General features: G+C 67.8%; 57 protein-coding genes and 1 tRNA gene (2 of these 58 cut by a window edge). 37 read left to right on the top strand and 21 right to left on the bottom strand.

Going from position 1 to position 55,357, the window contains the following annotated elements; translation table 11 throughout:
* The 5 genes from I6H87_RS01080 to ftsB all read left to right on the top strand — a co-directional run.
* A protein-coding gene (locus I6H87_RS01080; RefSeq protein WP_010808999.1) for a CTP synthase crosses the window boundary here: on the top strand, window positions 1-234 show its 3' portion. It extends 1,419 nt beyond the left edge of the window; only the last 234 of its 1,653 coding nucleotides appear in the window; its start codon lies off the left edge, out of view; it ends in the stop codon at window positions 232-234.
* Between the two features lie 28 nt (window positions 235-262).
* Window positions 263-1,132, top strand: coding sequence for a 3-deoxy-8-phosphooctulonate synthase (gene kdsA / locus I6H87_RS01075; RefSeq protein WP_011614920.1), 870 nt, complete (start codon window positions 263-265; stop codon window positions 1,130-1,132).
* Between the two features lie 82 nt (window positions 1,133-1,214).
* Window positions 1,215-1,508, top strand: coding sequence for a DUF1330 domain-containing protein (locus I6H87_RS01070; protein WP_010808997.1), 294 nt, complete (start codon window positions 1,215-1,217; stop codon window positions 1,506-1,508).
* Between the two features lie 88 nt (window positions 1,509-1,596).
* Window positions 1,597-2,886, top strand: a complete 1,290-nt coding sequence (gene eno / locus I6H87_RS01065) for a phosphopyruvate hydratase (protein ID WP_010808996.1) — start codon at window positions 1,597-1,599, stop codon at window positions 2,884-2,886.
* Window positions 2,887-3,054: 168 nt separating this feature from the next.
* The gene (gene ftsB, locus I6H87_RS01060) at window positions 3,055-3,396 is read left to right on the top strand and encodes a cell division protein FtsB (protein WP_010808995.1); all 342 of its coding nucleotides are present in this window, start codon (window positions 3,055-3,057) and stop codon (window positions 3,394-3,396) included.
* A gap of 55 nt (window positions 3,397-3,451) precedes the next feature.
* Here the strand turns inward: ftsB and I6H87_RS01055 are convergent, their stop codons facing one another.
* The 3 genes from I6H87_RS01055 to I6H87_RS01045 form a co-directional block, all read right to left on the bottom strand.
* A complete protein-coding gene (locus tag I6H87_RS01055) occupies window positions 3,452-3,874 on the bottom strand; it encodes a hypothetical protein (protein WP_011614921.1) in 423 nt (140 codons plus the stop codon).
* A gap of 104 nt (window positions 3,875-3,978) precedes the next feature.
* On the bottom strand, window positions 3,979-4,980 hold the full coding sequence (hslO, locus tag I6H87_RS01050; RefSeq protein WP_011614922.1) for an Hsp33 family molecular chaperone HslO: 1,002 nt from the start codon (window positions 4,978-4,980) through the stop codon (window positions 3,979-3,981).
* 39 nt (window positions 4,981-5,019) lie between these two features.
* Complete coding sequence (locus I6H87_RS01045) at window positions 5,020-5,544, bottom strand: gamma carbonic anhydrase family protein (protein WP_010808992.1); 525 nt, start codon at window positions 5,542-5,544, stop codon at window positions 5,020-5,022.
* A gap of 137 nt (window positions 5,545-5,681) precedes the next feature.
* Between I6H87_RS01045 and I6H87_RS01040 the strand changes: the two genes are divergently transcribed.
* Window positions 5,682-6,563: a ferritin-like domain-containing protein gene (locus I6H87_RS01040; protein WP_081225755.1), complete on the top strand. Its 882-nt coding sequence runs from the start codon at window positions 5,682-5,684 to the stop codon at window positions 6,561-6,563.
* 17 nt (window positions 6,564-6,580) lie between these two features.
* Here I6H87_RS01040 and I6H87_RS01035 read toward each other — a convergent pair whose 3' ends face one another.
* Entirely contained in the window at window positions 6,581-7,786 is a 1,206-nt protein-coding gene (locus I6H87_RS01035; protein ID WP_011614924.1) for an MFS transporter, read from the bottom strand.
* Window positions 7,787-7,825: 39 nt separating this feature from the next.
* Window positions 7,826-9,028: a serine hydrolase domain-containing protein gene (locus I6H87_RS01030; RefSeq protein WP_011614925.1), complete on the bottom strand. Its 1,203-nt coding sequence runs from the start codon at window positions 9,026-9,028 to the stop codon at window positions 7,826-7,828.
* A gap of 113 nt (window positions 9,029-9,141) precedes the next feature.
* On the opposite strand from I6H87_RS01030, the gene I6H87_RS01025 reads away from it, so the two are divergent.
* The gene (locus I6H87_RS01025) at window positions 9,142-10,029 is read left to right on the top strand and encodes a LysR family transcriptional regulator (protein WP_011614926.1); all 888 of its coding nucleotides are present in this window, start codon (window positions 9,142-9,144) and stop codon (window positions 10,027-10,029) included.
* Here the strand turns inward: I6H87_RS01025 and I6H87_RS01020 are convergent.
* The gene (locus I6H87_RS01020; RefSeq protein WP_011614927.1) at window positions 10,026-11,756 is read right to left on the bottom strand and encodes an acetate--CoA ligase; all 1,731 of its coding nucleotides are present in this window, start codon (window positions 11,754-11,756) and stop codon (window positions 10,026-10,028) included. The genes I6H87_RS01025 and I6H87_RS01020 overlap by 4 nt on opposite strands.
* Before the next feature lie 169 nt (window positions 11,757-11,925).
* On the opposite strand from I6H87_RS01020, the gene I6H87_RS01015 reads away from it, so the two are divergent.
* Entirely contained in the window at window positions 11,926-12,825 is a 900-nt protein-coding gene (locus tag I6H87_RS01015; RefSeq protein ID WP_041687243.1) for an alpha/beta fold hydrolase, read from the top strand.
* A gap of 16 nt (window positions 12,826-12,841) precedes the next feature.
* On the opposite strand, the gene I6H87_RS01010 is transcribed toward I6H87_RS01015, so the two are convergent.
* Complete coding sequence (locus I6H87_RS01010) at window positions 12,842-13,927, bottom strand: NAD(P)/FAD-dependent oxidoreductase (RefSeq protein WP_010808985.1); 1,086 nt, start codon at window positions 13,925-13,927, stop codon at window positions 12,842-12,844.
* A 170-nt stretch (window positions 13,928-14,097) separates the two neighbouring features.
* On the opposite strand from I6H87_RS01010, the gene I6H87_RS01005 reads away from it, so the two are divergent.
* The 7 genes from I6H87_RS01005 to I6H87_RS00975 all read left to right on the top strand — a co-directional run bounded on the left by I6H87_RS01005 (window position 14,098) and on the right by I6H87_RS00975 (window position 20,131).
* Window positions 14,098-14,943, top strand: a complete 846-nt coding sequence (locus tag I6H87_RS01005; RefSeq protein WP_011614929.1) for a 3',5'-nucleoside bisphosphate phosphatase — start codon at window positions 14,098-14,100, stop codon at window positions 14,941-14,943.
* A gap of 71 nt (window positions 14,944-15,014) precedes the next feature.
* Entirely contained in the window at window positions 15,015-15,638 is a 624-nt protein-coding gene (locus tag I6H87_RS01000; RefSeq protein ID WP_010808983.1) for an L-threonylcarbamoyladenylate synthase, read from the top strand.
* 79 nt (window positions 15,639-15,717) lie between these two features.
* Window positions 15,718-16,383: a site-2 protease family protein gene (locus I6H87_RS00995; protein ID WP_010808982.1), complete on the top strand. Its 666-nt coding sequence runs from the start codon at window positions 15,718-15,720 to the stop codon at window positions 16,381-16,383.
* 16 nt (window positions 16,384-16,399) lie between these two features.
* Window positions 16,400-16,978, top strand: coding sequence for a class I SAM-dependent methyltransferase (locus I6H87_RS00990; protein WP_011614930.1), 579 nt, complete (start codon window positions 16,400-16,402; stop codon window positions 16,976-16,978).
* A 137-nt stretch (window positions 16,979-17,115) separates the two neighbouring features.
* Window positions 17,116-18,000: a 4-hydroxy-tetrahydrodipicolinate synthase gene (dapA, locus tag I6H87_RS00985; protein WP_011614931.1), complete on the top strand. Its 885-nt coding sequence runs from the start codon at window positions 17,116-17,118 to the stop codon at window positions 17,998-18,000.
* Between the two features lie 48 nt (window positions 18,001-18,048).
* Window positions 18,049-19,275 carry an NlpB/DapX family lipoprotein gene (gene bamC, locus I6H87_RS00980; RefSeq protein ID WP_010808979.1) on the top strand — a complete coding sequence of 409 codons (1,227 nt, stop codon included), beginning with the start codon at window positions 18,049-18,051 and terminating at the stop codon, window positions 19,273-19,275.
* Window positions 19,276-19,342: 67 nt separating this feature from the next.
* The gene (locus tag I6H87_RS00975) at window positions 19,343-20,131 is read left to right on the top strand and encodes an MBL fold metallo-hydrolase (protein ID WP_010808978.1); all 789 of its coding nucleotides are present in this window, start codon (window positions 19,343-19,345) and stop codon (window positions 20,129-20,131) included.
* A 93-nt stretch (window positions 20,132-20,224) separates the two neighbouring features.
* Here I6H87_RS00975 and I6H87_RS34220 read toward each other — a convergent pair whose 3' ends face one another.
* Entirely contained in the window at window positions 20,225-20,461 is a 237-nt protein-coding gene (locus tag I6H87_RS34220; RefSeq protein WP_037024358.1) for a hypothetical protein, read from the bottom strand.
* Between the two features lie 199 nt (window positions 20,462-20,660).
* Entirely contained in the window at window positions 20,661-21,866 is a 1,206-nt protein-coding gene (locus tag I6H87_RS00970) for a cupin domain-containing protein (protein ID WP_174549450.1), read from the bottom strand.
* A gap of 11 nt (window positions 21,867-21,877) precedes the next feature.
* Here I6H87_RS00970 and I6H87_RS00965 point away from each other — a divergent pair, with 11 nt between their 5' ends.
* Window positions 21,878-22,405, top strand: a complete 528-nt coding sequence (locus I6H87_RS00965; RefSeq protein ID WP_026201125.1) for an FKBP-type peptidyl-prolyl cis-trans isomerase — start codon at window positions 21,878-21,880, stop codon at window positions 22,403-22,405.
* 82 nt (window positions 22,406-22,487) lie between these two features.
* On the opposite strand, the gene I6H87_RS00960 is transcribed toward I6H87_RS00965, so the two are convergent.
* From I6H87_RS00960 to I6H87_RS00935, 6 genes are all read right to left on the bottom strand, one after another.
* Window positions 22,488-23,537 (bottom strand): hypothetical protein, encoded by a 1,050-nt coding sequence (locus I6H87_RS00960; RefSeq protein WP_010808975.1) that lies wholly within the window; start codon window positions 23,535-23,537, stop codon window positions 22,488-22,490.
* Window positions 23,534-26,239, bottom strand: coding sequence for a DNA mismatch repair protein MutS (mutS, locus tag I6H87_RS00955; protein WP_081225754.1), 2,706 nt, complete (start codon window positions 26,237-26,239; stop codon window positions 23,534-23,536). The genes I6H87_RS00960 and mutS overlap by 4 nt, the downstream gene beginning before the upstream one ends.
* A gap of 228 nt (window positions 26,240-26,467) precedes the next feature.
* Window positions 26,468-26,902: a universal stress protein gene (locus I6H87_RS00950; protein ID WP_011614935.1), complete on the bottom strand. Its 435-nt coding sequence runs from the start codon at window positions 26,900-26,902 to the stop codon at window positions 26,468-26,470.
* Window positions 26,903-26,954: 52 nt separating this feature from the next.
* Entirely contained in the window at window positions 26,955-28,067 is a 1,113-nt protein-coding gene (ppk2, locus tag I6H87_RS00945) for a polyphosphate kinase 2 (RefSeq protein WP_010808972.1), read from the bottom strand.
* A gap of 13 nt (window positions 28,068-28,080) precedes the next feature.
* Window positions 28,081-28,296 (bottom strand): HP1242/YdcH family protein, encoded by a 216-nt coding sequence (locus I6H87_RS00940; RefSeq protein ID WP_010808971.1) that lies wholly within the window; start codon window positions 28,294-28,296, stop codon window positions 28,081-28,083.
* A gap of 223 nt (window positions 28,297-28,519) precedes the next feature.
* On the bottom strand, window positions 28,520-29,338 hold the full coding sequence (locus I6H87_RS00935) for an inositol monophosphatase family protein (protein ID WP_010808970.1): 819 nt from the start codon (window positions 29,336-29,338) through the stop codon (window positions 28,520-28,522).
* Window positions 29,339-29,529: 191 nt separating this feature from the next.
* Here I6H87_RS00935 and I6H87_RS00930 point away from each other — a divergent pair, with 191 nt between their 5' ends.
* Both I6H87_RS00930 and cysE read left to right on the top strand, forming a co-directional pair.
* A complete protein-coding gene (locus tag I6H87_RS00930; RefSeq protein WP_371852234.1) occupies window positions 29,530-30,360 on the top strand; it encodes an RNA methyltransferase in 831 nt (276 codons plus the stop codon).
* Window positions 30,361-30,665: 305 nt separating this feature from the next.
* Window positions 30,666-31,409 (top strand): serine O-acetyltransferase, encoded by a 744-nt coding sequence (gene cysE / locus I6H87_RS00925; RefSeq protein WP_010808968.1) that lies wholly within the window; start codon window positions 30,666-30,668, stop codon window positions 31,407-31,409.
* A 30-nt stretch (window positions 31,410-31,439) separates the two neighbouring features.
* On the opposite strand, the gene I6H87_RS00920 is transcribed toward cysE, so the two are convergent.
* The 4 genes from I6H87_RS00920 to I6H87_RS00905 all read right to left on the bottom strand — a co-directional run bounded on the left by I6H87_RS00920 (window position 31,440) and on the right by I6H87_RS00905 (window position 34,194).
* Window positions 31,440-32,237: a UDP-2,3-diacylglucosamine diphosphatase gene (locus I6H87_RS00920; protein ID WP_041687246.1), complete on the bottom strand. Its 798-nt coding sequence runs from the start codon at window positions 32,235-32,237 to the stop codon at window positions 31,440-31,442.
* A 66-nt stretch (window positions 32,238-32,303) separates the two neighbouring features.
* Window positions 32,304-32,804 (bottom strand): peptidylprolyl isomerase, encoded by a 501-nt coding sequence (locus I6H87_RS00915; RefSeq protein ID WP_010808966.1) that lies wholly within the window; start codon window positions 32,802-32,804, stop codon window positions 32,304-32,306.
* Between the two features lie 23 nt (window positions 32,805-32,827).
* Window positions 32,828-33,409 carry a peptidylprolyl isomerase gene (locus tag I6H87_RS00910; RefSeq protein WP_010808965.1) on the bottom strand — a complete coding sequence of 194 codons (582 nt, stop codon included), beginning with the start codon at window positions 33,407-33,409 and terminating at the stop codon, window positions 32,828-32,830.
* A 74-nt stretch (window positions 33,410-33,483) separates the two neighbouring features.
* Window positions 33,484-34,194 (bottom strand): tetratricopeptide repeat protein, encoded by a 711-nt coding sequence (locus I6H87_RS00905; protein WP_011614938.1) that lies wholly within the window; start codon window positions 34,192-34,194, stop codon window positions 33,484-33,486.
* Window positions 34,195-34,477: 283 nt separating this feature from the next.
* On the opposite strand from I6H87_RS00905, the gene cysS reads away from it, so the two are divergent.
* From cysS to I6H87_RS00875, 6 genes are all read left to right on the top strand, one after another.
* The gene (gene cysS / locus I6H87_RS00900; protein WP_011614939.1) at window positions 34,478-35,866 is read left to right on the top strand and encodes a cysteine--tRNA ligase; all 1,389 of its coding nucleotides are present in this window, start codon (window positions 34,478-34,480) and stop codon (window positions 35,864-35,866) included.
* On the top strand, window positions 35,863-36,690 hold the full coding sequence (locus tag I6H87_RS00895) for a DNA-3-methyladenine glycosylase family protein (RefSeq protein WP_010808962.1): 828 nt from the start codon (window positions 35,863-35,865) through the stop codon (window positions 36,688-36,690). The genes cysS and I6H87_RS00895 overlap by 4 nt, the downstream gene beginning before the upstream one ends.
* 115 nt (window positions 36,691-36,805) lie before the next feature.
* Window positions 36,806-37,777, top strand: a complete 972-nt coding sequence (locus tag I6H87_RS00890) for an acetyl-CoA carboxylase carboxyltransferase subunit alpha (protein WP_010808961.1) — start codon at window positions 36,806-36,808, stop codon at window positions 37,775-37,777.
* Window positions 37,743-39,194, top strand: coding sequence for a tRNA lysidine(34) synthetase TilS (gene tilS, locus I6H87_RS00885; protein WP_354666098.1), 1,452 nt, complete (start codon window positions 37,743-37,745; stop codon window positions 39,192-39,194). The genes I6H87_RS00890 and tilS overlap by 35 nt, the downstream gene beginning before the upstream one ends.
* 122 nt (window positions 39,195-39,316) lie before the next feature.
* Entirely contained in the window at window positions 39,317-40,567 is a 1,251-nt protein-coding gene (locus tag I6H87_RS00880; RefSeq protein ID WP_010808959.1) for an aspartate kinase, read from the top strand.
* Window positions 40,568-40,696: 129 nt separating this feature from the next.
* A tRNA-Ser gene (locus tag I6H87_RS00875) sits at window positions 40,697-40,790 on the top strand.
* A gap of 139 nt (window positions 40,791-40,929) precedes the next feature.
* Here I6H87_RS00875 and I6H87_RS00870 read toward each other — a convergent pair.
* Window positions 40,930-41,580: a TetR/AcrR family transcriptional regulator gene (locus I6H87_RS00870; protein WP_051398466.1), complete on the bottom strand. Its 651-nt coding sequence runs from the start codon at window positions 41,578-41,580 to the stop codon at window positions 40,930-40,932.
* Window positions 41,581-41,832: 252 nt separating this feature from the next.
* On the opposite strand from I6H87_RS00870, the gene I6H87_RS00865 reads away from it, so the two are divergent.
* The 4 genes from I6H87_RS00865 (at window position 41,833) to I6H87_RS00850 (ending at window position 45,566) form a co-directional block, all read left to right on the top strand.
* The gene (locus I6H87_RS00865; RefSeq protein ID WP_011614942.1) at window positions 41,833-42,126 is read left to right on the top strand and encodes a hypothetical protein; all 294 of its coding nucleotides are present in this window, start codon (window positions 41,833-41,835) and stop codon (window positions 42,124-42,126) included.
* A gap of 140 nt (window positions 42,127-42,266) precedes the next feature.
* Window positions 42,267-43,055, top strand: coding sequence for a citryl-CoA lyase (locus I6H87_RS00860; RefSeq protein ID WP_011614943.1), 789 nt, complete (start codon window positions 42,267-42,269; stop codon window positions 43,053-43,055).
* Window positions 43,052-44,704, top strand: coding sequence for a class I adenylate-forming enzyme family protein (locus I6H87_RS00855; RefSeq protein WP_011614944.1), 1,653 nt, complete (start codon window positions 43,052-43,054; stop codon window positions 44,702-44,704). Before I6H87_RS00860 ends, I6H87_RS00855 begins: the two co-directional genes overlap by 4 nt.
* A 22-nt stretch (window positions 44,705-44,726) precedes the next feature.
* The gene (locus tag I6H87_RS00850) at window positions 44,727-45,566 is read left to right on the top strand and encodes a dioxygenase family protein (protein ID WP_011614945.1); all 840 of its coding nucleotides are present in this window, start codon (window positions 44,727-44,729) and stop codon (window positions 45,564-45,566) included.
* Between the two features lie 18 nt (window positions 45,567-45,584).
* On the opposite strand, the gene I6H87_RS00845 is transcribed toward I6H87_RS00850, so the two are convergent.
* Complete coding sequence (locus I6H87_RS00845; protein WP_010808953.1) at window positions 45,585-46,439, bottom strand: IclR family transcriptional regulator domain-containing protein; 855 nt, start codon at window positions 46,437-46,439, stop codon at window positions 45,585-45,587.
* Window positions 46,440-46,522: 83 nt separating this feature from the next.
* Here I6H87_RS00845 and I6H87_RS00840 point away from each other — a divergent pair, with 83 nt between their 5' ends.
* The 9 genes from I6H87_RS00840 to I6H87_RS00800 form a co-directional block, all read left to right on the top strand.
* Entirely contained in the window at window positions 46,523-47,410 is an 888-nt protein-coding gene (locus I6H87_RS00840) for a LysR family transcriptional regulator (RefSeq protein WP_010808952.1), read from the top strand.
* A gap of 121 nt (window positions 47,411-47,531) precedes the next feature.
* Window positions 47,532-48,743, top strand: coding sequence for a CaiB/BaiF CoA transferase family protein (locus I6H87_RS00835; protein WP_010808951.1), 1,212 nt, complete (start codon window positions 47,532-47,534; stop codon window positions 48,741-48,743).
* Window positions 48,744-48,779: 36 nt separating this feature from the next.
* Entirely contained in the window at window positions 48,780-49,724 is a 945-nt protein-coding gene (locus tag I6H87_RS00830; RefSeq protein WP_011614946.1) for a hydroxymethylglutaryl-CoA lyase, read from the top strand.
* Window positions 49,725-49,761: 37 nt separating this feature from the next.
* Window positions 49,762-51,177, top strand: a complete 1,416-nt coding sequence (gene leuC / locus I6H87_RS00825; protein WP_011614947.1) for a 3-isopropylmalate dehydratase large subunit — start codon at window positions 49,762-49,764, stop codon at window positions 51,175-51,177.
* 21 nt (window positions 51,178-51,198) lie between these two features.
* A complete protein-coding gene (gene leuD / locus I6H87_RS00820; protein ID WP_011614948.1) occupies window positions 51,199-51,837 on the top strand; it encodes a 3-isopropylmalate dehydratase small subunit in 639 nt (212 codons plus the stop codon).
* Between the two features lie 67 nt (window positions 51,838-51,904).
* Window positions 51,905-52,897, top strand: coding sequence for a Bug family tripartite tricarboxylate transporter substrate binding protein (locus I6H87_RS00815; RefSeq protein ID WP_010808947.1), 993 nt, complete (start codon window positions 51,905-51,907; stop codon window positions 52,895-52,897).
* 11 nt (window positions 52,898-52,908) lie between these two features.
* On the top strand, window positions 52,909-53,826 hold the full coding sequence (locus tag I6H87_RS00810) for an NAD(P)-dependent oxidoreductase (protein ID WP_011614949.1): 918 nt from the start codon (window positions 52,909-52,911) through the stop codon (window positions 53,824-53,826).
* Between the two features lie 36 nt (window positions 53,827-53,862).
* A complete protein-coding gene (locus tag I6H87_RS00805) occupies window positions 53,863-55,017 on the top strand; it encodes an ABC transporter substrate-binding protein (RefSeq protein WP_010808945.1) in 1,155 nt (384 codons plus the stop codon).
* A 29-nt stretch (window positions 55,018-55,046) separates the two neighbouring features.
* Window positions 55,047-55,357 carry the 5' end (the start) of a branched-chain amino acid ABC transporter permease gene (locus tag I6H87_RS00800; RefSeq protein WP_010808944.1) on the top strand. Its footprint extends 577 nt past the window's final position, so the window shows 311 of its 888 coding nt (coding positions 1-311); the start codon lies at window positions 55,047-55,049; the stop codon falls past the right edge of the window.

Raw genomic sequence — 55,357 nt, 5'->3', positions numbered from 1 at the left:
TACGAGGTCAACAACCACTACGTGCCGACGCTGGAAAAGGCCGGCATGGTGATCTCGGCGCGCACGCCGACCGAGAACCTGCCGGAAATGATGGAGCTGCCCGAGTCGATGCACCCCTGGTTCGTCGGCGTGCAGTTCCACCCGGAATTCACCTCGACGCCGCGTGACGGCCACCCGCTGTTCAAGGCCTACGTCGAAGCCGCGCTGGCCAGCCAGCAGCGCAAGGGCGCGTAAGCCCCGGCGGCAAGCAGGAGAGACAGTCATGAAACTCTGTGGATTCGAGGCCGGCCTCGACAAGCCGTTCTTCCTGATCGCCGGTCCGTGCGTGATCGAGTCGGAGCAGATGGCGCTGGATACGGCCGGCGAGCTCAAGGCCATCACCGCCGAACTGGGCATCCCGTTCATTTACAAGTCGTCGTTCGACAAGGCCAACCGTTCGTCCGGCAAGTCGTTCCGCGGCCTGGGGATGGAAAAGGGCCTGGAGATCCTGGCCACCGTCAAGCGCGAGATCGGCGTGCCGGTGCTGACCGACATCCACGAGATCGACGAGATCAAGCCCGTCGCTGCCGTGGTGGACGTGCTGCAGACGCCGGCCTTCCTGTGCCGCCAGACTGATTTCATCCGTGCCTGCGCCCAGAGCGGCAAGCCGGTGAACATCAAGAAGGGCCAGTTCCTGGCGCCGCATGACATGAAGAACGTGATCGACAAGGCGCGCGATGCCGCGCGCGAAGCCGGTCTGCCTGACGATGTCTTCATGGCCTGCGAGCGTGGTGTCTCGTTCGGCTACAACAACCTGGTGTCCGACATGCGCTCGCTGGCGATCATGCGCGAGACCGGTGCCCCGGTGGTGTTCGACGCCACCCACTCGGTGCAGCTGCCGGGCGGCCAGGGCACCAGCTCGGGCGGCCAGCGCGAGTTCGTGCCGGTGCTGTCGCGCGCCGCCGTCGCCACCGGCGTGGCGGGCCTGTTCATGGAAACGCACCCGGACCCGAGCAAGGCCATGTCCGATGGCCCCAACGCGGTGCCGCTGTCGCGCATGAAGGAACTGCTGGCCGTGCTCAAGGAACTGGACACGCTGGTCAAGCGCGCCGGTTTCCTGGAAGACAACTTCGGCTGGCCGGCCTGCGCCTGAGCAGGCCCGGTCTTGTCACCACCGCAATGCCGGTGGTGACAAACCATATCGAAAGACAATACAAAAAATCGGGAGATATTCCATGGCCGCGGGCTATATCATCGCCTACGTCGACGTGACCGACCCCCAGCAGTACGAAGAATACAAAGTGCTTTCGAGCAAGGCCATGCAGATTCATGGCGCCGAAGTGTTGGTGCGCGGCGGCAAGACCGAGCCGCTGGAGGGCGAGTGGGCGCCGACCCGCGTCGTGGTGCTGAAATTCCCCAGCTATGAAGCCGCCAGGTCGTTCCATGACGGCGAAGCCTATCGCGCCGCCCGCAAGGCGCGCGAGCACGCGGCAAAGATGAACATGATCGTGGTGGAAGGCGCTGCCTGAGGGTTGCCGGGCAGTTTGACATGCGCCTGACACGGGCACAGGTTGAAGTAATCAGCAGCAGCAAGAATCAACAGTCAGAGAGGAATTCATGAGTGCAATCGTAGATATCATCGGTCGCGAGGTTCTCGACTCGCGCGGCAACCCCACCGTCGAATGCGACGTGCTGCTGGAATCCGGCGTGATGGGCCGTGCGGCAGTGCCGTCGGGCGCCTCGACCGGTTCGCGCGAAGCCATCGAACTGCGTGACGGCGACAAGTCACGTTACCTGGGCAAGGGCGTGCTGAAGGCCGTCGAGCACATCAACACTGAAATCTCCGAAGCCATCATGGGCCTGGATGCCTCCGAGCAGGCCTTCCTGGACCGCACCCTGATCGACCTCGACGGCACCGAGAACAAGGGCCGGCTGGGCGCCAACGCCATGCTGGCGGTGTCGATGGCCGTTGCCAAGGCCGCCGCTGAAGAAGCCGGCCTGCCGCTGTACCGCTACTTCGGCGGTTCGGGCGCGATGCAACTGCCGGTGCCGATGATGAACATCGTCAACGGCGGCGCGCACGCCAACAACAGCCTGGACATCCAGGAATTCATGATCATGCCGGTGTCGCAGACCAGCTTCCGCGAAGCCCTGCGCTGCGGCGCCGAGATCTTCCACGCGCTGAAGAAGATCCTGGCCGACAAGGGCATGTCCACCGCGGTCGGCGACGAGGGCGGCTTCGCCCCCAACTTCTCGTCCAACGAGGAATGCCTGAACACTGTGGTGCAGGCCATCGAGAAGGCCGGCTACCGTGCCGGTGAAGACGTGCTGCTGGCGCTGGACTGCGCCGCCAGCGAGTTCTACCACGAAGGCGAAGGCGTGTACCAGCTGGAAGGCGAAGGCCTGAAGCTGTCGTCGACCCAGTTCGCCGACTACCTGGCCAACCTGTGCGACAAGTTCCCGATCGTGTCGATCGAGGACGGCATGGCCGAAGGCGACTGGGACGGCTGGAAGACGCTGACCGAGAAGCTGGGCACGCGCGTGCAGCTGGTGGGCGACGACCTGTTCGTCACCAACACCAAGATCCTGAAGGAAGGCATCGAGAAGGGCATCGGCAACTCGATCCTGATCAAGATCAACCAGATCGGCACGCTGACCGAAACCTTCGCCGCCATCGAGATGGCCAAGCGCGCCGGCTACACCGCCGTGATCTCGCACCGCTCGGGCGAGACCGAAGACAGCACCATTGCCGATATCGCCGTGGGCACCAACGCCGGCCAGATCAAGACCGGCTCGCTGTCGCGCTCGGACCGCATGGCCAAGTACAACCAGCTGCTGCGCATCGAGGAAGACCTCGGCGATATCGCCAGCTACCCGGGCAAGGGCGCGTTCTACAACCTGCGCTGACACCTTGCCCTGCCGTTCCCGCTTGCGCGGGAGCGGCAGCAAGCGGATGGAATGGCGGCGGCCGGGATTCCCTGGCCGCCGCCGTTTTTGTATCGAAATCTGCCTGGCAATTGCCTTCCGGGCTGAGTTCGCAGATCATTGTGCGGAATTTCCTGTCCGCCATCTTTCATGCGCCTGATCTCGCTGCTGTTGTTTGTGCTGCTGCTTGCCATCCAGTACCCGCTCTGGCTGGGCAAGGGCGGCTGGCTGCGCGTGTGGGACCTGAACCGGCAACTGACCGAGCAGGGCACCCGCAACCAGACGCTCAAGCTGCGCAACGCCAAGCTGGAAGGGGAAGTCGCCGACCTGCAGGACGGCACCGGCGCGATCGAGGAACGTGCCCGCTATGAGTTGGGCATGGTGAGGGAAGGCGAGGTCTTCGTGCAGTTTGTCGCGCCGGCGCCCAAGGTCAGCGCGACGCCGCCGTTGCCGCCGCCGGCGAATTCGGTCGCCGGAAGAGGCGGCCACTAAGGGGCGCCTTGCCTCTCGCTGTCGGTGGGCTTGCATCCAGCCCGCCGCCTGCCTGTCACCACCAGCCGTACGGATAACCGCCCCAGCCCCAGCCGGGCATGCCGACGCTGACGCCGCCGCCCCAGTGGCCACCACCCCATCCCCCGTAATACAGGTTCCAGCTGGTGTTCGGATAGCCATAAGCCGCGCGCGCGGCCGCGGCCTGCTGGTCGAGCGCGATCGCGGCGGCCTGCTCGCGCAGTATCTGCTGGTTCAGCGTGTCGAGCTTCTGCTTGTCGTCGGCGGTCAGCGGCGCTGGCGGGATGGCGTTGGGCGCCAGCCGCGCCGTGGGCGGCGAGCCGTTGACGTCGCGCGGCAGCTCTGCGCAGCCTGCGGCCAGCAGCAGTGCGCCGGTCGCGGCGCAGGCGGCAAGGCAGCGCAGCACGGCCGGCACGATGGCGGGAGATTCAGGCAGGGAGGGGGTGGCTCGGGCGGACATGGCTGTACTCAGGCTTGCTTGGGGCAGCTGGATGCTGCCATCGTACAGCCGTTGGACAGGACGGCAAGGCGGTTGTTTCCGCCATGCCGCCCCGCGCCTGCCGCTCAGTGGTGCTGGTGCGCGCCGGCACCGGCGCCGGTGGCGATATGGGTGGCCGAGAACAGCTGGGCGCAGTCGACCGGATCAAACTCATAGCGCAGGCCGCAGAAGTCGCAGTGGATCTCGACCTGGCCGCGCTCGGCGATGATGCCTTCGATCTCTTCCTGGCCCAGCGACTGCAGCATGCCGGCCACCTTGGGGCGCGAGCAGGAGCAATGGAAATGCGGCGTCAGCGGCTCAAACACGCGCAGGCCGGCGGCCTGCAGGTCTTCCCAGAACAGGCGGCGCAGCAGGGTGTCGGGGGTCTCGGCCAGCAGTTCGTCGGCCTTGAGCGTGGCGCCCAGCTGCACGGCGCGGTCCCAGGTGTCCAGGTCCTGCGCGCGGGCATGGCTGGCCAGCGGCGCGCCGGTCTCGCCGACTTCCGCGGTGCCGCCGTAGGCCGGCAGCTTCTGCAGCAGCATGCCGGCGGCGACGTGGTCGTCCGCCGCCAGCCACAGGCGCGTGTCGAGCTGCTCGGACGCCTGCATGTAGTGCTCGAGCACGGCGCTGATCGAGCCCAGCGGGCCATGCGCGTCGGCCAGCGGCACGATGCCCTGGTACGCCTGCTGGCCCGGCAGCTTGTCCTTCGGATCCAGCGTGATGGCAAAGCGGCCGTGGCCGTGGGCGTTGACCATCTGCGCCAGCGTGGCGTCGTCGGCGATGTGCGCGCCCTCGGCCAGCTTGGCGGTGGCGCGCATCGACAGGTCGGACAGGCATTCCACCACCAGCATGCGCACCGGGCCGTCGCCGTGCAGCTGCATCACCAGCGCCCCGTTGAACTTCAGGTTGGCCGACAGCAGCGCCGCGGCGGCCATCATCTCGCCCAGCAGCCGGCGCACCGGTGCGGGGTAGCTGTGGCGGCCCAGCACTTCTTGCCAGGTGGCTTCCATGCGCACCAGCTCGCCGCGCACGGGAGCCGCGTCGAACAGGAATTTCTGCAGGGTGTCGGGGGTGGTGGTATCGGTCACAATAATCTGTCGATGATTCGGTAAGTGCCGCCGCGGTCGTCAGCCGATCCGCTTGAGCTGTTGCTTGTACATGGCCTGCCGGGTGGCGTAGGTCTCGGCGTTGCGGTACAGGTTGGCGACGTCGGCGTCGGTCAGCTGGCGCACCACCTTGGCCGGCGCGCCCAGGATCAGCGAGCGGTCCGGGAAGACCTTGCCCTCGGTCACCACGGCACCGGCGCCGACCAGGCATTCCTTGCCGATCACGGCGCGGTTCAGCACCACGGCCTGGATCCCGATGAGCGAGCCTTCGCCTACGGTGCAGCCATGCAGCATGGCCTGGTGGCCGATCGAGACCTTGTCGCCCAGGGTCAGCGGGCAGCCCGGGTCGGTATGCAGCACCGAGCCTTCCTGGATGTTGGTGTCCTCGCCCACCACGATCGGTTCGTTGTCGCCGCGGATCACGACACCGGGCCAGGCGCTGGCGCGGGACTTGAGGGTCACGTTGCCGATGACGGTGGCTTCGGGGGCCACGTAGGCATCGCTGTCGATATTGGGCTTGACGTCGCCGAGCTGGTAAAGCGCCATGGGGTCTCCTGCACGAAAGGCTTTTGTTGAAGTGGGGGTTGCCGCCGGACTTTAAAGGGCCAGGGTGGAGTGCGGGCGCGCGGCGCCACGGCGACTGCGCGGCTTGCCCGGCAGTCGGGCACCGGCCAGGCCCTACAATGGCGGCAGACCCGGATTTTACGCTCATGCCAGAAAAAACACCCGCCGCCGCCTTGCCCGAACAGTCACTTTCGCCGCGCCACCAGGCGCTGGCGGTGTTGTGCATGACGGATCCTCGGGAAAAGTCCGTGGCGGCGCGGGCACTTTACCGCCATGTGACGACATTGCCGGACGAGGCGCTTGCCGCCGGCGAGGCGATCCAGGCCGATGCCGGCCAGGCCATCCCCGGCCGCCCCGCGCGGCCGCCGCTGGTGGCGCCGCAGGACGTCGAGCGGCGCCGCTCGCTGCATACCCCGGCCGGGCGCGCGGCGATGATCCATGCGCTGTGCCATATCGAGTTCAATGCCATCAACCTGGCACTGGACGCGGCCTGGCGCTTCGCCGGCATGCCGCCCGGCTACTACCGCGACTGGCTGCGCGTGGCCGATGAAGAGGCGTACCACTTCTCGCTGCTGGCCGACCACCTTGGCACGCTGGGCGCGGCCTACGGCGACTTCCCTGCCCACAACAGCCTGTGGGAGATGACCGACAAGACCGCCGGCGACGTGCTTGCGCGCATGGCGCTGGTGCCGCGCACGCTGGAGGCGCGCGGGCTCGATGCGTCGCCGCCGGTGCGCGCCAGGCTGGCCGGCGCAGGCGACCACGCCGCCGCGGCCATCATCGACATCATCCTGCGCGACGAGGTCGGCCACGTCGCCATCGGCAACCACTGGTACCGCTGGCTGTGCGCGCAGCGCGGCCTGGAGCCCGTTGCCACCTACGCGCAGCTGGCCGGGCAGTACCGCGCGCCGAAGCTGCGCGGGCCATTCAATCTTGAGGCGCGGCGCGCTGCGGGCTTCGATGAAGACGAACTGGCCTGGCTGGAGGCATCGGCCGGTTAGGCTTGCCGTCCCGCACCTCAGCCGCGCGCGGGAAAGCCATGCCTGCGCGCCGACCAGACCACCAGCCAGGTTGCGGCGAGCAGGGCAGCCAGCACGGGCGGGAATGCGCCGATGCCGACGCCATCGAGCAGCAGCCCGCCGATGACGCCGCCGCCGGCGATGGCAATATTCCAGGCCGTGACCAGCATCGACTGGGCCACGTCCGCGGATTTGCCGGCGGTCTTCGCCAGCGCCGTCTGGAACAGCGTTGAGACGCCGCCGAAGCCCAGGCCCCAGATCGCGGCCGCGGCATAGACCACGGCCGGGTGCCCGCCCCCGGCCCCAAGCGCCAGCACCGCAAGCCCGAACAGCAGCGTGCTGGCCAGCGTCAGCGCCCGCAGCCACTGGTCGATCAGCACGCCGGTGATCCAGATGCCGGCGAGCGAGGCCACGCCGAACACGAACAGGACCAGGTCAAGCCGTGCCCCGGCGTTGCCGGCTCGCAGGAACGGCGCGATATAGGTGTAGAGGATGTTGTGCGCCAGCACGAAGGCGAGCGTCACGAACAGCACCGGACGCACGCCCGGCACGGTGAACACGCGCGCGATCGGCAGCCGCTGGCCGGCGGGCTGGCCGGCAAAATCCGGCACGCTCGCCAGCACCCAGGCAATCAGTCCCAGCGTCAGCACGCTGATGATGCCGAAGCACGCGCGCCAGCCCATGAACGCACCGAGGAAGGTCCCGGATGGCACGCCCAGCGACAAGGCCAGGGGGATGCCAACCATCGCGACAGCAATGGCACGACCCTTGAGGTGATCGGGAACCATGCGCGCGGCATAGCCAGCCAGCAGCGCCCACAGCAGTCCGGCCGAGACCCCCGCAAGGAAGCGCGCCGCCATCGTCAGGACATAGCTGCCGGACCAGCCCGTCACGGCGTTGGCGACGGCAAAGCCCGCGATGGCAAGCAGCAGCAGCGGCCGCCGCCGCAGCCCTTGCGTAGCCGCCGTCAGCGGCATGGCGGCCACCAGTGAACCGAAGGCGTAGATGGTGACGAACTGGCCGGCAAGCGGCTCGGAGATGGCAAGGCCCGCGCCGATCTGCGGCAGCAGCCCCGCCGGCAAGGCCTCGGTCAGGACGGTGATGAAGCCTGCGACAGCAAGCGCAAGCAGTGCCGGAAGCGGTAGCCGCGCAGGCCGCGTGTCCGGCTGTGCATCGTTCGCAAGCGTGTTGGTGGCTGTGGTCATGTTGGCGCCTGGATAAGGACTGATGTGTTGCTTGGATGGTTACGCGGCTGTGGGGGCGACACCGTAGACCGCGTCGCGCAGGTCGGTGACAAAGCGGCCGGACATGCCCTCGTACAGCGTGTTGGTGAACGCCACCACGCTCAGCCCCTGGCTGCGGTCGACGAACCAGGCGTGGCCGTAGGCCCCGCCCCAGCGCCAGGTGCCGGCGGCTTCCGGCGAGCCCGCCCGGCGCGGATCGCGCAGCACCGAGAAGCCCAGCCCGAAGCCGGTTCCCGGCGCATCGGGCAGGTCCAGGCCGCCGGTCTGGTCGAGCGCCATGTCCTCGACCAGGGCGGATGGCAGCAACGCGCCGCCGCCCTGGCGCAAGCTCTCCAGCAGGCACAGGAAGTCTTGCGCCGTGCCCGCCATGCCCGCCCCGCCGGAGGGGAAGGCCCGCGCATTGAAGATGCGTGCGGGACTGTAGGGAATGCCAACCGTGCCTTCGAGCACGGGCACGGTTTCGCCTTCGCGCAGGCGGTGCGGGTGCGGGCTGTCGTTCACGTACGGGGTCGGCACGCGGTGCACGTCGTGTGCCACGAAGCCGGTGTCGGCCATGCCCAGCGGGCCGGTCACCAGCTGCCGCACTGCGGTGTCCAGCGGCGTGCCATGGACGCGCTCGATCAGCGCGCCCAGCACGTCGGTCGCGAGCGAGTAGCCCCACGCGGTACCCGGTTCGTACAGCAAGGGCACGCTGGCGATGCGCCGCAGGTTCTCCGCCAGGCTGATGGTGGCGTCGTCCATGCCGTCGGAGACGCCGGCGCGGGCATAGGGTCCGTCTTCGCCGGACTCGAAGAAGCGATAGCCCAGCCCCGCGGTATGGCTGAGCAGTTGCCGCGCCGTGATACGTGCCGGTCGGCCATCGGCCAGGCGCGGGCGGAATTCAGGCAGCCAGCGGTCGATACCCTGGTCAAGCTCGAGCCGGCCTTGTGCGACCAGCGCCAGTGCCGCCACGGAGACGATCGGCTTGCTTACCGAAGCCAGCCGGAAGACCGCATCCATGCGCATCGGCTGTCCGCTTTCCCGATCGGCCAGGCCTGCCGCCTGCCGGTGGACCAGTTCGCCGTCACGGCTGACCAGCACGACGGCGCCGACCAGTCGCCGTTGCTCCAGCGCCTGCCGGACCACGGCGTCGATGCGCGCACTCACGGGCGCGGGGAATGCAGGGGACACGCCCGGGGGCGGTGCAATCGTGGGGAGGGACACAGCGAATCCTTGTTCAATGAACGACCCGCTCACGATAAGGACCCGGCCATTAAAGAAAAAGTGGGCTACAGTTCCTTTTTCTCCGGAACTTTGTGTCCGCAATCGGGGGCATCATGGACAGCCTCAGTGGCTTCGCAGTGTTTGTGCAGGTGGCCGAGACCCGCAGTTTTGTCGCGGCGGGGCGCTTGCTTGGGGTGTCGGCCTCCGCCGTCGGCAAGAGCGTGGCGCGGCTGGAAGAAAGGCTCGGCGTACGGCTGTTCCACCGCAGCACGCGCAGCGTGACGCTGACCGCCGAAGGCACGCTGTTCCTGGAGCGCAGCCGCCGCGTGCTCGCCGAGATCGAAGCGGCGGAGCTGGAGCTGGCCGAAGCCACCGCGGCACCGCGCGGCCGCCTGCGGGTGAGCCTGCCGCTGGTCAGTTCACTGGTCTTGCCCGTGCTGGGCGACTTCATGCGCGCGTATCCGGACATCGAGCTGGACCTGGATTTCACCGACCAGCTGGTCGATGTCATCGAGGAGGGCTTCGATGCGGTGGTCCGCACCGGCGAGCCCGCCGACTCGCGCCTGTCGGCACGCAGGCTGGGTGCGTTCCAGGCGATGCTGGTGGCATCGCCCGACTACCTCGCGCAGCGTGGCACGCCGAAGCTGCCTGCCGACCTGACCGGCCATGCCTGCCTGCATTACCGTTTCCCGCATACCGGCAAGCTCGAGGCCTGGCCGCTGCGGCGCGCGCCGGGCGAGCCCGAGCTGGCGCTGCCGACATCGATGATCTGCAACAACATCGAGACGCGCCTGTGTTTTGCGCTGCGCGGCCTGGGCATTGCCTGCCTGCCGGATTTCGCCATCCGCGAGCAGCTCGCCGATGGCAGCCTGTGCCAGGTACTGGCTGGCCATGTGGGGCCAGCCAAGGCCTTTCACGTGCTCTGGCCGGCGAGCAGGCATCCCTCGCCCAAGGTGAGGGCGCTGGTCGATTTCCTCTGCGAGCGGGTCTTTCCTGCCTAGGCGCGCTTGCCCGCGCGCGCTTCCTCCAGCAAGCGCAGCACGCGCCGCTGGATCTTGCCGGTGGTGGTCATCGGCAGCTGGTCGATGAATTCGATCGCCTTCGGGTATTCATACGGCGCCAGCTGGCCGCGCACATGCGCCTGCAGCTCCGTGACCAGCGCCGCGTCGCCGTCGAACGAGCGCGCCACCGACGGTGTCAGCACCACGAAGGCCTTGACCACGGCGCCGCGCTCGGGGTCGGGCGAGGGCACCACGGCGCAGTTGGACACCGCCGGATGCTTGAGCAGGCAGTTCTCGATCTCGCTCGGCCCGATGCGGTAGCCCGAGGACTTGAACACATCGTCGGCACGCCCCTGGTACCACAGGTAGCCATCGGCATCGACGCGCGCCAGGTCGCCGGTGCGGCACCAGCGCAGGCCGTCGCGCTCGGCGTACTTGCCCGCGGTGGCGGCTTCGTTCTTCCAGTAGCCGAGGAAGAACACCGGGTCCGGATGCCCGGCGCTGTCGGTGGCGCATACCGCGACCTCGCCGTCCTCGCCCGGCGCGCAGGGCTGGCCTTCGTCGTCGATCACCTGCACGCGGTGGCCCGGATAGGGACGCCCCATCGAGCCCGGTCGTGCCGGCCAGCCCAGCTGCTTGTCGTCGTTCTGCGCGGTGCAGTTGCCGACGATGTAGTTGATCTCGGTCTGGCCGAACATCTCGTTGACGATCACGCCCAGCGCATCGCGGCACCAGCCGAACACGGTCTCGCCCACGGCCTCGCCGGCGCTCATCAGCGCACGCAGCCTGATGTCGTAGCGCTGCCGCGGCTCGGGGCAGGCCTTCATCATCTGCTTGAGCGCGGTCGGGAACAGGAAGGTGTTGGTGACGGCGTAGCGCTCCAGCAGCTCGAAGGCGCGCTCGGCGGAGAAGCGGCCCTGGTAGCCGACGATGGGCTTGCCGAAATACAGCGCCGGCATCAGCGCATCCCACAGGCCGCCGGTCCAGGCCCAGTCGGCCGGGCTCCAGAACACGTCGTCGTCCTGCGGATACCAGTTCTGCGAGCAGACAAAGCCGGTCAGGTTGCCGATCAGCGCGCGGTGCGGGATCAGCGCGCCCTTGGGCGGGCCGGTGGTGCCGCTGGTGTAGATCAGCACCGCGGCCTCGTCGGCCTTGGTCTGCTCGGCGACAAAAGTCGGCAGCTGCGCGGCCAGCAGCACGTCCCAGTCGTGGTCGCCGCGGCCATGCGCGCCGCCGGCGGCAATCACGGTGGCCAGCGTCGGGCATTCCGGGCGCGCGGCCAGCACATTGTCGATGGAAGTCTCGTCCGCGATCGCCACATTGGCTTCGCTGTGTGCGATACGGTAGGCCAGCGCCTCGGGCCCGAACAGCATCGACAGCGGCATGGCGATGGCGCCGAGCTGGTAGATCGCCATATGCGCGATCACGGTCTCGATCCGCTGCGGCATCACGATTGCCACGCGGTCGCCGCGCGCCACGCCCAGTGCGCGCAGCGCCGCCGACAGGCGGTTGGCTTCGGCCTGGATATGGGCAAAGGTATGCGCGTTGCGGCGGCCGTCCTCATGCTCGGTATAGACCGCGATGCGGTCCATCGTGGCCGGGTCGCGCGCCCAGCGCCCGCAGCAGGCCTCGGCGATATTGAAATGCGGGGGGATTTCCCAGCGGAAGGATTCATACAGGGCGCGATAGTCGTCGCGCCGGCTTGCCGGCAACGCAGCTGCGGCCATCCAAGGTCTCCGGTAGGTCCGGCTCGCGCGGCCACGGGGCCCCCGGAATGGCGGCGGCCGCTATAATGCGCGCAAGCGAACGATCGTTCTATTTTGCGTGGGCTTCCCTCGCCAGCCCCCGTGGCGCCGCGCCCGGCGGCAGGAAGACCCGCGCGCAAGGGTGGAGACAATGACAATCAAGGAAACCTCGCGGTCTGAATTTATCACGTTGCGCGGACTGCGCTACCACGTGCGCCACTGGGGCCAGCCCGGCGCGCGCAAGCTGTTCATGCTGCATGGCTGGATGGACGTGTCCGCGTCGTTCCAGTTCTTGGTCGACCACCTGCGCGGCGACTGGCATGTGATTGCGCCGGACTGGCGCGGGTTTGGCGAGAGCGACTGGCCCACGCGCTACCCGGGCACGCAGTCGTACTGGTTCGCCGACTATATCGCCGACCTGGAGGCCTTGCTCGACCACTATGAGCCCGACGGCCAGGTCGACCTGGTCGGCCACAGCATGGGCGCCAACGTGATCTGCCTGTATGCCGGCATCCGCCCGCAGCGCGTGCGCCGCGTGGTGGACCTGGAGGGCTTCGGTATGACGGCGACGCGGCCCTTGCATGCGCCGAAGCGCTATGCGCGCTGGCTCGACGAACTGCGCACCGGCTCGGCGCTGAAGACGTATGACAGCGTGGACGGCGTTGCCGCCCGGCTGCAGAAGACCAACCCGCGCTTGCCCGACGACCGTGCCGCCTTCCTGGCCGCGCACTGGTCGCGCTGCAATGCGGAGGGCCGCTGGGAGATCCTGGGAGATCCGGCGCACAAGCTGGTCAACCCGATGCTGTACCGGCTCGATGAGGTGATGGCGATCTGGGAGCAGGTCAGCGCGCCAGTGCTGCATGTGGAAGCGCGCGATTCTGAAACGCTGCGCAATATCGCCCACAAGCAGGCCATCGACGAATTCAAGGAGCGCTTCCGCGCCTTCCGCGACTTCCGTGAAGCCGTGGTCGATGATGCCGGCCACATGCTGCATCACGACCAGCCCGCGGCGGTGGCGGAGCTGGTGGAATCGTTCTGTAGCGCGGTGTGAGCGCTGGCGCCGCCGCTCAGGCGTGCGTCAGCTTTTCCTTCAGCGCGGCATTGTTGCTGGTGTGCACGTGCACCAGCGCCTTTTCCGGGAAGGCGTAGTGGTAGGCGCGGCGCAACGCCAGCGCGGCCTCGTGGAAGCCTGACAGGATCAGCTTCTGCTTGTTGGTGTAGTAGGCGATATCGCCCGCGGCAAAGATGCCGCGGCGCGAGCTTTCATAAGTGGTGGTGTCGACCAGGATGCGGCCGGCGCGCATGTCCATGTCCCACTGCGCGATCGGGCCCGGCTCGGACACCAGGCCGTACAGCGCCACCAGTTCATCGGCGGGCAGCACCGTGCTGCCGTCGCGGGTGCGCACCTCGACCTCGGTCAGCGGGCCGTCCTGGCCTTCGGTGCGCAGGGCGCCGAGCATGCCGACCACGAAATCCATCTCGCCGGCCGCCACTGCCTCGCGCATTTCCGCGACGGTGCCGTCGGCCGCGCGGAAGCCTTCGCGCCGGTGCAGCAGAGTCACGCGCGCGGCCACCTTGCGCAGCGCGAGCGCCCAGTCCAGCGCCGAGTCGCCGCCGCCGGCCACCACCACGCGCTTGCCGGCAAAGCGCGACACATCACGCACGGCGTAGTGCACGTGGCGGCCTTCCAGTGCCGGCGCTTCCGGCAGCGATACACGCTGCGGCGCAAACGCGCCCGCGCCGGCGCAGATCAGCACCGCAGAGACATCGAAGCGCTTGCCGCCGTCAGTGGTGACCAGCAGGCGCTCATGGGCGGCATGCCCGTCAGGTGCCGGCTGCCGCGGGATTTCGGACAGGCTCTCCGCGCGCTGGCCGAAGTGCATCGGGAAAGCGAACGGCGCGCATTGCTCCAGCAACCGGTCGACCAGGTCTTGCGCCAGGCAGCCCGGCACGGCGGGGATGTCGTAGATCGGTTTTTCGGGATAGAGCTCGGTGCACTGGCCGCCGGCACGGTCGAGCACATCGATCAGCTCGCATCTGAGGCCGAGCACGCCGGCCTGGAACGCGGCAAAGAGCCCGACCGGGCCGGCGCCCACGATCAGGACATCGGTGGTGGTGACGGGGGTTGGTGCGAGAGGGGTAGCGGTGGACATTGGGCATGGCGGGCACGCCAGGTGCCCGCAAAAAGACGGTGCAAGGCCCGACTATACCCCGCACATCGCCCGTTTCCGCCCACGCCAGCGTTGCCGGCAGGGCTTTGGCATGGCTTTCCAGGGGGCGCCGGCGTCACGCATGGAGGGGACGACGGGAGTAGAATGGCCCCATGCAAAACGCCCACGCCATCAATGCCGACCTGCATTGCCATTCCACCGTGTCCGACGGCACGCTGGCGCCGCGCGCCATCGCGGAAATCGCCCGCGACGCGGGTGTCGCGTTCTGGGCCCTGACCGACCACGACGAACTGGGCGGGCAGGCCGAGGCGCGTGCCGCGGCCGAGGAATTCGGCATGCGCTATGTGCCGGGCGTGGAGATCTCGGTGACCTGGGCCGGGCAGACCGTGCATATCGTCGGCCTGCAGATCGACCCGCACTGCCCGGAACTGATCGACGGCCTGACCGATACCCGCTCGGGCCGCGCGCGCCGCGCGCGCGATATTGCCGAGGCGCTGGCAAAAGTGGGCATCACAGGCGCCTATGAAGGGGCGCTGCAGCACGTGGGCAACCCGGACCTGATCTCGCGCACGCACTTTGCGCGCTGGCTGGTCGACCAGGGCCGTTGCGCCACCGTGGGCGAGGTCTTCAGCGAGTACCTGTCGGAAGGCCGCCCCGGCTATGTCGGCCACCGCTGGGCCAGCCTGGCCGACGCAGTCGGCTGGATCCGCGCCGCCGGCGGCATCGCCGTGATGGCGCACCCGGGCCGCTACAATTACACCGATACTCAGCACGACGCGCTGTTCGATGAATTCACCGCCCTGGGCGGTGGCGCCGTCGAGGTCGTGACTGGCAGCCACACGCCCGACCAGTACCGCCGCTATGCCGCGGTGGCCCGCCACTACGGGCTGCTGGCCTCGCGTGGCTCGGACTTCCACGGCCCTGGCGAAGGGCGCGTTGAGCTGGGCAAGCTGCCGCCGCTGCCGTCGACGGTGACGCCGGTCTGGCGCGACTGGTAGGTGCAAGCCCGGCCTGGCCGGGGTACCCCCCAGATTCCGCTCCGATCTGTCCGAATCCGCCACCCTGGTCCATGTCACAGTACTTCGAGATCCATCCGCTCAATCCGCAGTCGCGCCTGGTCAAGCAGGCCGCCCAGATCCTGCAGAAGGGCGGCCTGATTGCGCTGCCGACCGATTCCAGCTATGCGCTGGCCTGCCGGCTCGACGACAAGGCCGCCGTCGAGCGCCTGCGCCGGCTGCGCGGCATCGATGACCGCCACCACCTGACGCTGATGTGCCGCGACCTGTCCGAGCTCGGCAACTTTGCGCGCGTCGACAACCGGCAGTACCGCTGGCTCAAGGGCGCCACGCCGGGCCCGTACGTGTTCATCCTGGAGGCGACCAAGGAGGTGCCGCGGCGGCTGTCGCACCCGGCGCGCAAGACCATCGGCGTGCGCGTGCCTGAACACGCGATTCCGCTGGCGCTGCTGGGCGAGACCGGCGAGCCGCTGATCTCGGCCACGCTGCAGATGCCGGGCGACGAAGAGCCGCTCAACGACCCGGCGGAAATCCGCGCGCGGCTCGAGAAGCAGCTTGATCTGGTGGTGTGCGGCGGCCCGGCGCCGGCGCAGCCGACCACGGTGATCGACCTGACCGGCGGCGAGCCCGAGCTGATCCGCGCGGGCCGCGGCGACGTCGGGCGCTTCGGGCTCTGACTTCCCCGGGCGCTGCCACCCCGCCTGGCGGGTGCACGAGCGTGCGCCTGGGCGGCGCCGGGCCGTTACAATAGGGGCCATGGATTCCTCCCTTATCCAGACCTTCGCGGTCTATGCCCTGCCGGTGCTGTTCGCCATCACGCTGCATGAGGCCTCGCATGGCTACGTGGCCAAGCTTTTCGGCGACGACACGGCCTATGCGCTCGGGCGCGTCAGCCTGAACCCGATCCGCCATATCGATCCGATCGGCACCATCGCGGTGCCGCTGCTGCTCTACATCATGACCAGCGGCCAGTTCGTGTTCGGCTATGCCAAGCCGGTGCCGGTGGCGTTCGAGCGCCTGCGCAACCCGCGCTGGCACGGCATGTGGGTGGCGCTGGCCGGGCCGGCCAGCAATGTGGTGCAGGCCTTCGTCTGGGTGCTGCTGGCCATCGGCCTGACCTGGGGCGGCGTGCGCGAGCCGTTTTTCGGCGAGATGGCGCTGGCGGGCGTGCGCGTCAACCTGGTGGTGGCGGCCTTCAACCTGTTCCCGGTGCCGCCGCTGGACGGCGGCCGCGTGCTGACCGCGCTGCTGCCGCAGGGCATTGCCCGCGCGGTGTCGCGCATCGAGCCGTACGGCATCTTCGTGGTGCTGGCGCTGGTGGCCGCGGGCGTGATCACCACGATCTGGATGACGCCGGTGGTCAATGTGCTGATGTCGCTGATCGAGCTGATGCTGCGCCCGATCGTGATGCTGCTGCATTGACGTGCAGGGGAACGCCATGACGCTATCGCATGCCGGGCTTTCGGCGCCATCCCCCTGGGTTGCCCGCTGGGCCCGCCTGCTGCGCCCCGGCGCGCGGGTGCTGGACCTGGCCTGCGGCAGCGGCCGCCATGCCGCCTGGCTGGCGGCACGCGGCTACACGGTGCTGGCCGTCGACCGCGACGGCGAGGCCATCGCCGGCCTGCCGGCCGGCGTGACCGGCCGGGTGGCCGACCTGGAGCAGGGCGCCTGGCCGCTGGCCGGCGAGGCGCCGTTCGACGCCATCGTCGTCACCAACTACCTGCACCGGCCGCTGTGGCCGCACCTGGCGGCGGCACTGGCGCCCGGCGGCATGTGGATTTATGAAACCTTTGCCGCGGGCAATGAAACCGTCGGCAAGCCGTCGCGGCCGGATTTCCTGCTGCGGCCGGGCGAATTGCTCGAAGTGGCGCGCCAGCATGGCCTGCGCGTAGTCGCCTATGAGGATGGCCTGGTCGAAGTGCCGAAAACAGCCTTCGTGCAGCGGATATGTGCGGTGCGCGAGGCGGCTGGCGGCGCCGATGCGCCCGCGCCGGCACGCTACCGGCTCGACGCCTGAGCCAGGCACGGCGCTGTCGGCGAGAATGCCGCTGCACACGTTGAAACAGTTGGTATCAACCCCTGTCCGGGCGGCGGTCGAGGCGGCCTGCGGTTCCGGTACAATCCCCTTATTCGCATCCCGAATTCCTTAACGTTATGACACAGATTACCGGCAGCATTGTCGCCATCGTTACCCCGATGCATGAAGACGGCAGCCTGGACTTCCCGGCCCTGCGCGCACTGGTCGACTGGCACGTGGCCGAAGGCACCGACGGCATCGTGATCGTGGGCACCACCGGCGAGTCCCCGACGGTTTCCGTCGAGGAGCACTGCGAACTGATCCGCGTTGCCGTGGAACAGGCCGGCAAGCGCATCCCGATCATCGCGGGCACCGGCGGCAACTCCACCAAGGAGGCCATCGAGCTGACCGCCTTCGCCAAGAAGGTGGGCGCCGATGCGTCGCTGCAGGTCGTGCCGTACTACAACAAGCCGACCCAGGAAGGCATGTACCGGCATTTCCGCACCATCGCCGAAGCGGTGGAGCTGCCGGTGCTGCTGTACAACGTGCCGGGCCGTACGGTCGCGGACATGAACAGCGAGACCATCCTGCGCCTGGCGCAGGTGCCGGGCATCGTCGGCGTCAAGGAAGCGACGGGCAATATCGACCGCGCCGCGCAGCTGATCAAGGACGCGCCGGAAGGCTTTGCCATCTACAGCGGCGATGACCCCACCGCGGTTGCGCTGATCCTGCTGGGCGGCCACGGTAATATCTCGGTCACCGCCAACGTGGCACCGCGCAAGATGCACGAGATGTGCGTCGCGGCGCTCAAGGGCGACGTCGTCACCGCGCGCCGCCTGCACATGGAGCTGATCGGGCTGAACAAGGCCATGTTCATCGAGGCCAACCCGATCCCGGTCAAGTGGGCGCTCCAGCAGATGGGCAGGATGGAAGGCGGTATCCGCCTGCCGCTGACCCCTCTATCCGAGGCCAACCACGACTATGTACGCAAGGCACTGGCCGCCGCCGGCCTGCTGGCCTGATCTTTCGCGGCGTCCTGCTGTCGCACCACCTACTAGGATTGCGTGTCAATGAAACTGAAGCTTAACCGCCGCGGCGCGACGCAAGTCCGCCGCGCCGCCCTGGTTGTGCCCGTGCTCGCCGCTGGCGTGATCACCGGCTGCAGCAGCATCAACGAAGCGATGCAGCCGGACAAGATCGACTACAAGTCGTCGGCCTCGAAGCGCACGCCTACGCTGGATATCCCGCCCGACCTGACCAAGCTGGAGGGCGATCGCCGCTATTCGGTGCCCGATGCGAACGGCACCTCGACGCTGTCGACGTACAGCCAGGCCACCAAGGTGCGCGAGCAGTCCCCGAGCGAGAACGTGCTGCCCTCCGCCCAGGGTATCCGCATGGAGCGCGACGGCAACCAGCGCTGGCTGGTGATCAGCAACGGCATGCGCGGCGACCAGCTGTGGCAGCAGCTGCGCGGCTTCTGGCAGGAAAGCGGTTTCCTGCTGGTGCAGGACTCGCCCGAGACCGGCATCATGGAAACCGACTGGGCCGAGAACCGCGCCAAGATCCCGCAGGACATCATCCGCAACACCATTGGCAAGGTCTTCGACGGCCTGTACTCGACCTCGGAGCGCGACAAGTTCCGCACCCGCGTCGAGCGTTCGCAGAACGGCACGCTGGAGGTCTTCATCAGCCACCGCGGTGCGCAGGAGCAGCTGACCGGCATCGACAAGTCGAGCACGGTCTGGACCCCGCGTCCGGCCGATCCTGAGCTGGAAGCCGAATTCCTGTCGCGCCTGGCCCAGCGCCTGGGCGTGCAGAAGGAACAAGCCGACCGCATGGCCAAGAACCCGGCGGCGGCGGGCAATGCCGCAGCCGCTGCGGGCACGGCCGCCGCTGCTGGCGCTGCTGCTGGTGCCGATGGCGCCGCGCCGGCCAAGTCGTACCTGTCCCAGGTCAACGGCGCTCCGGCGCTGCAGCTGCCCGAACCGTTCGACCGCGCCTGGCGCTCGGTCGGCCTGTCGCTGGACCGCGTGAACTTCACGGTTGAAGACCGCGACCGCGGCCAGGGCCTGTACTACGTGCGCTATGTCGACCCGCGCACCGTTGCCGACAGCCGTGGCTTCTTCTCCAAGCTGTTCACCAAGCCGGAAGATTCCAAGACCGCCAAGAAGTATCGCGTGTCGCTCAAGGGCACGGGCAGCGGCACGCTGGTGACGGTGCTCAACGATGCCGGCCAGCCTGAGAACGGCGAAATCGGCAAGCGCATCCTGTCGCTGATCGACGAGCAACTGCACTGAGCCGGCGCATGACTGCTGGCATGCCAGCCGGCCGTCCTGGCCGGTGTCTGGCGGGGAGGGCGCGGCCATGATGCGCTTCGCCTTCCTCGGCAGCGGCAGCGAGGGCAACTCGCTGCTGATCGAATCCCGCGAAGACACCACCACCACGCGCGTGCTGCTCGACTGCGGCTTCGGCATCCGCGAGACCGCGCGGCGCCTGGAGCGCCTGGGCGTCGCGCCGGACCAGCTCGACGCCGTGCTGGTGACGCACGAGCATGGCGACCACGTCGGCTCGGCCTACGCCTTTGCCGCCCGCCACCGCCTGGCGGTGTATACCAGCCACGGCACCTGGCTGGCGACCTCGCACCTGCGCGGCGCCGATGCGGCCGACGTGCGCGTCTGCGGCGCCGACCATGCCTTTGCCATCGGCGGACTGCAGGTGCTGCCGTACACCGTGCCGCACGATGCGCGCGAGCCGCTGCAGTTCGTCTTGTCGGACGGGCAGGCAAGGCTGGGTGTGTTGACCGATGCAGGCATGGAGACGCCTTACGTGACGGCGCGCCTGGCAGGCGTGGATGCGCTGGTGCTGGAATGCAACCATGACCGCGAGATGCTGCGCAATTCGGTCTATCCGGCTTCGCTGAAGCGGCGCATCGGCGGGGACTTCGGCCACCTGGCCAATGAAGTGGCGGCCAGTATCCTGGCGCAAGTTGCCCATGCCGGCCTGAACCGCGTGGTCGCGGCCCACCTCAGCAAGCAGAACAATACGCGTGAGCTGGCAACGGGGGCGCTGGCAATGGCATTGGGTGCGTTGCCGTCCGAGGTGCTGGTGGCAGACCAGGACGAGGGCCTGGACTGGCAGGCGGTGCGCGCCTGAGGGATGCGTGGATTCGGCAGGGCGCAGTGCGGTAGCAGCGCCCAAATAAAAAAACCGGCCCGAAGGCCGGTTTTTTCATCGGTCAGGAACCGATTACTGCTTGGCAGCCGGAGCCGAAGCGTCAGCAGCCGGAGCCGAAGCGTCAGCAGCCGGAGCAGCAGCAGCCGGAGCGGCCGGGGCTTCAGCAGCGGGAGCCGAAGCTTCAGCGGCCGGAGCGGCAGCAGCCGGAGCAGCCGTGTCAGCGGCCGGAGCGGCAGCTTCTTCCTTCTTGCCGCAAGCGGCGAGAGCAACAGCGGCCAGCAGCGATGCGATCAGGAGAGACTTCTTCATTGTTCGTCCTTTAACTTGTAATAACGGAAAACAGGCGATGAATAATTACCGGTAATTATCGCTCTTGAACTGCAAAATAGAGGCCCTCCCGGGTCCCGATAAATGCAATGGTCCACAGTACTAGCCAGCCAACAATTATATCCGCGTTTTCCCGGCTTGTGTAGCGCCGAAATTTACTGATTCGCAATGTTACGTATTATTACAGCCGCGGGCCCAATTGCAGCCATCCTTCCAGCGTCCAGTGATGGAAAGTTTCCATCAGATCGGGTAGGTCCGCGCAAGCCGCAACATCTTCGCTACTAAGCTGCCGATAATCGGCCAACTTTTTCAGCCATTGCATCAGTTCGGCCGGCGGCTCGTAGGCTTCTCCATTGAGGAAGAAATTCGCGCGGTCGTAAAGCGCAATCGATGCTGATGGCAGTACCACACCATGGCGGGCCGCCAGTGTCGCATAACGGCGCAACGGCATGTCGGGTATCTCTGCAAATTCAACGCCAGGTTTGGGTTCTGACAGATGGCTGCCGAGGAATTCGGACACCATCTGGCTATTCCATTGCAACGCCTTGAGCCGCTCGGCGACTGCCTTGGCCATGCCGGCGGGTAACTGCGCGGGCCGCGTGGCGGCGCGCTCGCCGGCGTCGGCATAACGGCCGCCGAGGTCTTCATTGTCTTCGACCGTTTCAGACAGCCAGGCCAGGAAATGCCCGGCCAGCTCGCGGTAGGCCGGCGCGCGGAAGCCGATCGAGCAGGTCATGCATTCGCCTTCGGCAATGCCATCGTGCGCATATTGCGGCGGCAGGTAGAGCATGTCGCCGGGTTCGAGCACCCATTCCTGTTCCGCGTTGAAGTCGGCGAGGATCTTCAGCGGCATGTCCGGGATCAGCTCAAGGCTGGTCTGCGACGAAATGCGCCAGCGGCGCCGGCCCGAGACTTGCAGCAGGAACACGTCGTAGGAGTCGAAATGCGGGCCCACGCCGCCGCCGTCGGTGGCGTAGCTGATCATCAGGTCGTCCAGGCGCGCGTCCGGCACGAAACGGAAGCGGCCCATCAGTTCCGCCGCGGCGGCGTCATGCAGATTTACCCCTTGCACCAGCAGGGTCCACTGGCGGGCCTTGACGCCGGGCAGGTTTTCGCGCGCAAATGGGCCATGCGCGAGTTTCCAGCGGTTACGGAAGTGCGTCACCAGGCGCGATTCGACGTCATCGCTGTCGGCCAGGTCGAAAAGAGCCTCGCGCGACACAGGCGGCACGATTCCGGGTACTGCCTGTCGAATCAGCAGGGGCTTGCGATGCCAGATATCCCGCATGAATGCAGCAGGCGTCATGCCACCAAGCAGGTCGAGCGGAGTGTCTGGATCGACGGGGCCAGGGGGCAGGGCCTGCGCGTATAATGCGGAATCGTTCATGGAGTCAAGAATTGAAAATCGCTAAGAATACTGTGGTGTCCGTGATGTACAAGCTGTCGGACGCGCAAGGCAATCTGATCGAGGAGTCAGATGAAGCCATGGTTTATTTGCACGGCGGGTATGATGGCACGTTCCCCAAGATCGAGGAAGCGCTCGACGGTCATGACGCGGGCTTCGAGACCCAGTTGCAGCTGGAGCCGGAAGACGCGTTCGGCGACTATGACGCCGATATGGTGAAGGTCGAGCCGCGCAACCGCTTCCCCGAGCCGCTGGAAGTCGGCATGCAGTTCGAAGGCATGCCCGAAGATGGCGACGAAGAGGACTCCGTCATCTATACCGTGACCGACGTGGCCGAGGACAAGGTCGTGCTGGATGGCAACCATCCGCTGGCCGGCATGGCGCTGCGCTTCTGGCTGAAGGTCTCCGAAGTCCGCGAGGCCACCGCCGAGGAAATCGAGCACGGCCACGCCCATGGCGCCTCGGGCGTTGAAGTCGTCGATGAGGACGAGGACGACGACACGCCGCGCACGCTGCACTGATCGCGCTGCACGGTTCGTATTCCGCACCCCAGGAAAAAGCCGGCCGCAGCCGGCTTTTTCGTTGTCGGGCCGGCAAGCGGTCTCAGCGCGGTGCCGGTGCGTCCTTGAGCATGACTGCGAACGGTGAGGCCGCGCCCGGCGTGATCACCAGTTCGGCCCATTGCGAGACCGTGTTGGCGGGCAGTGACACACGCGTGAAGTTCTGCATGACCTTGCCGGCCGCATCGCGCAGCGGCTTGTCGATGCCGAAGCCGTTGTCCGCCCCGTTGGCCCCGTTTCCGCCCGCATGCACCAGCAGCACCTGGCCGCGGAAACGACCGGCCAGCTCGCGCAGCTGGCGCTTGAATTCCAGGTAGCCGTCGCGGGTGCGGTGGCGCATGAAGCCGTCCAGCAGCGTCGGGCGGCCTTTCTTCTCCCAGCCGTTGGCAAAATGCGGGTCGGCGTGGACCACCACCACGATGCCGTTCAGGTCGCGTTGCCGCGCCACCGAGAACGCGCGCGCCAGCCACTGGCGGTTGGCCTCGCGCCGGTCCTCGAACTCGCCGTTGCGCCCGCCTTCGTCGCGGTAGTGGTTGTTGTCACCCGGCAGGTTCATGCCGACGAGCAGGATATCGGCCACCTCCATGCGCATGTTCTCGCGGAAGCTGCGGAACAGCGCCTGGTCCGACTGCCGGTGCAGCGGTCGCGGATGCCGGCCGAGCGTGGCGTCCTCGGGGAAGAACAGCTCACGCAGCCGGTTCAGGCGCTCGACCGCGTCAAAGCCGCCGTTGACCGGCAGCCGGCATTCGGACCAGTCGGTCTCTCCGGGCACGTAGACCAGCGGCAGCGGCGACTGGTCCAGCAATTGCTGGCGGTTGCCCAGCACCGCATCGCTGCACGACTCCGTATCGCCCTTGATGCCGCCGGCATGAATGACCAGGTCCAGCTTGCGCTCGCCGAAGTAGTCGAGCAGTGCCGCCGCGTTGGCCTCCGCGGCCGGCCACTGGGGCAGGTCGGCGATCAGCGCGATGCGCGTCAGCTTTGGCCTGGCCGGTGCCTTGCCGGCGCGGCCCGCGGGCGCGGCCGATGCCATGCCGGCCGTGCAAAGCAGCGGCAGCAGCATGGCAAGCAGGGCACGGCGTGCAGCGTTCATGCGGCGTCGAGCGCCTCGCCTGCCAGTGCCTTGAGCCGGTACAGCGCCTCCAGCGCTGCGCGCGGCGTCAGGGTGTCGGGATCCAGGTTGGCCAGCGCATCGACCAGCGCGGCCTGTTCGGGTGCGAGCGTGGGTGCCAGCGGCGCGGGCACGGCCGACGGGGCAGCGCCGAAGTCGTCCTCGTCGTCATCCGGCGTTGGCGGTGCCGCGAACAGGTCCAGCTGCGGCGTGGGCGTGGCGTCGGCCGATTGCTGCTCCAGCCAGGCCAGGTGCTTGCGCGCGGCGCGGATCACCGGCTGCGGCACGCCGGCCAGCTGCGCTACCTGCAGGCCGTAGCTCTGGCTGGCGGGGCCGTCCTGCACTGCGTGCAGGAAGACAATGCCATCGCCATGCTCGACCGCCGACAGGTGCACGTTGGCTGCCTGCGGAAACTCTTGCGGCAGCTGCGTCAGCTCGAAGTAATGCGTGGCGAAGAGGGTATGGCTGCGGTTGTGCGACAGCAGGTGACGCGCGATCGCCCAGGCCAGCGCCAGCCCGTCGAAGGTCGACGTGCCGCGCCCGATCTCGTCCATCAGCACCAGCGAAGCCGGGGTCGCGTGGTGCAGGATGCCGGCGGCCTCGGTCATCTCGACCATGAAGGTGGAGCGGCCGCCCGCGAGGTCATCGGCGGCGCCGATGCGGGTAAAGATGCGGTCGATCGGCCCGATCACCGCGCGCCGCGCTGGCACGTAGGCGCCGACACAGGCCAGCAGCACGATCAGCGCGGTCTGGCGCATGAAGGTCGACTTGCCGCCCATGTTCGGGCCGGTGATCAGCAAGAGCTTGCGCGCTTCGTTGAGCTGGCAGTCGTTGGCGATGAACGCCACCGACTCGGCCGCGAGTTGGCCTTCGACCACCGGGTGGCGGCCCTGCACGATGTCGACCACGTTCTCGGCGACGCGCTCAGGCGCGGACCAGTCCAGCGTCTGCGCGCGCTCGGCCAGTGCCGTCAGCACGTCCAGGCGCGCCAGCGCGCCCGCCACCCGCTGCAACTCGCCGATGTGCGGCAGCAGCGCCTGCAGCAGGCCGTCGTAGAGCTGCTTCTCGCGCGCGAGCGCGCGGTCCTGCGCCGACAGCGCCTTGTCTTCGAAGGCCTTCAGCTCAGGCGTGATGTAGCGCTCGGCATTCTTCAGCGTCTGGCGGCGGCGGTAGTCGTCGGGCACCTTGTCGGCCTGGCCGTTGGTGACCTCGATATAGAAGCCATGCACGCGGTTGAACTCGACGCGCAGGTTGGCAATGCCGGTACGGGCGCGTTCGCGCGTTTCCAGGTCGATCAGGAACTGGCCGCAGTTCTCGGAGATGTCGCGCAGTTCATCCAGTCCGGCATCGTAGCCGCGCGCGATCACGCCGCCGTCGCGCACCACGGTGGCCGGCTCTTCGGCCACGGCGCGCACCAGCAGGTCCAGGCAGTCCTGCGGCACGGCCAGGTCGTGCAGGGACTGCGCCAGCAAGGTGCTGCCCTGGTCATCGCGGATGCAGGCCTGCACGTCCGGTAGCGCGCGCAAGGTGTCGCGCAGCGAGGACAGGTCGCGCGGCCGCGCATTGAGCAGCGCCAGCCGCGAGGTGATGCGCTCGACGTCGGCCAGCCGGCGCAGCGCCGTGCGCAGGGCATCGGTGCCCTGGTCGATCAGCACGCCGATGGCCTGCTGGCGTGCCTGCGGCAGCGCCGGGTCGCGCAGCGGGTGGTGCAGCCAGTGGCGCAGCGCGCGGCTGCCCATGGCCGTGCAGCAGGTGTCCAGCAGCGAGAACAGCGTCGGCGACTCGCCGCCGCGCAGGGTCTCGGTCAGTTCCAGGTTGCGCCGCGTGGCGGAATCCAGGCCGACGTACTCCGATTCGCGCTCGACCTTCACGCCCTGCACATGGCGCAACGACTGGCCCTGCGTGGTGGCCGCGTAGTTCAGCAGCGCGCCGGCCGCGCCCAGCGCGGCACCCAGCCCGGCACAGCCGAACGGGTCCAGGCTGGCCACGCCCAGCTGCTCGCGCAGCCGGCGCGTGCCGGCGTCCTGGTCGAAATGCCATTCGGGCAGGCGGGTACGCGCGCACGCCAGCGCGGGCAGCTCGATGCCATCGGCATACAGCAGCTCGGCCGGGCGGATGCGCTCCAGCTCGCGGCCCAGCTGCGCTGCTTCGCATTCCATCAGGCGCAGCTCGCCGCTGGCCAGGTTCAGCCATGCCAGCCCGGTCTTGCTGACGCCGCGGCGCGTGGTCTGCTGGTGCACCGCCATCAGGAAGGTATCGGCCTTGTCCGGCAGCAGCGCGGCGTCGGTGAGCGTGCCCGGGGTGACGATGCGCACCACCTTGCGCTCCACCGGCCCCTTGCTGGTGGCCGGGTCGCCGATCTGCTCGCAGATCGCCACGGATTCGCCCAGCTTCACCAGGCGCGCCAGGTACTGGTCCGCCGAGTGGAAGGGGATGCCGGCCATGCGGATCGGCACCCCGTTGGAGGCGCCGCGCGCGGTCAGCGTGATGTCGAGCAGGCGCGCGGCCTTTTCGGCATCGTCGTGGAAGAGTTCGTAGAAGTCACCCATGCGGTAGAACAGCAGGGTGTCGGGGTGGTCTGCCTTGATGCGCAGGTATTGCTGCATCATTGGCGTGTGGCGGCTTGCGGCCGAATCTGCCTGCGCCTGTTCCGGGTCGGTTTTCTTCTGCAATCCCATTGCCATTCAGCCTGTCTGGCGGTGGGCCTGCGTGATGCCGCCCGCTCCGCTCGGATCGCCGCCTTGCGCAAGCCGGATAGCGGCCGCGCGGGGCGTCCGGGCGGTCATCCGACGGCCCGGGGCCGGGGCGCGAAGGGGCGTTTTCGAATATGGACGATATGGTACAGCACGGGGCAGCGGTTGCCGCGCCGCGCGGGCCGGATCCGGCCCGGCGGCGGGGTCAGCGGCGTGCCGTCAGCGGAACACCAGCACCGGCACGTCGCTGTGTGTCAGTACCTTCTGCGTCTCGCTGCCCAGCAGCAGCCCGCTGATGCCCTTGCGGCCGTGCGAGGCCATGAAGATGACGTCGCAACCGAGGTCCCGCGCGGCGTTGATGATGCCGTGATATGGGGCGCTGGCGGCCGAGACGTGGCCCGCGCAGCGGACGCCGGCCATTGCCGCCGCGGCCTCGATCTTGACCAGTTCCTGGCGCGCCAGTGCTTCCACGCGTTGCTGGAACACTTCGCGCCGCTCATGGGTGCTGTCGCTGCCCACCATGTAGGGGTAGGTCTCCACGCACATGTAGGGCGTCAGGCGCGCGGAGGCGGTGCGGGCAAACTGGATGGCGGCGGACACGGCCTTGTGGGAAAGCTCGGAACCGTCGACGGGCAGCAGGATGTGCTTGAACATAGGGGCCTTGGTAAAGGGAAAACGGAAGAAGTGCGGGAGTAGGGGGCGAAGTTCAATTGGCCAGCGCGCGCCCCACGATCAGCGGGTCGGGCTGCCCGATGGCAGTGGTGTCCCGGTTGCCGTAGGGGAAGCGCGACAGGATGGCGCGCAGCGCATTGAGCCGCGCGCGCTTCTTGCAGTCCGAGCGGATGACCGTCCACGGCGCATCGGCGGTGTCGGTGTGGGCGAACATGGCCTCCTTGGCCTGGGTGTATTCGTCCCATTTGTCCAGCGAGGCAAGGTCGACCGGGCTCAGCTTCCATTGCTTGAGCGGGTGGATCTCGCGCTCGCGGAAGCGCCGGCGCTGTTCCTTCTGGCTGACCGAGAACCAGAACTTGAACAGGTGGATGCCGCTGCGCACCAGATGCCGCTCGAAGTCCGGCGCCTGCTGCAGGAAGTCCTGGTATTCGCGCTGCGAGCAGAAGCCCATCACGTGCTCAACGCCGGCGCGGTTGTACCAGGAGCGGTCGAACAGCACGATCTCGCCGGCCGACGGCAGGTGCTGCACATAGCGCTGGAAGTACCATTGCCCGCGCTCGGCCTCGGTGGGTTTTTCCAGCGCCACCACGCGCGCGCCGCGCGGGTTCATGTGTTCCATGAAGCGTTTGATGGTGCCGCCCTTGCCGGCGGCGTCGCGCCCTTCGAATACGATTACCACGCGCTGGCCGGTCTCGCGCACCCAGGCCTGGAACTTGAGCAGCTCCACCTGCAGGCGGTACTTCTGCTTTTCATAATTGCGCCGCGACATCAGGTTCTGGTACGGGTACGCGCCTTCGCGCCAGCCCGCGGACAGCTCGTCGTCCGGGTGGCGCTTGCGGCCGGCCTGCCACGCGGCGGGATCGCCTTCGAGGATCAGGCTGCGCAGCTGCGCGGCCTCGTCGGGCGCCAGGCCGTCAAGCAGCGTGCGCATGGCGTCGAGCATGTCGGCGCCGTTGCCTGCGCGGCTGGCCAGGATGTCCTGCATGCTGCTGGCCGCCAGCTGCACCGAGGCGTCGACGGCGCTGTCGACTTCGTTGCGCTGGGCTGAAAGCGCCGAGTTGGTGGGCAGCACGTCACCCCTGGCCGTGGCGCGGGCACGTGGCGCGGTGGCGGTGTGGGAGGATTGGATGGTGTCGCGATCTGTCATCTGCGGTCCTCCGTCAGGCTGCGGTGTTGCGCAGGATCGCGTAGAGCTGGTCCTTGAGCAGGAGTTTCTCTTTCTTCAGCCGCTCGATCTCGAAGGTGGAGGCCGGCACCAGCCCCGACTCCATGTTGTGGATTTCCTGGTCCAGCGCGTTGTGGCGGTGGAACAGGCGCGCGAAGCGGGCATCCTGGGTCTTCAGGGTGGTGATCTGGTCGCGGTATTCGGGAAACATGCTGGCTCTCCTGATGGATCCGCGCGCACGGGGCGTGGCGCATGGTTTCATTTTGGGGAGGGCAGGGTGGGGCGACCTTGACGAGGATCATGGCCGTCTCGGGAATGAGAAAGGTCTGCAGTGCTGGGTGCGGTGGCACGCGGGGCGCACCATGCAAAAAGCCCGCCGGGGTGCGGCGGGCGTCGGGGTGTGGCTGATCTGGCCGTCAGGCCATGTGCCGGTGTCAGGCGGCGGGCTTGGCGTTGTCGAGCGAGAACGGCGACAGCAGGCGCACCATCTGGGCGAACGCCTTGGGATTGCCGGCCAGCACTTCGCCCTGTTCCATCTGGCGCGGCTCGCCGGCGTAGTTGCCGACCAGGCCGCCCGATTCGGTGATCAGCAGCATGCCTGCAGCCATGTCCCACGGCTGCAGGCCGCGCTCGAAGAAGCCGTCCAGGCGGCCGCAGGCCACATAGGCCAGGTCCAGCGCGGCGGCGCCCGGGCGGCGCAGGCCGGCGCAGTTGCGGGTCATCAGCGCGAACAATTCCATGTATTCGTCCAGGCCTTCCAGGTCGCGGAACGGGAAGCCGGTGCCGATCAGGCAGTCGGCCAGCTTGTCGCGGCGCGTAACGCGGATGCGGCGGTTGTTCAGGAAGGCGCCGGCGCCCTTGCTGGCGGTGAAGAGCTCGTCGCGGGTCGGGTCGTAGACCACGGCCTGCACGGGCGTGCCGCGGTGCAGCTGGGCGATCGAGACCGCGTATTGCGGGAAGCCGTGGATAAAGTTGGTGGTGCCGTCCAGCGGGTCGATGACCCAGGTGTACTCGTGGGAGTCTTCACCCTCGGCCCAGGACTGGCCGGATTCTTCCGCTAGAATGCCGTGTTCCGGGTAGGCCGTGCGCAGGATCTCGATCACCGCGGCTTCGGCGGCGCGGTCCACCTCGGTGACAAAATCGTTGTGTTGCTTGCGCGAGACGCGCACCAGATCGACGTCGAGCGACGCGCGGTTGATGATGGATCCCGCCTTGCGGGCCGCCTTGATGGCGATATTGAGCATCGGATGCATGAATCTCTCCAGGCCGGCCACGACGACGCGGCGGGGCGCAAAAGCGCCGCACGCCCGCTCATGGGCAGCTGACAACACAACGGATTGTAGAAGAACGTCGGGCGTCGCCGGTTCTGCTGCAAATGTGCCGCGAGAGTCTCGCGAGCAAGCAAAAACCTGGCGCCGCGCCAAAGAAGAACCCCGAATTGTATATGAACCCGGCAATTGATACGAGCCAGCCCGCTGCCGATGGCAACAGCGGTGATACCGGCGGCAACGCTTTTGGCCGCGTGCGCTTCGTGCTGGTCGAAACCAGCCACCCGGGCAACGTGGGCTCGGTGGCGCGCGCGATCAAGACCATGGGCTTCGGCAGCCTGGTGCTGGTCTCGCCACGCGAGCCGGATGTGCTGCGGCACTCCGACGCCGTCGCCATGGCCAGCGGCGCCGACGATGTGCTGGCAGGCGCGCTCATCGTCGATCAGGTCGACGCGGCGCTGGCCGGCGCCGCGCTGACCGTGGCGATGACCGCGCGCCACCGCGAATTCGGCCCGCCGCGGCTGCTGCCGCGCGCTGCAGCGGAACGTGCGCGCCAGACGCTGTCCGGCAGCGGCGGCGTTGCCTTCGTGTTCGGCAACGAGCGCTATGGCCTGCCCAATGAAGTGGTCGAGCGCTGCAACGCAGTCACCCATATTCCCGCCAACCCCGCCTATACCTCGCTCAACCTGGCGCAGGCAGTGCAGCTCATCGCCTACGAGATGCGGCTGGCGCTGCTGGAGGCGGCCCCGGACGCCGGCGCCAATATCGGCTATGCTGGTGAGCCGGCCACGGCCGAGCAGGTCGAGGCCATGTTCGGCCATCTGCAGACGGGCCTGGAGGCAATCGGTTTTCTCGATCCGTCCAACCCGCGCAGGCTGATGACCCGGCTGCGCCGGCTGCTGGCACGCAGCGGCCTGGAGCGCGAGGAAGTGAATATCCTGCGCGGCATCGCCAAGCATATGCTGATCGCCGCGCAGAACCAGCCGGGCCCGCACAAGGACCGGTGACAGGAGCAAGGACAGTGGCAGCAAACCGGAGCGATTCGATGCAGGGCGAGGCAGGCACGCGCGGCAAGCGCGCGTGCTGTCGCCCCGCGGCTGCGGGTTTGCGCAGGCCCGGGCGATGTTGATCGCAGCATCGCCGCAATGTCCCTGACGGATCAGGGGCCAAACACCGGTACCCCAAGCGGGCCCGGCAAATCACTTACACTCCCTGATCCCGTCCCCACCGGCCACTGACCTCGCCGGCGACCCTGCCCCGGGCACCAGCCCGCGTGGCGCGGCGCACGGCGCGGCAACACGACACGACCAAGATGTTCTCTCGCCTGAAGGAAGATATCGACACCATCATGCTGCGCGATCCCGCCGCGCGCAGCCGCCTGGAAGTGCTGACCTGCTACCCCGGCCTGCATGCCGTGGTGTTCCACCGCTTTGCGCATCGATGCTGGAACGCGGGCTTCCACTGGCTGGGGCGTTGGATCTCGCACTGGGCGCGGTTTTTCACCGGCATCGAAATCCATCCGGCGGTCAAGCTGGGCCGGCGCGTGTTCATCGACCACGGCATGGGCGTGGTGATCGGCGAGACCGCCGAGATCGGCGATGACTGCACCATCTACCAGGGCGTGACGCTGGGCGGCACCTCGCTGTACAAAGGCCAGAAGCGGCACCCCACGCTGGGCGCCAACGTGGTGGTGAGCGCGGGCGCCAAGGTGCTGGGCGGATTCGTGGTGGGCGACGGCGCGCGCGTGGGCTCCAACGCGGTGGTGCTAAAGCCGGTGCCGCCGGGCGCGACCGCCGTGGGCATCCCGGCACGCATCATCCTGCCGGATGCGCCATCGGCGCAGCAGGGTGCCAAGCAGGAGTTCTCGGCCTATGGCATCACGCCCAATGCGGACGATCCGGTGTCGCTGGCGCTCAAGAGCCTGATCGACAATGCGGGGCGCCAGCACGACCGCATCGAGGCGGTGCTGGCCGCGCTCGACCGGCTTGGCGAACACCTGGAGAATACGCCGAACGATCCCTTCGATGCGAGCGAACTGCGCAGGCTGATGAAGTGAGCGGGAAAGGGGCCGGGCCGGCGCTGCCGCTCAGTCGGTCTGCGGCAACAGGCGGAAGCCGTCGCGATCTAGTTGCAGCACCGCGGCGCGCGGATGGGCGCCGTCCAGGTCCCAGTCAGTGAGTACCCAGCGCACGCCGGCGGCTTCCTCATGCCGTGCCGGGCGGTGCGTGTGTCCATGCACCAGCAGCGACGCACCGGCGGCGCCGAGCAACTCGGCCGCGGCCGCGGGCGCCACGTCACCATAAATCACCGGAACGGCCGCTCCCGCGCTCAACTGCCTGGCGCGGTTGCCTTCACTGTCTGCCCGCAGCTTGCGGGCGATCGACAGACGCGCGCTCAGCGGCAGTGCCAGGAACACGCGTTGCACCCAGCGCTTGCGGGTCCAGCGGCGGAAGCGGTTATAGCGTTCGTCGTCGATGCACAGCATGTCGCCGTGGCTCAGCACCACGCGCTGGCCGGCACAGTGGATCACGGCGGGGTCGGGCAGCAGGCTGGCACCGGCAGCGCTGGCGAAGCGCTGGCCCAGCAGGAAGTCGCGGTTGCCGTGCATCAGGTACACAGCCACGCCGCGCGCTGCCAGTGCGCGCAGGGCTGCGGTCACGCGCTGCGCGAAGGGCGAGTCGGTTTCTTCGTCGCCGATCCAGAATTCAAAGAAGTCGCCCAGGATGAACAGCGTGCGCGCGTGCTGCGCGGCGCGCTCGAGCGTGCGCTCGAAGGCCGCCAGCGTGCGGGGCATGCCGGGCGTCAGGTGCAGGTCTGAAATGAACCACGCAGGCGCCTGTGCCTCGAAGGGACCGGCCACCGGCGTGTGGGGGATTGCGGTCATGCGCGGTGTCGGAAGGGGAATGCCGGCACGTGGATGCGCACGGAACCGCAATCGTCAGGCATCGGCTTACTCGACGATGACGGCCTTCTCGATCACCACGTCTTCCAGCGGCACGTCCTGGTGGAAGCCCGAGCTGCCGGTGCGCACGCCCTTGATCTGGTCGACCACGTCGGTGCCTTCCACGACCTTGCCGAACACGGCATAGCCGAAGCCCTGCGGCGTGGGCGAGGAGAAGTTCAGGAAGTCGTTGTCGACCACGTTGATGAAGAACTGGGCGGTGGCCGAGTGCGGGGCGTTGGTGCGCGCCATGGCCACGGTGTAGCGGTCGTTCTTCAGGCCGTTGCCGGCTTCGTTCTCGATCGGGGCGTCGGTGCCCTTTTGCTTCATGCCGGGCTCGAAGCCGCCGCCCTGGATCATGAAGTTCTTGATCACGCGGTGGAAGATGGTGTTGTCGTAGTGGCCCTTGCGCACGTACGACAGGAAGTTCTCGACCGACTTCGGGGCCTTTTCGGCGTCGAGTTCAATGGTGATGACACCCTGGTTGGTGTGGAGCTGGACCTTGGACATGGGATTTCCTCTGTTCGATAGTGTTATTTGACGACGGTGGCCGACTCGATCACGATCGGCGCGGCCGGCACATTGCGCATGGGGCCGTAGGCCGTGGTCGGCACGCTCTTGATCTTGTCGATCGTCTCCATGCCTTCCACCACCTTGCCGAACACTGCGTAGCCGTTGCCGTCCGGCTGCGGGTAGTCGAGATTCGGATTATCCACCACATTGACGAAGAACTGCGCGGTGGCCGAGTTGGGGTCGCTGGTGCGTGCCATGGCCACCGTGCCGGCCTTGTTCTTCAGGCCGCCGCGGGCTTCCAGCGGGATCGGAGCACGGGTGGGCTTTTCCTTCATGTCGCGGTCGAAGCCGCCGCCCTGCACCATGAAGCCATTGATCACGCGATGGAAGATGGTGCCACTGTAGAAGCCGCTCTTCACATATTCCAGGAAGTTCGCGACGGTCCTGGGCGCGGCCTCGGGGTAGAGCTCGACGGTGAACTTGCCGGCACTGGTGACGAACTGGACGCGCTCGGCGGCCTGCTGAGCCAGCGCGCTGAACGAGTACAGTGCCAGGGCGCCTGCGGTCAGGCCGGCCAGGACGATGCGGCGGGAACGGATCATGAAGGAACTCCGGTATGTCTGGATGATGCACATGGTCCGGGCGCGCCGCGCCCGGACCTTGGGATGAGTGGCCGTCAGTTGGCTGCAGGGGCGCTGGCAGGTGCCTGGCGCTGCGTTGGCGTCGCCTTGCGGCCGGTGCCGGCGGGCGCCGCCGGCTTGGCCGGCGCCGCGGCATCAGGGTTCAGCTGGCGCAGGCCGGCACTGGCGCGGGTATCGCCCGGATTGCGGCGCAGCGCTTCGGCGTAGGCCTGCTCGGCCAGGCGGCGGTAGACGTCGCCCAGGTTGGTATAGCCGATGGCAAAGCCCGGCTTGACTTCGGTGGCCAGCAGCAACTCGGCCTCGGCGCGCTTCAGGTCGCCGCGCTTGGCGTAGAGCAGCGCCAGGTTGTTGTGGGGCTCGGGCAGTTCCGGGAACTCCTGCGCCATTTCGGCAAAGGCCTGGATGGCGGCGTCCTCGCGGCCGGACTGGGCCAGGGCCCAGGCGCGCTGGAAGCGTGCCTGGGCATTGCGCGGGTTGGCGGCCAGCACGCGGTCGAAGCCCTTGATGGCTTCGTCGTAGCGGCGTGCGTTGGCGGCCTGCTGGGCCTCGCTCATGCCAGGATCGGTCGACTGGATGCCGCCGACCGGCGTCGTCGGCGCGGCCAGCGACAGCGGGCCGTTCTGCGCGTAGGCAGGGGCCGCCAGCGCGGCGGCCAGGGCCAGCAGGGGCAGTACGGCGCGATGGCCGCGTCGGCGCGCGGGGGCGGCGAACATGGCAGAAGACGGGGAGGGCAGCGGCAGGCTCATTGAGGACAGGTCCGTTATACTCCGCGGCATTCTAGCAAAGCGGCAAGTCCGGCACGAAGGCGATGACATCGGGGCAGCGGGCGCGGCATCTCGCGCGGCGCTGGCGGCGCCGTGCCGGAGGCAACCAGCGCAGCGCCTTCCGGTAAGATATGGGGCGCGACGGAATTGCGCCAGTGGCCGCGTTGCCGCCGGCGGCCTGCCAGGCGCCGGGCAACCGGCGCCACGGCCCGTGCTGCCTGCTGTGCGAACCCCGGCAGTCTCCTCTCACCACTCACTTCGTTTCATGCAGCTTCTGAACATCTACAACACGCTCGCGCGTGAGAAACAGCCATTCGTGCCAATCGAACCCGGCAAGGTCCGCATGTATGTGTGCGGCATGACGGTGTACGACTATTGTCACGTTGGCCACGCTCGCGTGATGGTGGTGTTCGACATGGTGCACCGCTGGCTGCGTGCCGCCGGCTACGAGGTGACGTATGTGCAGAACATCACCGACATCGACGACAAGATCATCCGCCGCGCGGCCGAGAACGGCGAGACCATCGGCGAGCTGACCACGCGCTTCATCCAGTACATGCACGAGGATGCCGCCGCGCTGGGCGTGATCCGCCCCGACCACGAGCCGCGCGCCACCGACTACGTGCCGCAGATGCTCGACATGATCGGCAAGCTGGAAGCCAAGGGCCTGGCCTACCAGGCCAGCGACGGCGACGTGAACTATTCGGTGCGCAAGTTCGCCGGCTACGGCAAGCTCTCGGGCAAGTCGCTGGAAGACCTGCGCGCCGGCGAGCGTGTCAGCGCCAACGACGCCAAGCAGGACCCGCTCGACTTCGTGCTTTGGAAGTCCGCCAAGGCCAGCGAGCCGCCCGAGAGCAAGTGGGACTCGAAGTGGGGCGCCGGCCGCCCGGGCTGGCACATTGAATGCTCCGCCATGAGCTGCACGCTGCTGGGCGAGCATTTCGACATCCATGGCGGCGGGGCAGACCTGCAGTTCCCGCACCACGAGAACGAGATTGCGCAGTCTGAAGGCGCCAGCGGCAAGCCCTTCGTCAACATGTGGATGCACAACGGCTTCGTGCGCATCAACGACGAAAAAATGTCCAAGTCGCTTGGCAATTTCTTCACCATCCGCGAGGTCCTGAAGTCGTACGACGCCGAGGTCGTGCGCTTCTTCATCCTGCGCGCGCACTACCGCAGCCCGCTGAACTACAGCGACGCGCACCTGGACGATGCGCGTCACGCCCTGACACGCCTGTACACGGCGCTCAAGGACAGCCAGCCGGGCGGCTGCGCGGTGGACTGGGACGAGCCGCACGCCAGGCGCTTTGCCGAGGCCATGGGCGACGACTTCAACACGCCGATTGCGATGTCGGTACTGTTCGATCTGGCCAGCGAGATCAACCGCACCGGCTCGACCGCGGCTGCGCGCCAGCTCAAGGGGCTGGCAGGCACGCTGGGCCTGCTCGAGCGCGATCCGCATACCTTCCTGCAAGGCGGCAGGTCCGACGACGGCATCTCGCCGGAACAGATCGAGACCCTGATCGCCGCGCGCAAGACCGCCAAGGTGGAGCGCAACTTTGCCGAAGCGGACCGCATCCGTGCGCAACTGCTGGAAGCTGGCATCGTGCTGGAAGACAAGCCGGGCGGTGCCACCGAGTGGAGGCGTGCTTGAACGCTGCCGCGCGCAAGCCCGCCATCGCCACGCCTCCCGCCACGAGGGGCCGGGTGAAGGCGGCCGGTCCGCGCCCGGGCAAGGCTGGCGCCAAGGAGGCGCCGCTGCCTGACGGCAAGGACACGGCCAGGGACACGCGCAACGCCAAGGCCGTGCTGCCCGAAGCGGATGCGGTGCCGCTGCCGGTCGAAACCGTCATCGACGCGGTGCGCCCCGCCTACTGGGACGAGGCCTGCGCCGACCTGATGAAGCGCGACCGCATCCTGCGCAAGATGATCCCGACCTACGGCCCGGCGCACCTGGTGTCGCGCGGGGATCCGTTCGTCACGCTGGCGCGCGCGGTGGTGGGCCAGCAGATCTCGGTCAAGGCGGCACAGTCGGTGTGGGAGCGGCTGCATGCCCTGTGCCCCAGGCTGACCCCGGCACAGTTCCTGCGCGCCGGTCCCGAGAAGCTGGCCGGTTGCGGCCTGTCGAAGCGCAAGGGGGAATACCTGGTCGACCTGGCCGACCATTTCAAGGCGGGCACGGTGCATGTCGGCGAATGGGCGCAGATGGACGACGAAGCGGTAATTGCGGAGCTGACGCAGATACGCGGCATCGGCCGCTGGACCGCCGAGATGTTCCTGATGTTCAACCTGATGCGGCCCAACGTGCTGCCCCTTGATGACATCGGCCTGATCAACGCGATCTCCGCCAATTACTTCAGCGGCGAGCCGGTCACGCGCAGCGAGGCGCGCGAGGTGGCGGCCAACTGGGAGCCCTGGCGAACCGTGGCCACGTGGTATATGTGGCGCAGTCTTGACCCGCTCCCAGTGACGTATTAGGCATTGCAGCAAGAAAATTTAGTGGCAGGTGCAGTCCGGGCTATCTGGCAGGCGCTAAGATAGCGACCAAATTCCGGTAGAATGCGCCCCTTCACAGACAGGTACGTGTGATTTTATGAAAACCACCTTCCTGGATTTTGAGCAGCCCATTGCCGAACTCGAGGCAAAGATCGAAGAACTGCGCTTTGTGCAGGACGATTCGGCTGTTGATATTTCCGAAGAGATTTCGCGGCTGGCTGGCAAGAGCCAGCAGCTGACCAAAGACATCTACGCCAACCTGACCCCGTGGCAGGTTGCGCAAATCGCCCGCCACCCCCAGCGTCCCTATACGCTGGACTACGTGCGCGAGATCTTTACCGATTTCCACGAGCTGCACGGCGACCGCACCTTTGCCGACGATCTTTCGATCATCGGCGGCCTGGCGCGCTTCAACGGCCAGGCGTGCATGGTCATCGGCCACCAGAAGGGCCGTGATACGAAAGAGCGCGCCATGCGCAATTTCGGCATGCCCAAGCCCGAGGGCTACCGCAAGGCCAAGCGCCTGATGGAGCTGGCGGACAAGTTCGGCCTGCCGATCTTCACCTTCGTCGACACCCCGGGCGCATTCCCCGGCATCGACGCCGAAGAGCGCGGCCAGTCCGAAGCCATCGGCCACAACCTGTACGTGATGGCCGGCCTGAAGGTGCCCCTGATCGCCACCATCATCGGTGAAGGCGGTTCGGGCGGCGCGCTGGCGATTGCCGTGGGCGACGTGGTGCAGATGCTGCAGTTCGCCACCTACGCGGTGATCTCGCCGGAAGGCTGTGCCTCGATCCTGTGGAAGACCGCCGAGAAGGCACCGGAAGCCGCCGAGGCGCTGGGCCTGACCGCGCACCGCCTGAAGGCGCTGGGCCTGATCGACAAGATCGTGAGCGAGCCGCTGGGCGGCGCGCACCGTGACTACAAGGGCATGGCGGCGATGCTCAAGCGCTCGCTGGCCGAGTCGCTGCGCCAGTTCCAGGGCATGAGCGTGAAGGAGCTGCAGGCCCGCCGCTACGAGCGCCTGCTCGCCTATGGCAAGTTCAAGGAAACCGGCACCCAGGACTGACCCGTCCGCCCGGCTGACCGACAAGGTCGCACAGGCCCTCCAGGCCGGTGCGGCCTTTGTTGTTTCTGGCGGCGGCACGGGCGCGGCGACGATCGCGGTGGCCCTGTCGGGCGGGCGCGATTCGGTCGCGCTGCTGCATGCCGCCCGTGCGGCCGCGGCGGAGTGGGGCGTTGGCGCGCGCGTGGTGGCGCTGCATGTCCACCACGGCCTGCAGGCGGATGCGGACGACTGGGACCGCTTCTGCGCCGCGCTGTGCGCGCAGTGGCAGGTCGGCTATTTCGTGCGGCGGGTGTCGGTGCAGCCCGAAGTGGGCGAGGGCGTGGAAGCGGCCGCGCGCCGCGCGCGCTACGCCGCGCTGGCGGCGATGTGCGCCGATAGTGGCGCGCGCCTGCTGCTGTTTGCCCACCACCAGGACGACCAGGTCGAGACCGTGCTGCTGCGGCTGTTCCGCGGCGCCGGCGTGGCCGGCATGGCCGGCATGCCAGGGCTGCGCCCGCTCGACGAGCGCAGCGGCGTGACGCTGCTGCGCCCCTGGCTGGATGTGGCCCGCGCCGAGATCGAGGCCTACTGCGCGGCCAACGCGCTGCAATGGGTCGACGACCCGTCCAATGCCGATGAGCGCTATGCGCGCAATGCCTTGCGCGCGCACCTGCCGGCGCTGGTCGCGGCCTTTCCGGCGTTGTCGGCCAACGTGGTGCAGGCGGCAGCGCATTTCGCCCAGGCAGGCGCACTGATCGATGAACTGGCAGCCGCCTCGCTGGCGGCGCTGGCACGCCCCGGCCGCGATGCCGACACGCTTGCCGAACTCGACCTGGCAGGGCTGCGCGCCTTGCCCGTGGCACATGCCGATGCCGTGCTGCGCTTCTGGCTGCGCGACCTCGGCGTGCGCGCGCCGTCCACCGCCAGGCTGGCGGCGATGCGCGAGCAACTGGTCGCCCACGCTGGCGGCGAGCCCGCGATCGCGCATGAAGGGCTGGTCCTGCGCCGCTTCCGCGACCGCGTGCTGGCCTGCACGCCGCCACCGATTGCCGCGCCGGCACCCGTGATGCTGGACTGGCGCGGCGAGGCCCGTATCGTCGTGCCCGGCTGGCGCGGCGAACTCCATTTCTTCCGCGATGACACCTTCGGCGTGCCCGAAGCGGCGCTGCGCCAGCCCTTGCGCCTGGCCGCCCGCAGTGGCGGCGAGCGTATCGTGCTGCGCCCGGGCGGTCCGGCCCGGGCCCTGAAGCAAGCCTGCCAGGAAGCCGGCATCCCGGCCTGGCGCCGCGCCTGGCTGCCGCTGCTGTGGTCTGGCGATACCCTGGTGCTGGCCGCCGGCCTCGGCATGCACCGCCGCTGGCCGGACGCCCCGGCGGCGCCGCGCTGGCGCGTCGAGTGGCATCCGCGGCCGCCGGCAGTGGCGATGCCGCCGCACTGAAGCGGTCGGATCGCCGTCGGCATCACTTCCGATCTGCAGCCGAATCCCGCTCCCGCCTTGCCTGACTGGGCTTGTTCGTGTATTTTCAAGGGCTTTGCATAATCGCTGGCGTCGACAAGAAGATGGCTCTCATCGTTCACAAATACGGCGGCACTTCGATGGGTTCCACGGAACGCATCAAGAATGTCGCCAAGCGCGTGGCCAAATGGCACCGCGCCGGTCACCGCGTAGTCGTGGTGCCTTCGGCCATGTCGGGCGAGACCAATCGCCTGTTGGGACTCGCCAAGGAAATTTCGCCGCAGCCCAATCCGCGTGAGCTGGACATGCTCGCCTCGACCGGCGAACAGGCCAGCGTGGCACTGCTGGCCATCGCGCTGCACGGCGAAGACATTGACGCGGTCAGCTACACCGGCTGGCAAGTGCCGGTGAAGACCGACTCGGCCTATACCAAGGCCCGTATCGAATCGATCGACGACGAGCGCATCCTGGCCGACCTCGACGCCGGCCGCGTGGTCGTGATCACCGGTTTCCAGGGCATCGACGACGACGGCAACATCACCACCCTCGGCCGTGGCGGCTCGGACACCTCGGCCGTGGCCATCGCCGCCGCGATCGAAGCCGACGAGTGCCTGATCTACACCGACGTCGACGGCGTGTACACCACCGACCCGCGCGTGGTCGAAGACGCCCGCCGCCTGGACCAGATCACCTTCGAAGAAATGCTGGAAATGGCCAGCCTCGGCTCCAAGGTGCTGCAGATCCGCTCCGTGGAGTTCGCCGGCAAGTACCGCGTGAAGACTCGCGTGCTGTCGTCGCTGACCGACCCGCTTATGCCGCTCGAGCAGGAAATGCACTCGGGCACGCTGATCACTTTTGAGGAAGACTCCACCATGGAAGCAGCCGTCATCTCCGGCATCGCCTTTGCCCGTGACGAAGCCAAGATCACCGTTCTGGGCGTGCCGGACAAGCCGGGCATCGCCTACCAGATCCTGGGCCCGGTCGCCGACGCCAACATCGACGTCGACATGATCATCCAGAACCAGTCCGTCGACGGCAAGACCGACTTCACCTTCACCGTGCCGCGCGGCGAGTACCAGCGCGCGCTGGCCATCCTGAACGACGGCGTGAAGTCGCATATCGGCGCCGGCAGCGTGTCGGGCGACCCGAAGGTATCGAAGGTGTCGGTGGTGGGCGTGGGCATGCGCTCGCACGTGGGCATCGCCAGCAAGATGTTCCGCACCCTGTCGGAAGAGGGCATCAACATCCAGATGATCTCCACCTCGGAAATCAAGATCTCGGTGCTGATCGACGAGAAGTACATGGAACTGGCCGTGCGCGCGCTGCACAAGGCCTTCGAACTGGAACAGGCGTGATCCGTTCGTGAACACTTCTGGCGGGGCCGCGATTTTTGTGTTGAGTGATCGATTTTTCGTTGACCAACACGTGCGGCGCCGCTAGAATACGCGCTTCGTTGTGTGGCTCCCTCACACAACGCAAGTTTGGGAGACGTGGCCGAGAGGTCGAAGGCACTCCCCTGCTAAGGGAGCATCCGGGCCAAAACCTGGATCGAGGGTTCGAATCCCTCCGTCTCCGCCAGTCATGGCGGCGAAACCCCGGAAGATCGCGGTCTTCCGGGGTTTTTGTTTTTCTGGCCCATCAGATGCCTTGTGCCAGAGGATCGCGCATTCAAGGCATCTCGGACATCCCGGCGCGATGAGCGATCCGCGCTGCGATTTCAGTCCTGGGGCACGATCACGGCGATGGCGTTGTTGATCAGCGCACCGGTCTCGCTTTCGTCCGGCCGCATGCCGGTTGCCAGCGTCCGGTGCAGCACGCTGGCCAGCACCATGCCGTGGAAGAGCCGGGCGCTGGCCTCGGGACTTGCCGCAAGACGGATGCCGTTGGCCTGCTGCGCGGACAGGAAGGCCGCGATATAGGCGCACGTTGCCTCCGGGCCGCGCGTGTACCAGGCATTGCCCAGCGCCGGAAAGCGCCGCGACTCCGCAAAGATCAGCCGCAGGAACGCCAGGTGCCGTTCTTCCAGCAGCGAATGCAGGAAGCTGTGCGCAATCCTGTGCAGGCCCTGCGCGGCGTTGCAGCGCGACAGGTCCAGTCCTTTCTCTGTCTTCTCCAGGAAGCGGTCGCATAGCCGCTCCACCACCGCGACGAAGAGTCCGTCCTTGCCGCCGAAATAGCTGTACACGTTGGTCTTGGAGCCGCCGCACGCCTTGACGATGTCATCCAGGCTGACGCCGTCATAGCCATGTTCCAGGAACATGTCCGCGGCGGTGCTCAGGATCAGCGCGCGTTTCTCTTCGCCGCGGCGCGTGATGCGCACGGGCGGGTGGTGGACCACAGGGGGGGAAGCGCTTTCTGGAGAGTTCATCTGGTGCAGGCGTGGCGGCGCACCCCATGCCGGGGGCCCTGCGCAGTCTACCAAAAGCCGGCAGGCTGCTGCGTTTCCCCATGTGACAAGCTCATGGCTTCAATAAATCAGAACGACTCATTTCGAATTTAAGAATACCATACGGTACGGTTTTAATTATATTTGCCACCATGGGCGACGCGCTGAAGGGCTGGACCCCAGACCCCGGCCAGAACCGGCGCTCTTCTCTTCGATGCTTAACAGGAGCAAGTGATGAAAACGGCAATGTTTGGCGCAGCAGTGGTGCTGGTGATGGCTTCGGCGGCCCAGGCCGCGGTGCGGTCGCCCGATGTCTATACAGATGGCGCGCGTGCGGCACATGGCTCGATCCCCTCGGCCGGGTCGGCACAGCGTTCGCAGCCGGGCCGGCTGGTGGACGAGCAGTTCCGCAAGGTCGCAGCGCGCAAGGCCGATCCGTACCTGGACGGCGCGGTACGCGAGGTCGATCCCTTCACCGATGGCGCGCTCGCCCGGATCGGCGAGACCGATCCGTCGGACCGTGCCTGATGATGTGCCGGCGCTGCGCCTGGCGCAGTGCCGGCTGGCTCCCGGTGCAGGTATTCCCGACCTTGCAATGCACTGTGGCACGCTCTAGAATAATTCGTATAACGCATTAGATTGCGCGTAGCGCAAAAATAGGAGACAACGTGACGGATGCCAAACGCACCGGCCACACCGCCATTGCCCATGTGGACCTCCACGGGGTGTCGGTGCATGGCAAGGATCTCAGCCAGGAACTGATCGGCAAGATCGGCTTTACGGCCTACTTTCTGTTCCTGCTTACCGGCCGCCAGCCGGGCGAAAAGCTGGTGGCCATCACCGATGCCTGCCTGGTCGCCATTGCCGAACACGGACTGGTGCCCTCGGTGCAGGCCGCGCGCATGACGCTCGCCGCCGCCCCCGACGCCCTGCAGGGCGCGGTGGCCGCGGGCGTGCTGGGCTGCGGCTCGGTGATCCTGGGGGCCTCGGAAACCGCCGGGCAGATGCTGGCGCAAGTGCTGGCCGGCCGGGACGCCGGCACGCTGGCAGACAGCGCGCACGCGGTGGTGCGGGCCTTGCGGCAGGCGCGGCAGCCGCTGCCGGGCTTCGGCCATCCCACGCACAAGCAGGGCGATCCGCGCGCGCACCGCCTGCTGGCATTCGCGCGTGAACTCGGCATCGCGGGCGACCACGTCGCCGCGCTCGAGGCGGTGGCCGCGGCGGTCCCCGAGCACTACAGCAAGGCCTTGCCGCTCAATGTGTCGGGCGCGATCCCCGCGGTGCTGCTCGACGCCGGCTATCCCGCCAGCGCGCTCAAGGGCGTACCGATGCTGGCCCGCGTGGCGAGCCTGATCGCCCACCTGCAGGAAGAGCGCGCGCAACCCATCGGCTTTATCCTGGCCGACGCCGCCGAACACGCCATCACCTACAGCGCCGCGCCGGCGCAAGCATCATGAAGCCGCTCGCATCCCCGGCCGGCGACGCGCTGGTGGCGCCGCTCGATGTGCTCAGGCAGTACCGCGCCCACGATGCCACGCTCACCGGTTTCCTTGCCGCCCGCGTGGCGGCGCACCCGGACAAGCCGGCGCTTGTGTTCGAGGGCGAGACCTGGAGCTATCGCCAGCTCGACCAACGGATCGGCCTCACCGCGGACTGGCTGGCGCAGGCGATGCAAGTCGGACCCGGCGACCGTGTCGGCGTGCTCTCGACCAACCATCCGTCCACCGTGGTGCTGATGTTCGCGCTGGCCCGTATCGGCGCGACCATGGTGCCGGCCAATCCCGAGTACCGGCTCGACGAGGCGCTGTACGTATTCCGGCACGCGCAGGTGTGCGGCCTGGTGTGCGCGCCCGGCACGCTGGCGACCGGCGCCGCCGTGGCCGCGGACCTGGGCGGTGACGTCTGGCTGCGCGCCAACGAGGATGGCGATCACGGCGTGCCGACGCTGGCCGCATCGATCGCGGCGCATGCGGCGCAGCCGGCCAACGCTGCCCCGGGCGTCGACAGCGACCGCAGCACCGCCCTGATCATCTACACCTCAGGCACCACCGGCTTTCCCAAGGGCGCCATGCACAGCCATCGCGGCTACGTGCTGACCGCCGAGGCCTTTGTCGGCCGCCTGCACTTGCAGCCGGACGAGCGCGTGATGTGCGTGATGCCGCTGTTCCATATCAATGCGTTGATGTATTCGGTGGGCGGGGCGCTGGCCTGCGGCGGCTGCCTGGTGCTGATGCGCCGTTTCTCGGCCTCGTCGTTCTGGCGCTTCGCGGCCGAGAGCGGCGCGACCGAGGTCAACCTGGTGGCCGCCGCCGGCAGCATCCTGGCGCGGCGCCCGCGCGCGGAATTCGTGCCGGGCCATCGCATTACCAAGATGTTCATTGCGCCGCAGACCCAGGAGATGGTGCGGGTGATGAAGCAGGAATTCCACGTGCCGCGCCTGATCGAGTGCTACGGCATGACGGAAATCCCCGGCGTCATCGCCAATCCGTTCAACGGCCCGCACAAGCTCGGCACCATGGGCCTGATCTCGCCGCACCCGGACCCGGCCGTGCCGGTGCCCGAGGCGCGCATCGTCGATGACGACGGCCACGACGTGGCACCCGGCGCCGCGGGCGAACTGCTGATCCGCACCCCGACGCTGATGCAGGGCTACTACCGCGACGCCGTGCAGACCGAGGCCGCGTTCCGCGACGGGTGGTTTGCCACCGGCGATCTGGTGCGCCAGGACAGCGATGGCTACTACGTGTTCGTCGCACGCAAGAAGGACGTGATCCGCCGCAAGGGCGAGAACGTGTCGGGAGCCGAGCTCGACCGCATCTTCGGCGAGCACCCCGCAGTCGAGGAAGCGGCGGCCATCGGCGTGCCGGCGGACCTGGGCGAAGAAGAGATCCTGCTGGCGGTGCAGTTCCGCCCCGGGCAGTCGGTCGAGCCGGGCGAGTTGCTCGCCTGGGCTCGGGACCGGCTGGCCGTGCACAAGCTGCCGCGCTATGTCGTCGCCGTGGATGCCATTCCGCACACCCCTACGCACAAGCCGGCCAAGCACAAGCTGAAAGCGGATGGAACCCTGTTCGCCCGCGCCATCGACATGGCCGCCGCCAGCCACTGACACAGAATCACCGGAGACAGCGATGAACAACCCCGACAACTACACCCTGCAACGCGCCTTCGATGCCATGTGCAGCGATGCGCCCGGCGCGGACCCGGTCCTGCAGGCGCAGTTCCGCGTGGCGCTGAAGCACTTCCACGCCATGCTGGACGAACTGAAGCTGACCGACCGGCAGCTCTACCGGATCGCCACCTGGATAGGCAAGGTGGCCCAGCAGGATGAACTGATCATGCTGTGCGACATGATGGGCCTGACCATGCGCGCGCTGGACCTGGCACGCACCGATGACCACGCCACGCCGCAGAACGTGACCGGTCCGTTCCCCAAGGACGAGATCGCCGAAGGCTCCAACCCATGCCATATCGCCACCGACGACGAGCCTGGCCAGCGGCTGGAGGTGCGCGGCCGCGTGCTGGATGCCGCCACCGGCAAGCCGGTACCGGGCGCGATGATGATCGTATGGCAGCCCAACCAGTTCGGCCGCTATGAGAACGAAGATGACTCGCAGTCGGAAGACAACCTGCGCGGCAAGCTGCGTTGCGAGGCCGATGGCAGCTTCCAGGTGTTCACCATCCGCCCGGGTGGCTACATCATCGGCCGCGAGGATACCGAAGTGGGCGTGCTGATGAAGCGGCTGGGCCGCAACCGGCAGCGCGCGCCGCACATCCACTACCGGGTGATGCAGCCAGGCTACCGGAACCTGACGTCGCAGCTGTATTTCGCCGGTGATCCGGCCAATCCGGTCGACTGCATCTTCTCAACCATCGACGACCACATCGTCGACGCGCTGCCGCACCCGGAGCGCGACGGCTACCAGCTGGTCAACCTGGATATCGTGCTGCAGCCTGAAACGGCGCAGTAAGCCGGCGCGCGAGGCCGCTCAGGAGGCGGCGGTAATGGAGTGCGCCAGCGCCGGTGCGCGCCGGATCGCCGCCTCGATCGACGCGGCGGCTTCGCGCAGCGCCGGCAGCCGGGTGGCGACCAGTTCGTCCGGGCTGGTGCGCTCGGTTTCGGTGGAGCAGTTGATGGCGGCGATCACGCGCTGTTGCGGGTCACGCACCGGCACGGCGATCGACAGCACGCCCAGCTCCAGCTGGCTGTCCTGGATGGCATAGCCCTGCTCGAGCGCGCGTGCCAGCGCCGCGCGCAGCGCGTCGGCATCGCTGAGTGTCAGCGGGGTGAATTTCTGGAATGGCGCCTTGTCGAGGATCTTGTTCTGCTGGGCCTTGGGCGCGTGCGCCAGCAAGGCCAGGCCAAGGGAGGTGCAATGGACCGGCAGCCGGTAACCCACCGAAGCCCGGAAGGCGATGCGCCGGCGGCTGGGCACATGCGCCAGGTAGACCACGCTGTCGCCGTCGAGGATGGCAAGCGAGACCGAATCGCGGAAGCGCTCGGCCACCTCCTGCAGGAACGGCTGCACGATGTCGCGCAGGTTCATCGAGCTGAGGAAGGCGGCGCCCAGCGACAGCACCTTGGGCAGCAGCACGAAGCGGCGGCCGTTGGCGCCGATATAGCCCAGCGCCTGCAGCGTCAGCAGCGCGCGGCGCGCGGTCGCGGGCGTCATGCCGGTGGCCTGCGCCACTTCGCTCAGCGTCAGTTCCGGCGTGGTCTCGGTAAAGGCCTGGATCACCGCCAGGCCCCGCGCCAGCGCCGCGACGTAGTCGCGGTGGCCTTCCTCGAGCTTCGGCGGAGCGTCGTTGTCGACGGGGGCGGACGGTTTGGCGGCGGAGGTCATGGCCGTATTTTAGCCGCAACGGACCGCATGCAACACAAGGGCCGGGGCCATCGCAGGCCACCGGATCCGGGAGACATCGCATCATGAGACTCGACCCCACTTCGCTGCGCCTGTTTGTCGCCGTGGCCGAAACCGGCTCCATCGCCGCGGCGGCGGAGCACGCGCACCTTGCCGCGGCCGCGGTCAGCAAGCGCGTGAGCGAACTGGAGCAGGGGCTGGGCACCGCCTTGCTGATGCGCAGCAACAAGGGCGTGCAGCCGACCATGGCCGGGATGGAGCTGGCGCACCTGGCGCGCGGCGTGCTGCACAACCTCGATGACATCCTGGTGCGCATGCGCGACTACGGCGGCGGCTTGCGCGGGCAGGTGAGGGTGATGGCCAATATCTCGGCCATCACGCAGTTCCTGCCGGCGCAGCTCAAGTCGTTCCTGGCCGAGTACCCGCTGATCGACGTGCACCTGGAAGAGCGCGTCAGCACCGCCATCGTGCGCGCGGTGGCCGAGAACGCCGCGGACATCGGCATCTTCACCGCGGGCGCGGTGGGTGCGGAGCTGGAGACGTTCCCCTACCGGCGCGACGAACTGGTCGTGGTGGTGCCCGGCGCGCATCCGCTGGCCGGGCGGCACTCGGTGACCATCCGCGAGGCCTTCGACTACGACTTCGTCAGCCTGCACGCAGGCAGCCAGATCCACCTGCAGCTGGCCAAGGCTGCCAGCGAGGCCGGCCGCGTGTTCAAGCCGCGCATCCACGTGCCCGGCTACGACGCGCTGTGCCTGATGGTGCAGGCGGGACTGGGCCTGGGAATCCTGCCCAGGTCCAGTGCCGGGCCTTACCAGCAGACCCTTGGCATCCGCACCGTCGCGCTCGATGAAGCGTGGGCCGCGCGCCAGCTGGTGATCGGCGTGCGTGCGTATGAGGGCCTGTCCGCGGTGGCGCGGCTGCTGGTGGACCGGCTGCGCGAGGATGAATAGCGCGCCAGCGCTGCCATCGTTTTTCGCGATGGCGGGCTCGCCAATGGTTGCTTTACCGCGCGCGCGGGTTCTTCCAATCTTGCATCACAGACCACCGTATCCACAGGAGCAGCAAACCGCCATGGCTAACGAAGCGAACAACGGAACGATGCCGCTGCAGGGCGTCCGCGTGATCGAACTCGGCTCGCTGATCGCAGGCCCGTATGCGGGCGGACTGCTCGCGCAGTTCGGCGCCGAAGTGCTGAAGATCGAATCGCCCAAGGACGGCGACCCGCTGCGCAAGTGGCGCAAGCTGTATGAAGGCACCTCGCTCTGGTGGTATAGCCAGAGCCGCAACAAGAAGTCGCTGACGCTGGACCTGCGTTCGGCGCAGGGCCAGGAGATCGTGCGCAAGCTGGTCACCGAAGCCGATATCGTGATCGAGAACTTCCGCCCCGGCACGCTCGAGAAATGGGGCCTGGGCTGGGAGGACCTGCGCAAGGTGAACCCCGCGCTGGTCATGGTGCGCATCTCCGGCTACGGCCAGACCGGACCCTACAAGGACCGCCCCGGCTTTGCCGCGATTGCGGAATCGATGGGCGGGCTGCGCTATGTCAGCGGCTATCCCGACCGGCCGCCGGTGCGCTCGGGCGTGAGCATCGGCGACACGCTGGCATCGCTGTATGGCGTCATCGGCGCCTTGCTGGCCATGCACCACCTGCGCGCCAACCAGGGCGAAGGGCAGTTTGTCGACGTGGCGCTCTATGAGTCGGTCTTTGCCGTGATGGAGAGCCTGGTGCCGGAGTACGCCAAGTTCGGCCATGTGCGCGAGCGTTCGGGCGCCAGCCTGCCGGGCATCTCGCCGTCGAATACGTATCCGTGCCAGGACGGCCAGTACGTGATCATTGCCGGCAACGGCGACGCCATCTTCCGGCGCTTCATGGCCGCCATCGGCCGCGACGACCTGGGCCAGGACCCGCGCCTGGCGCACAACGACGGGCGCGTGCAGCACAACGCCATGCTCGACGACGCCATCACCGCGTGGACCTCCGCGCATGACCTCGACACAGTGCTGGCAACGCTGGAAGCCGCGGCCGTGCCCTGCGGAAAGATCTACACCGCGGCGGAGATCAGCAGCGACGCGCACTACCGCGCGCGCGACATGATCGAGCCGCACCAGTTGCCGGATGGCTCGCCGGTGGAGCTGTCCGGCATCGTGCCCAAGCTCAGCGGGACCCCGGGGCGCACCAGGTGGATCGGCCCCGAACTGGGCCAGCACACCGAAGAGATCCTGGCGGGCATCGGTATTGCCGGCGACGAGCTGCGCGCGCTGCGCGCCGCCGGCGTGGTCTGAGCCCGCCCCAACGAAAAGGAAAGAAAGGAAAGAACCATGTGGCTTCCTAACGCCCCCCGGCGCGTGCGCATCAATGAAGTGTCCGTGCGCGACGGCTTCCAGATCGAGCCGGAATTCGTCCCCACCGAACAGAAGATCGCGCTGATCGACCGCCTCTCGGAAACCGGCCTGGCCAGGATCGAGATCACCTCGTTTGTCTCGCCCAAGGCGATCCCGAACCTGCGCGATGCAGGGGCGGTCGCGAAAGGCATCCGCCGCCAACGGGACGTGGTCTACACCGCGCTGGTGCCCAATGCGCGCGGCTGCGAGCGCGCACTGGAGTGCGACCTCGACGAGATCAACCTGGTGATGTCCGCCAGCGAGACGCACAACCTGGCCAACATGCGCATGACCTGCGACCAGTCGCTGGAGCAGTTCCGCGGCGTGATGCAGCTGGCGCAGTCGGCCGAGCTGGCCGTCAGCGGCTGCGTGGCGACCGCGTTCGGCTGCCCGTTCGAAGGCGAGATCGCGCCGGAACGGGTGAAGTGGGCCGCGGGCCGCTACCTGGACCTGGGCATGGACAGCATCACGCTGGCCGATACCACCGGCATGGCCGACCCGCGCCAGGTGAGCAAGCTGGTCGAGGCGTTCCTGCGCTGGTTCCCGGGCGTGCCGCTGACCCTGCATTTCCACAACACGCGCGGCATGGGCCTGGCCAATGTGCTGGCCGGCCTGGCGGCGGGCGTGGACAGTTTCGATGCGTCGCTGGGCGGGCTGGGCGGCTGCCCCTTTGCGCCGGGCGCGACCGGCAACATCTGCACGGAAGACCTGGTGCACATGCTGGAGTCTTCCGGCATCGACACCGGTGTCGACCTGGACCGGCTGCTCGGCGCGGCGCGCGAGCTGCCGGCGCTGGTCGGACACGATATTTCCGGGCAGGTGGTCAAGGCCGGCAAGACCACCGAGCTGCATCCGGTGCCTGAGTGGGTGGGCGCAAGGTAACCCGCGTCCGCCACGAGAAATACAAGGAGAGACCCCCATGACCGAACCCGACCGCCCGGCGAGCCTGCTCGACAAGCTCTGGGCCAGCCACGTGATCCACCAGGAGCCGGACGGACCCGCGCTGATCTATATCGACCGCCACCTGGTCAACGAGGTGACCAGCCCGCAGGCCTTCGAAGGCCTGCGCCTGAACGCGCGCAAGGTGTGGCGCGCCGCTTCCGTGCTGGCAACGGCCGACCACAACGTGCCGACCACCGCGCGCAAGCTGGGCATTGCCGATCCCGTCAGCCGCGCGCAGGTCGAGGCCCTGGACCAGAACTGCGCAGACACCGGCATCGTCAATTTCGGCATGGACGATCCGCGCCAGGGCATCCTGCACGTGGTCGGTCCGGAGCGCGGCGCCACCTTGCCCGGCATGAGCATTGCCTGCGGCGACTCGCACACGTCAACACACGGCGCGTTCGCAGCGTTTGCGTTCGGCATCGGCACTTCCGAAGTGGAGCAGGTGCTGGCCGCGCAATGCCTGTGGATGAAGAAGCCCAGGTCGATGCAGGTGCGGGTGGACGGCGAGCTGCCCCGTGGCGTGTCCGCCAAGGATATCGCGCTGGCGCTGATCGGCCGTATCGGCACTGCCGGCGCCACCGGCCACGTGATCGAGTTTGCCGGCAGCACGATCCGCGGCCTCAGCATGGAGGCGCGCATGACCGTGTGCAACATGGCGATCGAAGCGGGCGCGCGCGCCGGCATGGTGGCGGTGGATGAAACCACGCTGGCCTACCTGGACGGCCGCCCGCAAGCACCGGCCGGTGCGATGTGGGACGCCGCCACCGGCTACTGGCGCACGCTGCGCAGCGATCCGGGCGCCGCCTTCGATGCCGTGGTGGAGCTGGATGCCACCGCGATCCGCCCGCACGTGACCTGGGGCACCTCGCCGGAAATGGTGGTGGCCGTCGGCGAGCGCATTCCCGATCCGCGCGACGAGCGCGACCCGGTGCGGCGCAAGAGCATCGAGCAGGCGCTGGACTACATGGGCCTGCTGCCGAATACGCCGATCGAGGCGGTCGCGCTGGACAAGGTATTCATCGGCTCATGCACCAATGCGCGCCTGGAAGACCTGCGCGCCGCGGCGGCGGTGCTGCGCGGGCGCCATGTCTCGCCGCGCATCAGGCAGGCGCTGGCGGTACCGGGCTCCGGGCTGGTCAAGTCGCAGGCCGAGGCCGAGGGGCTGGACCAGGTGTTCATCGCCGCCGGCTTCGAATGGCGCGAACCGGGCTGCTCGATGTGCCTGGGCATGAACGATGACCGCCTGGCGGCCGGCGAACGCTGCGCTTCCACTTCCAACCGCAACTTCGAAGGCAGGCAGGGGCCGGGCGGGCGTACCCACCTGGTCAGCCCGCAGATGGCGGCCGCGGCCGCGGTGGCGGGCCACTTCATCGATGTGCGCTCGCTGTAGACCACCGGAGGAAACCGAGCAATGAGAGCCTTTACTACGCTGGACGGCCTGGTGGCGCCGCTGGACCGAGCCAATGTCGATACCGACGCCATCCTGCCCAAGCAGTTCCTGAAGTCGATCCGGCGCAGCGGCTTCGGCCCCTACCTGTTCGACGACTGGCGCTACCTGGACCACGGCGAGCCCGGACAGGACTGCAGCAGCCGGCCCCTCAACCCGGATTTCGTGCTGAACCAGCCGCGCTACCGCGGCGCCTCGATCCTGCTGGCGCGCGAGAACTTCGGTTGCGGCTCATCGCGCGAGCATGCGCCGTGGGCGCTGGAGGACTTCGGCCTGCGCGCGCTGATCGCGCCCAGCTTTGCCGATATCTTCTACAACAACTGCCTGAAGAACGGCCTGCTGCCGATCGTGGCGGCGCCGGACGTGGTCGAGCGCCTGTTCGCCGAGACCGCGGCCACGCCGGGCTACCGGCTGCAGGTGGACCTGGCCGCGCTGCAGGTGGTGACGCCGTCGGGCGAGGCCATTGCCTTCACGCTGGATCCGTTCAAGCAGCACTGCCTGCTGAACGGCCTGGACGATATCGCGCTGGCGCTGCGCCATGCCGGGCAGATCCGGGATTACGAGCAGGCGCGGCGGCAATTGGAGCCCTGGCTCTTTGACTGAATGATCCCCTGACGGCAGCCGGCCGTCCGAGCCGGCACCGTCGACACAGACAATGGATGGAGACCCTATGTCCTGGCAATTTCATACGACCCACGCGCTGCGTGCCGCAGCCTTCGGCCTGGCCTGCCTGGCAGGCACGGGCGCCGCACTGGCGCAGACCTATCCCGCGCAGCCGATCCGCATGGTGGTGCCTTACGCACCGGGCGGAACCACCGACATCATCGCCAGGCAACTGGCGCAGCGCATGTCCGAGAAGCTGGGCCAGCCGGTGGTGGTGGAAAACAAGAGCGGCGCCAATACCGTGATCGGCGCCGACGCGGTGGCCAAGGCGCAGCCCGACGGCTACACGCTGCTGCTGACCAACGATGCCACCTTCGTGCTCAACCCGGTGGTGCTGCCGTCGGTGTCGTACAACGTCGCGCGCGACTTTGCCCCGGTGGCGACGATCGGCTACGTGCCGCTCGTCATGGCCGTCTCGGGCAGCCTGCCGGTGGACAGCGTCAAGGACCTGGCCGCATATGCCAAGGGCCGTCCGCAAGCCCTCAGCTACGGCTCGTTCGGCAGCGGCAGCCAGCCGCACCTGATGGGCGCGCTGTTCAACAAGCTGGCCGGCACCGACCTGGTCCACGTGCCGTACAAGGGCTCGGCGCCGGCGGTGGCAGACGTCGTCGGCGGCCAGATCCTGATGACCTTCCCGGCGCTGCCGACGATCCAGAGCTTTGTTGCGGCAAAGAAACTCAAGGTGCTCGCCGTCAGCGGCGACAAGCGCACGCGCGCGCTGCCGCAGGTGCCCACCTTTGCCGAGGCCGGCTACAAGGACATGGACATCTCGGCCGTCTACGGCGTGCTGGCCCCGGCCAAGGTGCCGCGCGCGGTGGTCGACAAGCTGAACGCCACCATCCGCGAGATCCTGGACGACAAGGACTTCGTCGAGAAGCACTTCGCCGCGCAGGGGATGGTGCCGATGAAGCTGAGCCCGGCGCAGTTCTCGCAGTACATCGAGACGCAGACGCGCCAGACGCGCAAGCTGGTCGAGCTGTCCGGCGTCAGGGTCGAGTAGGGGGGCGGGCCATGATCAACACAAGCAACGCGCACGCGGTGCAATCACCGCGGCTTGGATGGATCGGCGTTGGTGCCATGGGCCGACCGATGTGCCTGAACCTGCTGAAAGCCGGCTACCGGCTCACGGTCTTTGACCGCGTGCCGGCGCAGTGCGAGGCGGTGGCCGCCGCAGGGGCGGCAGTGGCGCCTGCCGCGCAGGCACTGGTGGCGGACTCGGATGTGGTGTTCTCAACGATCTTTGACGATGGCGGGCTGCGCGACCTGTTCCTGGCCTCCGGCGGCGTTGCCGGCGCCGCGACGGCGGACAAGGTCTTTGTCGACATGAGCACGGTCTCGCCCGATGCCTCGGCAGAGGTGGCTGCCGCGCTCGCGCGGCGCGGCGCCGCTTTTCTGCGCGCGCCGGTGTCGGGTACGGTATCGCTGGCGGCGAGCGCGCAGCTGAGCTGTTTCGTATCCGGGCCGCGGCCGGCCTTCGACGCGGTGCAGCCCGTCCTCGCGTGCCTGACCGCGCGCCAGTCATACGTGGGCGGCGCGGACGAGGCCCGCGTCATCAAGCTGATGATCAACATGATGGTGTTCATGAGCACCGCGGTGATCGGCGAAGGGCTGGCCTTCGGCGCGCGCGCCGGGCTGAACCGCGCGCTGATGGTCGATGCGATCAACGACAGCATCGTCGGCAGCGCCCACTACCGCACCAAGGCAGAGCAGCTCAAGCAGCGCGACTACGCCGCCGTCGGCCCGATCTCGCTGGTGGTGAAGGACCTCGACCTGGCATTGGCGGTGGCCCGCGACAACGCGGTCGCGCTGCCGATGTCGTCGCTGGTGCGGCAATACCTGGCGCTGATGCAGCAGCGCCGGCAGGGCCATCTCGACATCGCCGCGCTGGCCGATGTGCTCGAGTGGGCAGGCGTGCCCGGCGCAGTGTAATCGGGCCAACCCGATACCTACAACAAGGACGGAGACATGAACCACAACCCGATCACCCGGGCGCCACGCGCCTTGTTTGCCGCCGCCGGGCTTGCCCTGGTCCTGGCGATGCCGCCGGTGCTGGCCCAGGGCAAGCCCGGCGCCGAACCGGTCCGCATCGGCGGCCTGTTCTCGATCACCGGCGGCCTTGCCGCCGTGGGCCAGGCCGAGCGCGAAGGCGCGCTGCTGGCGCAGAAGGTCGTCAATGCCCGTGGGGGTATTGGCGGGCGGCCGCTGGAAATGATTGTCGAAGACGACGGCTCCAGCCCGGATTCCGCCGTCGCCAAGGCGAACGCGCTGCTCCATACGCACAAGGTTCGCGCCATCGTCGGGCCATCGGGCATTGCCCAGACGGTTGCCATCGGCGGCATCACACAGGCGCAGAAGGTGCCACTGTTCTCGTTCTCGGGACTGGGGCCCGCGGTGGAGCGCGAACGCCATTGCGTGTTCCACCTGACGCCGTCGCAGGAGCTCAACGCGCGTGCCGTGCTGGCCTATGCGCGCGACAACGGCCTGAAGCGCGTCGGCGTGCTGCATGACTCGGGCTATGGGCAGGTGGTATGGACCAGCCTGAAGACGCTGGATCGCGAGTACGGCGTCAGCTTCATACAGGTGGAGAAGTTCGAGATCGCCGCCACCGATGTCACCACGCAGGCGGCCAAGATCAAGGCGGCCACGCCGGATGCCATCATCGTCATCTCGACCTCGCCCGCGCCGTTCCGCAACGTGCGCCAGCTGAAGGTCGGCGTTCCCATCATCTCCGTGCATGGCACGGCTACCTACGAGACCGTCAAGGCCATGGGCGAGGCCGCGGACAACATCATCCATCCCGAGTTCATCGTGTCCGAAGACCCGCTGCCGGGACAGAAGGAATTCGTCGAGGCCTTCCGCAAGGAGTACGGCAAGCTGCCCAAGCATTTCTCGGCGGTGGGCTGGGATGCGGTCATGGCCTTGGCCGCGGGCCTGAAGGCGGCCGGTGCCGATGCGCCGGGCGACAAGCTGTGCAGCGCGTTGCGCCGGCCTTACCAGGGCGTCACCAGCGGCTACGACTTCGCCGCGCCCGACATGGGCGGCATGACGCTGGCCGGCTTCACGTACTCGAAGCTGCAGAAGGGCCGGTTCGAGCGGCTGCCCTACAAGGCCAAACCATAGCCTGCGACGCTCGCGGGAAAGGAGCTGGTATGTCCACTACCCTCGTATTCCAGGCGATCCTGTCCGGGATCACCAATGGCTTCGTCTACGCGCTGATCGGCGTGGGCATGGCCATCATCTTCAAGGGCACGCGTATCGTCAATGCGATGCAGGGCGAGTTCGCGGTGATCGGCGCGCTGGTGGCGGTGTTCGCGCTGAAGGCGCTGGGCCTGCCATATGCGTTGGCGATTGCCGGCGGCATTGCCGCCGGTGCCGTCAGCGGCCTGGCCATCGACGTGCTGTTCGTGCGGCCGATGCTGCGCCGCGGCGCCGGCGAAGAGAGCTTCCTGCTGCTGACCAT

The organism is Cupriavidus necator, from assembly GCF_016127575.1.
GTDB lineage: Bacteria > Pseudomonadota > Gammaproteobacteria > Burkholderiales > Burkholderiaceae > Cupriavidus > Cupriavidus necator_D.
The sequence above is the reverse complement of the archived record's forward strand: the minus strand, read 5'-3'. Positions and strand labels throughout refer to the sequence as shown.

Coding starts and splice junctions, on each gene's coding strand:
- I6H87_RS00835 (WP_010808951.1), top strand. CDS start 47,532: ATGGCTAACGAAGCGAACAACGGAACGATGCCGCTGCAGGGCGTCCGC.
- I6H87_RS00920 (WP_041687246.1), bottom strand. CDS start 32,237: ATGACCGCAATCCCCCACACGCCGGTGGCCGGTCCCTTCGAGGCACAG.
- eno (WP_010808996.1), top strand. CDS start 1,597: ATGAGTGCAATCGTAGATATCATCGGTCGCGAGGTTCTCGACTCGCGC.
- tilS (WP_354666098.1), top strand. CDS start 37,743: ATGGCAAGTTCAAGGAAACCGGCACCCAGGACTGACCCGTCCGCCCGG.
- cysE (WP_010808968.1), top strand. CDS start 30,666: ATGTTCTCTCGCCTGAAGGAAGATATCGACACCATCATGCTGCGCGAT.
- I6H87_RS01010 (WP_010808985.1), bottom strand. CDS start 13,927: ATGTCCACCGCTACCCCTCTCGCACCAACCCCCGTCACCACCACCGAT.
- I6H87_RS01025 (WP_011614926.1), top strand. CDS start 9,142: ATGGACAGCCTCAGTGGCTTCGCAGTGTTTGTGCAGGTGGCCGAGACC.
- cysS (WP_011614939.1), top strand. CDS start 34,478: ATGCAGCTTCTGAACATCTACAACACGCTCGCGCGTGAGAAACAGCCA.
- dapA (WP_011614931.1), top strand. CDS start 17,116: ATGACACAGATTACCGGCAGCATTGTCGCCATCGTTACCCCGATGCAT.
- I6H87_RS00975 (WP_010808978.1), top strand. CDS start 19,343: ATGATGCGCTTCGCCTTCCTCGGCAGCGGCAGCGAGGGCAACTCGCTG.
- I6H87_RS00880 (WP_010808959.1), top strand. CDS start 39,317: ATGGCTCTCATCGTTCACAAATACGGCGGCACTTCGATGGGTTCCACG.
- I6H87_RS00970 (WP_174549450.1), bottom strand. CDS start 21,866: ATGAACGATTCCGCATTATACGCGCAGGCCCTGCCCCCTGGCCCCGTC.
- I6H87_RS01020 (WP_011614927.1), bottom strand. CDS start 11,756: ATGGCCGCAGCTGCGTTGCCGGCAAGCCGGCGCGACGACTATCGCGCC.
- I6H87_RS00940 (WP_010808971.1), bottom strand. CDS start 28,296: ATGTTTCCCGAATACCGCGACCAGATCACCACCCTGAAGACCCAGGAT.
- I6H87_RS00870 (WP_051398466.1), bottom strand. CDS start 41,580: ATGAACTCTCCAGAAAGCGCTTCCCCCCCTGTGGTCCACCACCCGCCC.
- mutS (WP_081225754.1), bottom strand. CDS start 26,239: ATGGCAATGGGATTGCAGAAGAAAACCGACCCGGAACAGGCGCAGGCA.
- I6H87_RS00865 (WP_011614942.1), top strand. CDS start 41,833: ATGAAAACGGCAATGTTTGGCGCAGCAGTGGTGCTGGTGATGGCTTCG.
- I6H87_RS00905 (WP_011614938.1), bottom strand. CDS start 34,194: ATGAGCCTGCCGCTGCCCTCCCCGTCTTCTGCCATGTTCGCCGCCCCC.
- I6H87_RS01070 (WP_010808997.1), top strand. CDS start 1,215: ATGGCCGCGGGCTATATCATCGCCTACGTCGACGTGACCGACCCCCAG.
- I6H87_RS00930 (WP_371852234.1), top strand. CDS start 29,530: ATGAACCCGGCAATTGATACGAGCCAGCCCGCTGCCGATGGCAACAGC.
- I6H87_RS01035 (WP_011614924.1), bottom strand. CDS start 7,786: ATGACCACAGCCACCAACACGCTTGCGAACGATGCACAGCCGGACACG.
- leuC (WP_011614947.1), top strand. CDS start 49,762: ATGACCGAACCCGACCGCCCGGCGAGCCTGCTCGACAAGCTCTGGGCC.
- I6H87_RS00805 (WP_010808945.1), top strand. CDS start 53,863: ATGAACCACAACCCGATCACCCGGGCGCCACGCGCCTTGTTTGCCGCC.
- ftsB (WP_010808995.1), top strand. CDS start 3,055: ATGCGCCTGATCTCGCTGCTGTTGTTTGTGCTGCTGCTTGCCATCCAG.
- I6H87_RS00910 (WP_010808965.1), bottom strand. CDS start 33,409: ATGATCCGTTCCCGCCGCATCGTCCTGGCCGGCCTGACCGCAGGCGCC.
- I6H87_RS00950 (WP_011614935.1), bottom strand. CDS start 26,902: ATGTTCAAGCACATCCTGCTGCCCGTCGACGGTTCCGAGCTTTCCCAC.
- I6H87_RS01055 (WP_011614921.1), bottom strand. CDS start 3,874: ATGTCCGCCCGAGCCACCCCCTCCCTGCCTGAATCTCCCGCCATCGTG.
- I6H87_RS00810 (WP_011614949.1), top strand. CDS start 52,909: ATGATCAACACAAGCAACGCGCACGCGGTGCAATCACCGCGGCTTGGA.
- I6H87_RS01040 (WP_081225755.1), top strand. CDS start 5,682: ATGGCGGCAGACCCGGATTTTACGCTCATGCCAGAAAAAACACCCGCC.
- bamC (WP_010808979.1), top strand. CDS start 18,049: ATGAAACTGAAGCTTAACCGCCGCGGCGCGACGCAAGTCCGCCGCGCC.
- I6H87_RS00995 (WP_010808982.1), top strand. CDS start 15,718: ATGGATTCCTCCCTTATCCAGACCTTCGCGGTCTATGCCCTGCCGGTG.
- I6H87_RS00850 (WP_011614945.1), top strand. CDS start 44,727: ATGAACAACCCCGACAACTACACCCTGCAACGCGCCTTCGATGCCATG.
- I6H87_RS00815 (WP_010808947.1), top strand. CDS start 51,905: ATGTCCTGGCAATTTCATACGACCCACGCGCTGCGTGCCGCAGCCTTC.
- I6H87_RS01005 (WP_011614929.1), top strand. CDS start 14,098: ATGCAAAACGCCCACGCCATCAATGCCGACCTGCATTGCCATTCCACC.
- I6H87_RS00890 (WP_010808961.1), top strand. CDS start 36,806: ATGAAAACCACCTTCCTGGATTTTGAGCAGCCCATTGCCGAACTCGAG.
- I6H87_RS00915 (WP_010808966.1), bottom strand. CDS start 32,804: ATGTCCAAGGTCCAGCTCCACACCAACCAGGGTGTCATCACCATTGAA.
- I6H87_RS00960 (WP_010808975.1), bottom strand. CDS start 23,537: ATGAACGCTGCACGCCGTGCCCTGCTTGCCATGCTGCTGCCGCTGCTT.
- I6H87_RS00855 (WP_011614944.1), top strand. CDS start 43,052: ATGAAGCCGCTCGCATCCCCGGCCGGCGACGCGCTGGTGGCGCCGCTC.
- I6H87_RS00830 (WP_011614946.1), top strand. CDS start 48,780: ATGTGGCTTCCTAACGCCCCCCGGCGCGTGCGCATCAATGAAGTGTCC.
- I6H87_RS01000 (WP_010808983.1), top strand. CDS start 15,015: ATGTCACAGTACTTCGAGATCCATCCGCTCAATCCGCAGTCGCGCCTG.
- I6H87_RS00840 (WP_010808952.1), top strand. CDS start 46,523: ATGAGACTCGACCCCACTTCGCTGCGCCTGTTTGTCGCCGTGGCCGAA.
- ppk2 (WP_010808972.1), bottom strand. CDS start 28,067: ATGACAGATCGCGACACCATCCAATCCTCCCACACCGCCACCGCGCCA.
- I6H87_RS01015 (WP_041687243.1), top strand. CDS start 11,926: ATGACAATCAAGGAAACCTCGCGGTCTGAATTTATCACGTTGCGCGGA.
- I6H87_RS00935 (WP_010808970.1), bottom strand. CDS start 29,338: ATGCATCCGATGCTCAATATCGCCATCAAGGCGGCCCGCAAGGCGGGA.
- kdsA (WP_011614920.1), top strand. CDS start 263: ATGAAACTCTGTGGATTCGAGGCCGGCCTCGACAAGCCGTTCTTCCTG.
- I6H87_RS00990 (WP_011614930.1), top strand. CDS start 16,400: ATGACGCTATCGCATGCCGGGCTTTCGGCGCCATCCCCCTGGGTTGCC.
- I6H87_RS01045 (WP_010808992.1), bottom strand. CDS start 5,544: ATGGCGCTTTACCAGCTCGGCGACGTCAAGCCCAATATCGACAGCGAT.
- I6H87_RS00845 (WP_010808953.1), bottom strand. CDS start 46,439: ATGACCTCCGCCGCCAAACCGTCCGCCCCCGTCGACAACGACGCTCCG.
- I6H87_RS34220 (WP_037024358.1), bottom strand. CDS start 20,461: ATGAAGAAGTCTCTCCTGATCGCATCGCTGCTGGCCGCTGTTGCTCTC.
- leuD (WP_011614948.1), top strand. CDS start 51,199: ATGAGAGCCTTTACTACGCTGGACGGCCTGGTGGCGCCGCTGGACCGA.